This is a genomic window from Janthinobacterium sp. 13 (assembly GCF_002749695.1).
GTDB lineage: Bacteria > Pseudomonadota > Gammaproteobacteria > Burkholderiales > Burkholderiaceae_D > Janthinobacterium > Janthinobacterium kumbetense.
In genome coordinates, this window is record NZ_PEEQ01000001.1 from 5,552,281 (window position 1) to 5,609,322 (window position 57,042).

Genomic DNA, 57,042 nt, shown 5'->3' on the forward strand with positions numbered 1-57,042 from the left:
CTGCGCATGCTGGTGCTGTGGGGCAGCCTGGCCCTGGGCGCGGCGGGCTTGTTGTACGTGCTGGTGGTGGGCGTCTGGCGCGCCGCGCTGCGCAGCCTGGGGCGGGGCGACCACCTGTTCGCGCCCTTGCTGTCGCTGCTGGCGCTGCTGCTGCCGCTGCCGTTCTTCTATTTCCAGTCCTACCTGCGCCTGGGCGACGTCACCATCGCCAGCGTGCTGCTGGCGCTGACGACGGGCGCGCTGCCGCTGGCGACGGCGTTCGGCCTGGCGCGCTGCTGGCGCAGCCGCGGCACGGCGGCCGAGGCGGGTTCGTGGGCCAAATGGGATTGGGTGGCCTTGCTGGCGGCCTTGCAACTGCTGCTGGTGCTGGCCTGGTGGGGATTGCTGCCGCTGCGCCTGTGGCACCTGTAGCCGGCGCTCAGCGCCAGGCGTGCAGCAGCCGGCGCCACCAGCGTTGCGCTGGCCTGGGCTGGCTGCCATGGCCGGCGCGCCCGGTCCGCTTGGCGCGATAGCTGGCCGCCGCCATGTGCAGGCCGATGCGGTCCATCGCCGCCATCGCGTCCGCCTCCTGCGGCGACAAGCCATGCCGCAACGCGTGTGCACGGGGTTCCAGCAGGAAGGCGGCACGCAGGGCGTCGTCCGTGTACAGCCTTGCCAGATAGGTTTCCAGTGCGGGGGAACTCATGCGTTTCGCCCCGCGCGCAAGGCCGCGCGCGCCAGCTCCAGCTGGTCCAGCACGTGCTCGAACGACGGGTAATTGCCGTCGCGTTCGACGATCACCGTCAACGGTTGCGGCGCCTGGCGCGCCAGCACGGTCAACAGGGCGAAGACGGCGGGCGGCACGTCGTGCAGATGGTCGTCCAGCAGGCGCTGGCCGCCGCCAGGCGCGTCGATCCAGTGGCCGCCGCTCAGGTGCACGGCGCCGACCCTGTCCAGGGGCAGGCGCAGCAGCAGTTGCTCCGGGTCATGCCCGAAATTGACGGCGTTCGCATACAGATTATGCAGGTCCAGCAGCAGCGGCACTTGCGCGCCGTCAAGGATGTGCGTCAGCCACCCGGCTTCGTCCAGCGTGCTGGCGGGCGGCTGGACCAGGGTGGCGATGTTTTCCATCAGCGGCGCGCTGCCGACGATGCGCGTGGCCAGCGCGATATTGGCGATGGCGCCGGCGGCGCTGTGCGGCGTGCGCGGCGGCGCCGCCAGGTGGCCGATTTCCACGCCGCCGGCGCGCACGAAACTCAGGTGCTCGGACCACGATTCCGCTTGCACTTCCTTCATCAGGCGCGCCATCGCATGCAGGCGGCGCGGGTCGGCGGGAATCGTCGACGCCAAGCCCATGCCCACACCGTGCAGGCTGACGGGCACCTGGCGCGCCAGGCTGCGCAAGGCGGCGATGCCGGCGCGCGCGGCGTGGTAATAGTCGTCGGCGATTACTTCCAGCACGTCGATGTGCGCCAGGTTGGACAGGATGCCGGCTGCCAGTTCGCCGCGCCAGCCCAGGCCGACGCGGTCGCGCGCGGTCCCCTGGCTAGCTGCCACAGCCGCCGCCACCGCCGCAACCGCCACAGCCGCTGCCGCAGGAAGAACCGTCGCCGCCGCCCGACGAGCCGCCGCCGGAGTCGCCCGAGCTGCCGGACGAGGAATCGCCGCCGCCGTTTTGCCGCGGCACCGGGTACAGCTGGGTGACATACGCGTACACCGACGGCGGCAGGGCGCCGAGGCCGAAGATGGCCGCCAGCAGGGCCATGTCGGCGCTGCTGCTGCCCGCCTGCAGGCGCGATGAACGCATGTTCAGCCGGCCAAACAGCATGCGCAGGTCGGTCAGCAGCCGCTGCGCGCTCCAGCTGGTCGCCTGGGTGCGCAAGCCGCGCAGCATGAGCAGGAATATCGCCAGCAGCAGTGCCAGGAACAGCAGGTTGTAGTGCTGGCGGCTGATGGCGATGACGGCCTTGACGGCGGCCACCGTCAGCAGCAGCCAGTGCGCCGTCCAGGTGATGCGCTCGCGCCGGCGCAGCAGCGGCGGGCCGACCAGCAATTGCTGCTGCGTCAAGGTTTCCAGGTAGGCGCGGCACGACGGCAGCATCTCGGCTTGCACGGCCAGTTCCTTGCTGTGGCCCTGGCGGCCCAGGTACAGTCGCAGCACGTCGCGTTCGATATCATGGCTGGCGAAACGCAGGCTGTCGGCGCTGGCCGTTTCCAGCAGCGGGCCGTCGGCGCGCAGCAAGCCGCGGTCGACCAGCACGATGGCGGCGACTTTCACGGCTTCGAGGGCGCCGCCGCGCAGGAAGGCGATGCGGTAGGGATCATCGGCCAGCGACAGCTGGGCGTGCGGATTGCGCAATTCCATGCGTATCAGTAGCTCGCGCGCGAGGTAGTACACGAGCGTGCCAAAGACCAGGTAGGCGAGCAGGAACCAGGGCCCGCTCCAGTCGAACGGATTGGCGCCGTTCACCGCATCTGCTCCGCGTGTTCGCGCAAGTGTTCGGTAATCGTCATCAAGCCCGCAAAGGCGGGCAAGGCCTGCCCCGGCGCCAGGCGCGCCGTTTCGCGCGCCGCCGACATGGCTTGCAGGGCCGCGTGCAGGGCAGGCTCGCCCAGCTGGTCGACAAACGCTTCGAGCGCCTGCTTGCCGGACAGCCCGGACTTGCCTTCCAGCTGCGCCAGCGACGCCGCGGACGAGCGCAGGGGGCCGGCTGCGTCGGCGATGGCGCCGGCCAGCTGTTCTTCATTCAGGCTCAATAGCAGATACCGTTCGCGCATGCGCACCTGCTGGTTCAGCAGCACTTGCCGCAAGCGCCGCAGCACGGCGTCGCGGTTCGTGCGCAGGCTGGCGAAAGGGTCGGCGCCATGCAGCACCTGGTGGCGCGCGATGATGTCGGCGAACTTGACGGCGAAGGCGTCGGCTGCCTGCGTCAATTCGCCCTCGAGCAGGAACATCACCTGCAAATCGATGGCGGCGTGCGCCAGGCGCAAGGGTCCGCGCAGCGCATCGGCCGCCTGCGGCGCAAAGCGCTTGAGCAGCAACAGCAGGTTGACGTCGGAGGTGGCGCGCACCTGGCCATCGGCGGCCGAGCCAAACAGCACGGCGGCGGCAAGGTCGTCACCAAAGGTGTTTTGCGCGGCGGCGACAAACACATCCAGGTGGCGTTGTATCTCTTCTGGCAGCGGTGGCGGCATGCGGTGTTCTTTCACGATGGGTTGGCAGGATGCGCATAAGTTTGCAATATAGCAAACTTATGCCATCGTGCGCGCACCGTCCGCCAGATGGCGCCGACTCAGGTCAATACGTTGAGCAAGCCATCGAGACCCACGAAGTTCAGCGCCACGTCGGCCTGCGAGCGCACCACGGGCTTGGCGCGGAAGGCCACGGACAGGCCGGCGATGCCCATCATTTTCAAGTCGTTGGCGCCGTCGCCCATGACGATGGCTTCGGACGGGGAAATGCCCAGCTCCGCGCAGACTCTTTCCACCGTGCGCTGCTTTTCCTCGGCGTCGACGATGCCCCCTAACACCTTGCCCGTCAGCTTGCCGTCGACGATTTCCAGTTCGTTCGCATGCGTGTAGTCGAGGCCCAGGCGCTCCTTCAGGCGTTCGGTGAAGAAGGTAAAGCCGCCCGACACCAGCAGGGTTTTCAGGCCCGCCTTCTGCACGGCCGCCAGCATGGCTTCCGCGCCCGGCGACAGTTTTAAGCGTTCATCGTAGACGCGCTGCAGGGCCGACGCATCGAGACCTTCGAGCAGGGCCACCCGCTGTTTCAGGCTGGAGCCAAAATCGAGTTCGCCCCGCATGGCCGCTTCCGTGATGGCCGCCACCTGCGGTTTGAGACCCTGCATGTCGGCGATTTCATCGATGCATTCGATGGTGATCAGGGTCGAATCCATGTCCATCGCCACCAGCTTGAATTCGCCGAGCTCGCGCTGGCCCATCATGTAGGTGGCGTCCAGTTGCGCCGCCTGGGCCGCCACTTCGATGGTGGGGCGCAGCGCGGGCGAGTAGGCGATCTGCTCGCAGCGCACGGCGTTCGGTCCCAGGCGCGTGATGGACGTGGGCGCCGCCAGCGCGGCGATGCGCTCGAGGCGGGCGCTATCGCCGTCCAGGCCCTGCAGGATCAGATTCATGGTGATGGTCTTGGTATTGGTCATGGGTCAGCCCTGCATAAATGATAGGAATAGTCTAAACCGTCAATTGCTTGATGGTGGTCTTGATCTGCGTCACGCGCGCGGCCAGGTCCGGCATGGCGGCCGTGATTTTCAGCTTGTCCTGGCCATGCAGCTTGATATGGCGGTTCTTCTGGATCAAGTCGATGATGCGCATCGGGTCGATGGGCGGCTTGGCCATGAATTGCAGGGTGGCCGCCTCGCCATGCACGTCGATCTTGACGATGCCCACGGTTTTCGCGGCGATGCGCAGGCGGTGCGTTTCGACCAGGGCCTTGACGGCGTCGGGCAGCTTGCCGAAGCGGTCGATCAGCTCTTCCTGGATATCGTCGATCTTCTCCTGCGTGGCGCAGTTGGCCAGGCGTTTATAAATCGACAGGCGCTCGTGCACGTCGCCGCAGAAATCGGCCGGCAGCAGGGCCGGCACGTGCAGGTTGATCTCCGTCGTCGACGCCAGCGGCGCGGCCAGGTCCGGCTCCTTGCCCGCTTTCAGCGAGCGCACGGCTTCGTTGAGCATGTCCGAATACAGCTGGAAGCCGATTTCCGTCATCTCGCCGGACTGGCTTTCGCCCAGCACCTCGCCGGCGCCGCGGATTTCCAGGTCGTGCATGGCCAGGTAAAAGCCGCTGCCCAGTTCTTCCATCTGCTGGATGGCGTCCAGGCGGCGCTGCGCCAGTTTGGTGAGGCCCTGCACGTCGTGCACCAGCAGGTAGGCGTAGGCCTGGTGGTGCGAACGGCCGACCCGGCCGCGCAGCTGGTGCAGCTGCGCCAGGCCGAACTTGTCGGCGCGGTGCATGATGATGGTGTTCGCCGTCGGCACGTCGATGCCCGTCTCGATGATCGTCGTGCACAGCAAAATATTGAAACGCTGGGCGACGAAGTCGCGCATGACCTTTTCCAGGTCGCGCTCGTGCATCTGGCCGTGTGCCACGGCGATGCGCGCCTCGGGCAGCAATTCCGTCAGCATGGCCAGGCGGTTCTGGATGGTTTCCACCTCGTTGTGCAGGAAGTAGATCTGGCCGCCCCGTTTGAGTTCGCGCAAACACGCTTCGCGGATGATGGCTTCGCCTTCGCTGCGCACGAACGTCTTGATGGCCAGGCGCTTTTGCGGCGCCGTGGCGATGATGGAAAAGTCGCGCAAGCCTTCCAGCGCCATGCCCAGCGTGCGCGGGATCGGCGTGGCCGTCAGGGTCAGCACGTCCACTTCCGCGCGCAGGGCTTTCAAGGCTTCCTTCTGGCGCACGCCGAACCTGTGTTCTTCGTCAATGATGACCAGGCCCAAACGGGTAAACTTCACGTCGTCGGACAGCAGTTTGTGCGTGCCGATGACGATGTCGATGGTGCCGTCGGCCATGCCCTTGAACGCTTGCGTGATCTCCTTGCCGCTGCGGAAGCGCGACAATTCCGCGATGCGCACGGGCCAGTCGGCGAAGCGGTCGGCGAAGGTTTGCGCATGCTGCTCCGCCAGCAGGGTGGTGGGCGCCAGGATGGCCACCTGCTTGCCGCCCATCACGGCGATGAAGGCGGCGCGCAGCGCCACTTCCGTCTTGCCGAAGCCGACGTCGCCGCACACGAGGCGGTCCATCGGTTTGCCGGAAGTCATGTCCTTGATGACGTTGTGGATGGCTTCGGCCTGGTCCGGCGTCTCGTCGAAGCCGAAGCTGTCGGCGAAGCGCTGGTAGTCGTGCGACGAGAATTCGAACGAGTGGCCCTGGCGCAGCGCGCGCCGGGCGTACAGGTTGAGCAGCTCGGCGGCCGTGTCGCGCACCTGTTCGGCCGCGCGTTTTTTCGCTTTTTCCCACTGGCCCGAGCCGAGCGAGTGCAAGGGCGCGTCTTCCGGCGAGGCGCCCGAATAGCGGGAAATGACGTGCAGCTGCGATACGGGCACGTACAGCTTGGTGTCCTTCGCGTATTCGAGGTGCAGAAATTCCGTCTCGCCTTCGCCCAGGTCCATGCTGGTCAGGCCCATGTAGCGCCCGATGCCGTGGTTGATGTGCACGACGGGGTCGCCGATCTTCAGCTCCGACAGGTCGCGCACCATCGATTCGACCTGCGTCACGCCTTCCTGCTTCTTGGTGCCGACGCGGCGGCCGGAACCGGCGTACAGTTCCGTCTCCGTGATGAAGGATAAATGACCTTCCGGCGTAAACAGTTCGAAGCCCGCGTGCAGCGGCGCCACGCCCAGCATCAGCTTGGCGTCGGATTGCAGGAAGCCGTCGCTGCCTTCCACGGGCGTCAGGTGCAGGTCGTATTCGGTGAAGTACTGCTGCAGGGTTTCGCGGCGGCCGTTCGATTCGGCGCAGATCATCACGCGGCGGCCCGCTTGCAGCAAATAGCTGCGCAGGTTGGCCAGCGGGTCGTCGGCGCGGCGGTTGACGGCGATGTTCGGCACGGGGGCCGACAGTTCGGACGCCAGCGCATCGTTCGATTTGGCGATCGCCAGGCGCGGATACGGCTTGGCCAGGCCGAAGAACTGCTCGTCGGACAGGAACAGCGATTCCGGCGGCAGGATCGGCCGCTCGCGGTCGGCTTTTAAGAAGCGGTAGCGCGACTGCGTATCGGTCCAGAAGCGGCCGATGGCAGAGTCGATTTCGCCCACCAGGGCCAGCGAGGCGTCGGGCGGCAGGTAATCGAACAGGGTGGCCGTCTGTTCGAAGAACAGGGGCAGATAGTATTCGATGCCGGCCGAGGCGATGCCGCTGCTGATGTCCTTGTAGACGACCGAGCGCGATGGGTCGCCCTCGAACTGTTCGCGCCAGCGGTTGCGGAAGGTGGTGCGCGCCGCTTCGTCCATGGGAAATTCGCGCCCCGGCAGCAGCCGCACTTCGTGCACGGGGTACAGCGAGCGCTGGGTGTCGGCGTCAAACGTGCGGATGGTTTCGATGGTGTCGCCGAACAGGTCGAGGCGGTAGGGCAGGGCGGAACCCATGGGGAACAGGTCGAGCAGGCCGCCGCGCACCGAGTATTCGCCGGGCGACATCACTTGCGACACATGGCTGTAGCCGGCCAGGGTCAGCTGCGACTTCAATCGCGCTTCGTCGAGCTTTTCGCCCTTCTTGAAGAAGAAGGTGTAGGCGGCCAGGAAGGACGGCGGCGCCAGGCGTACCAGCGCCGTGGTGGCCGGCACGATCAGCACGTCGCACTGGCGCGTCTGGATTTCGTGCAGGGTGGCCAGGCGCTCGGAGACCAGGTCCTGGTGCGGCGAAAAGGCGTCGTAGGGCAGGGTTTCCCAGTCCGGCAGCAGGTGGCAGCGCAGTTCCTTGCCGCCAAACCACGGGATTTCATCGAGCAGGCGCTGGCCGTCGCTGGCCTGCGCCACCACCACGGCCAGCATCTGGCCCCGCGCTTTTAATTCCAGCGCGGCCAGCGCCAGGGCATAGGCGTCGGATGAACCATACAGGGCGGGCAGCGCGTAGCGGTTGCCGGGCTTGGGGAGGGCTTTTGTTAAGTCTAAGGACATGCAGGCGATGACACTAGTGGCAGAGGCAGTTGAGTGGGACAGCTGTGGTGCGCGCAGCGCCGCCAGTGACGGCGCTGACAGGCGAGATTATAGACCATCACTTATATCTCCGCGCTTGAGAAAACCGTCGCGAGCGGCAGTGATTTGTGGCTAAGAAGCGCAACCGTACTTTAGTACGGTGAGCATCGCAGGCCGCAAAGCACGACGCGCAGCAGGTTTTATCCTGCGCGGACATTGGCGATGCCGAACGGAACATGCACCATCGGTATCGTGCCGCCCGCCGATTTGAGGTGGCTCAATTGATCGTCGAAGAAGATATGCGGCTTGAACACGGCCAGCACGCGCGATTTGTCCATGCCGCCGAGGAAAAACGTCTCGTCGGCCGCCACGCCCCAGCTTTTCAGGGTCGTCACGACGCGCTCGTGCGAGGGCGCGTTGCGCGCCGTGATGATGGCGATGCGCAGGATCTTTTTATAGCCGGGGTCGCGCCGCTGGGCCCTTTCTTCCAGGCGCTGCATGGTGGCCAGCTTCTGGAACAGGCCGGCCAGCGGGCCGGGGCGGTGCGGCGTGCCCACGTTCAGGGTTTCATGGGCGTGGAATTCATCGACGTCATTGTTGCGCTTGAAGACGGTTTCCGCTTCGTCGTCGGCGATCACGCCGTCGAAATCGAAGGCCACGCGCAATTCCTCGTCGTTTTCGTCGTCTTCCGTGCGCGACGGCAGCACCAGGCCGGCCGGATAGTCGCAGGCCAGGGCGCTGCGCACGTCGCCTTCGTTCGCGCTGAGGAACAGCGAGGCATTGAAGGCGGGCAGGTAGGGATACGGCGACTTGCCCGTCATGAAGGCGGCGCGCGAGATGTCCAGACCGTAGTGGGCGATCGAATGCATCACGCGCAAGCCCGTTTCCGGCGAATTGCGCGAAAACAGCACCACTTCCACGGGCGACTGGCGCGGATAGTGCTTGTTGATGTTCAGGAAGCGGCGGATGAAGGGGAAGGCCACGCCGCGCGGCAGGACCGTGTCGATGTGCGTCTCCTGGTACTTGCGGTATTCCTCGGGGCCGTTGTCGAGGTAGATCTGGTGCGATTCGGCCAGGTCGAACAGGGCGCTGGAAGCGACCCCGATCACCAGTTTGTGTTCGATAGGATAAGCCATGCTGTACCTGTGGTGTGCGTGTTGACCATCTTATACGACTATTAACTGCGTAGCCAATAGCGGCGCGTGGGGATTTTTTGCACCAAAGCAGGGCATCGGATGGCTTTTCGATGCCACTGTGCAAGGCGCGCCACAGTCAGGAAATAAATATTGATTTGTATCAAGTATGTAGCAGTCAGCGTCCCCGTTTTCCACTATGCTCCTACTATCAAATCTCGCCAATTGTAACGAAGCGTACGCCCCATCCCCGCCACCTTTATACAAGTGTCAGCTGTTTTACTCGAACATGCCAGCCTCAACCTCGCCAGCAAAAATCGTGATTATATAAAGGGCCTAGCCATGTTTAAGAATTTACTGATCAAATGGAAGTTGGCGACGCTCGTCGCCGTGATGATGGCGGCCTTGCTGGTGGTGGGCATCAGCGGTTACACGGGCATCGCCACCGTCGGCCGCGCCGTCAATGAAATCGGCGTCGTGCGCCTGCCGTCGATCCAGGGCTTGATGATGATCAGCGAAGGCCAGACGGCCGTCGCCGCCGCCACCTTGACGGCGGCCATCTATGAAAACAATTATCAGGCACAGGACAAGTTCGCGGAAGCGCTGCAGCTGCGCACGCGCGCCTGGAACAATATCGAGGCCGGCCGCAAGCTGTACGAACCGCTGCCGCAAACGCCCGAGGAAGCCGTACTGTGGCAGCGCTTCCAGGGCGAGTGGACGGCCTGGAAGGCGGACGACGACAAGGTGCGCGCCATCCTGCGCCAGCTGGCCGACAACCGCGACGAAGCGCGGCAGAAAGAGCTGTTCGTGGGCTTTTACAAGCAGTACCAGGATTCGCGCGCGCTGTTCGGCAAGGCCGAAGGCACGCTCAACGACATCATCAAGCTCAATAACGGCGTGGCCGACGCCAGCGTCAAGGACGGCAGCGCGGCCGTGATCCGCTCGGAAAGCCTGATGGTCATCCTCGGCTTGCTGGCCTCCGCACTGGGCATCGGCTGCGCCGCCTACATCACGCGCGCCATCACGCAGCCGATCAATTCGGCCGTGAAAGTGGCGCAGACGGTGGCCTCGGGCGACCTGACGAGCCAGATCGAGGTGCACACGACGGAAGAAACGGGCCAGCTGCTGCAGGCGCTGAAGGACATGAATTCCAGCCTGGTCAGCATCGTCGGCCAGGTGCGCAGCGGCACGGAGACCATCGCCACGGCGTCGTCGCAGATTGCCAGCGGCAACCTGGACCTGTCCTCGCGCACGGAAGAGCAAGCCAGTTCGCTGGAAGAGACGGCGTCGTCGATGGAAGAGCTGACGTCGACCGTGCGGCAGAACGCCGACAATGCCCAGCAAGCCAACCAGCTGGCGCTGAGCGCCTCGGGCGTGGCCGTGAAGGGCGGCGCCGTGGTGGGCAAGGTGGTCGAGACCATGGACGCCATCAACGATTCGTCGCGCAAGATCGTCGACATCATTTCCGTCATCGACGGCATCGCCTTCCAGACGAATATCCTGGCGCTGAACGCGGCCGTGGAGGCGGCACGCGCGGGCGAGCAGGGACGCGGTTTCGCCGTGGTGGCGACGGAAGTGCGTAATCTGGCCCAACGATCGGCTGGCGCGGCGAAAGAAATCAAGACCCTGATCGGCGACTCCGTGGTGGCCGTCGACGCGGGCAGCAAGCTGGTGGCCGAGGCGGGCAGCACGATGGCCGAAATCGTCTCCAGCGTGCAGCGCGTGACGGACATCATGGCGGAAATCAGCCTGGCCACGCAGGAGCAAAGCTCGGGCATCGACCAGATCAACCAGGCCATCGGCCAGATGGACCAGGTGACGCAGCAAAACGCGGCCCTGGTGGAAGAGGCGGCCGCCGCGGCCGAATCGCTGCAGGAGCAATCGGGCCAGCTGGCCGAGGTGGTCAGCGTCTTCAAGCTCGATGGCGCCCAGGCGCCTGCCGCGCGCGCAAACGCGAACGCAAAGCCTGCCGCGCCGCGCGCCGCGGTGACCGGCGCGGCGCTGAAGCGTCCCGCATCGCGTCCGGCTTCCCGTCCCGCCGCGGGCCGCCCGGCCTTGCACGCCGTGCCATCCCAGCGCCAGAGCGCGCCGCGCGACGACGAGTGGGAAGTGTTCTGACGGCTTGACGGCGCCAGCATGCGCTAACGGACGGCCGCCTTGCGCGGCCGTTTCTACATGCGCGCACAGGTTCGCACTGCGGTTACTACTTACTAAAAAAACAGCGTTATAAAAATAGCTGTTTTGCCATCTAAGCAAATCTTTTCAAAACTTAACGCGACATTGCTTGTGAGATAACTCACACTGCCTGCCGTACCACCCTTGTTCCCGCCTCGGCCACATCCCGGCTGACCCCTCCGCCTGCTGCGTCCAGCCATTCGTGGCAGGCGGCAGCCATTGCCGTCAGCCTTGCATGCGGGCCCGGCGCAATGACCGATGCACCACACTGAAGGATGCGAATGAAGATGGCAAATATGAAAATCGGCACGCGCCTGCGCTGCTCCTTTGCGTTGTTGACCTTGCTGCTGCTGGCGACCGCCGTGCTGGGCATGCTGCGCCTGTCCAGCCTGGAACTGCGCATGCGCGACGTGATCGACGACAAATATCCGAAAACCGTGCTGGCCAACGACATCATCAAGAATGTCAACATCATCGCGCGCTCCTCGCGCAACCTGCTGCTGATGACGGAGCCGCAGCAGCTGGCGCAGGAACGGGCCACCATCGCCAGGGCGGGCGGCGAAACGGAAAAGGGCCTGGCGCAGCTGGACAAGGTGGTGCTGTCGCCGCAGGGGCGCCAGCAGATGGCGGCCGTGGCGCAGGCGCGCGCCACCTTCAACGGCGGGCGCGACAAGGTGCTGGCCCTGCTGGAACAGGGGGCGCGCGAGGAAGCGACCAGTTTGCTGCTCGGCACGGTGCGCGGCGACCAGCTGCGCTACATGGCGGCGCTGGAAAGCCTGATCGCGCTCCAGCATGACCTGATGGAGGAGGCGGGCGCCCAGGTCAGCCACGAATACGCGACGGCGCGCAACATGATGCTGGCGCTGAGCGCGCTGGCCGTGCTGTTTTCGCTCGTCACCGCCTGGCTGGTCACGCGCAGCATCGTCAACCCGCTGCGCCATGCCTTGACGGTAGCGCAGACCGTGGCCGCCGGCGACCTGACGTCGACCTTCGGCCGCCACGCGGGCGATGAAACGGGCAAGCTGCTCGATGCGCTGTGCATCATGAACGGCAACCTGCTCGACATCGTGCAGCGGGTGCGCAGCGGCACCGACACCATCGCCACGGCGTCGTCGCAGATCGCGGCCGGCAATATCGACCTGTCGTCGCGCACCGAGGAGCAGGCCAGCTCGCTCGAACAGACTGCATCGGCCATGGAGGAACTCAGTTCGACGGTGCAGCAGAACGCGGACAATGCCCGCCATGCCAGCGTGCTGGCCGTCGAGGCGGCGAACATCGCCGGCGCCGGCGGGCAAGCCGTGGGACAGGTGATCCATACGATGGACGCCATCAGCGCGTCGTCGGCGCAGATCGCCGACATCATCGGCGTGATCGACATGCTGGCATTCCAGACGAATATCCTGGCCCTGAACGCGGCCGTGGAAGCGGCGCGCGCGGGCGAGCAGGGGCGCGGCTTTGCCGTCGTGGCGACGGAAGTGCGCAACCTGGCGCAACGCAGCGCGGCGGCGGCGCGCGATATCCGCGCCCTGATCGCCAATTCCACGCAGCAGGTGGACGCGGGCGCGGCCCTCGTCGCGCAGGCTGGCGCCACGATGCGGGACGTGGTGGCGGCCGTGGGACGCGTGAGCCAGATGGTGGCCGACATCACGGCCGCCAGCGCCGAGCAAAGCACGGGCATCGGCCAGGTCAGCCAGGCCGTCGTGCAGATGGATGAAGTGACGCAGCAGAACGCCGCCCTGGTGGAAGAGGCGGCGGCCGCGTCGCAATCGCTGGAAGGCGAGGCGGCGAAGCTGCTGCAGGTAGTCAGCGTGTTCCGCCTGCAGCAGGGGCCGGCGCACACCTTGCCGCGCCGCAGCGCGCCGGCCGTGCCGCGCCTGCTGGCCTAGTGGCGCGCCTGGCAAGGTTCTGGCGCGGCTGCGTCGTGCTGTGGCGGGCGCGGCGCCGGGCGCGGGAGGGGCAGGGCGGCAAGCCGAGGGCGTCGGCGCGCAGCCGGGAGTTGCAGGCGCGCCTGGACGGCGCCATCGTCGACGGCGAATTCCGCTTTCACTACCAGGGCAAGTTCGACACGGCGCAGCTGCGCCTGGTCGGCCTGGAAGCGTTGCTGCGCTGGGACCATCCGCGCCACGGTCTGGTCTACCCGAACGAATTCATCGGCCTGGCCGAGCAGACGCAGGCCATCGCCGCGCTGGGCAACTGGGGCATCGATGCGGCTTGCCGCCAGCTGGCGCAGTGGCGCGCGGCGGGCCTGCCCCTGGTGCCGGTCGCGGTGAATGTCTCGGCGCGCCAGCTGTGCCAGCCGCAGTTGCCCGACTTCGTGCTGGATTGCCTGCGGCGCCATGCGATTCCTCCCGGTCTGCTGGAGCTGGAAGTGACGGAGAGCTGCCGCATCGACGACATGGCGCAGGCGGCGCAGGGCTTGCGCCGCCTGCGCGCGCTGGGGCTGGCCCTTTCGCTCGACGATTACGGCACCGGTTATTCGGGCTTGAGCCATGTCCGGATGCTGCCGATTCACACCATCAAGATCGACCGTTCCTTCATCCGCGACGTGGATAGCTGCGGCAGCGACGCCGTCATCGTCGCCTCGACCCTTGCGCTGGCGCGCGGCCTGGGCTTGCAGGCGCTGGCCGAGGGCGTGGAAAACGGTGCACAGCTGGCGCAGCTGCGGCGGCTGGGCTGCCCGCAGGTACAGGGCTTCTATCTGCACCGCCCGGCGCCCGCGGCCGAGGTGGCCGCGCTGCTGTCCGCCGGCCTTGTAACGGTGCCGCAACATGGCGCCATGCGGCATGGCGCGGATGCTCAGTAGAATATGGCCACTGCAAGCCGCGTGCTTTAACACCTACACCCCCACGCAAGAATGATAAACAGTCCCGTCCCGGCCTATGTCTTTGGCCCGTTTCGCCTTTTGCCGCTAGAACGCCTGCTGTTCGAGGGCGACCGCGCGCTGCGCCTGGGCAGCAGGGCCATGGACTTGCTGCTGGCCCTGCTGGAGCGCGCCGGCGACATCGTCGACAAGCATGAACTGGTGGCCATCGTCTGGCCCAATGCCGTGGTCGACGACGCGACCTTGCGCGTGCACCTGGCGGCGTTGCGCAAGGCGCTCGGCGACGGCCGCGACGGCCAGCGCTACATCACCACGATCCCCGGGCGCGGCTACGGCTTCCTGGCGCCGCTGGCGCACACGGGCCGGCCGGCGTCCGGTGCGGCGGGCGCCGAGCCGCGGCATAACCTGCCCGTCATGCTGACGCGCATGCTGGGCCGCGCCGAGGTGCTGCAAACGATGGCCAACCAGCTGCTGCAATTGCGCCTGCTGTGCATTGCCGGCCCGGGCGGCATCGGCAAGACCACCCTGGCCGTCGGCCTGGCCACGCGCGTGCTGCGCCGCTATGCCGACGGCGTGTGTTTCGTCGACCTGTCGCCGCTGGACGAGGGCCGCCTGGTGCCGCTGGCGCTGGCCACGGCGCTGGGGGTGGCGGTGCCGGCCGGCGACGCCATGCCGGTCCTGCTGGCCTACCTGCGCCCGCGCCACATGCTGCTCGTGCTCGATAACTGCGAGCACGTGATCGGCGCGGCCGCCACGCTGGCCGATGCCTTGCTCAAGGGCGCGCCGCTGCTGCACGTGCTGGCCACCAGCCGCGAGCCGCTGCGCCTCACCAGCGAACAGCTGCAGCGCCTGCCCGCGCTGGAATTGCCGCCTGCCGATGCCGTGCCCGATGCGGCGGCGGCCCGGCATTTCTCCGCAGTGCAGCTGTTTTGCGAACGCTGCGCGGCCGTCGACGATGCCTTCGTGCTGGCCGACGCCGACGTGCCCGTGGTGGTGGACATCTGCCGGCGCCTCGACGGCATCCCGCTGGCGCTGGAGCTGGCGGCCGGACGCATCGGCCATTTCGGCCTGCACGAATTGCGCCGCCAGCTCGACGACCGCTTTCGCCTGCTCACGCGCGGCGCGCGCAACATGCCCTTGCGCCACCAGACCCTGCGCGCCACGCTGGACTGGAGCTACGGCCTGCTTGACGCGCAAGAGCGCCAGGCGCTGCAGGCGCTGAGCGTGTTCAGGAGCCGCTTCCGCCTCGAGTCGGCCAGCGCCGTGGCGGGATGCGACGTGTTCGACACGCTGGCCGACCTGGCGGCCAAGTCCCTCGTCAGCATCGAATTTTGCCGCCAGCACGTGTATTACCGGCTGCTCGACACCACGCGCGCCTATGCTGGCGCGCAGCTGTCGGCGGGCGGTGGCGCGGGCGCCGTGCTGCTGCGCCATGCGCGCCATTGCCTGGGACTGGCCGCACGCATCGCCGCCGACTGGGGCAGCATGCCGCCGGCCCAATGGAGCGCGCGCTACGGCCGCCATGTCGACGACTTGCGGGCCGCCATCGACTGGGCCTTCGGCGAGGAGGGCGACGTGGCGCTGGGCGTGGCGCTGACCCTGGCCGCGCAAACCCTGTTCTATCAGCTGTCGCTGATGGATGAATACCGCGTGCGCGTCGAGCGGGCGCTCGAGCGCATGGCTACGCATGCGGTGGACGACCCCGACAGCGAAATGCAGCTGCATGCTTCGCAGGCGCACCTGCTGCTGCATACGCAGGGCATCACCGGCACCATGCTGCGTTCCTTCCAGCGCGGCTATGCGCTGGCCATGCGCACGGACGATGGCAGCCGCCGGGCCGAGGCGATTTGCGGCATGTGGATCTGCTGCCTGAAGCTGGCCGATTTCCAGCGCGCCGACAGTTACGTCATAGAGCTTGCCGTCCTGTGCGCAACGCGCGACGACACGGCGATGCACCTGGTGCTGGCGCGCATGCGTTCCGTGGGCGAGTATGTGCAGGGACGCTACGCGCAGTCGGCGGCGCTGGCGCGCATGGTGCTCGCGCATCCCGGGGGCGCGGCGCAGCTGGGCTTCAACAATGCCTTGCTGGCCGATCACCAGGTGTGCCTGCGCGGTACGCTGGCGCGCTGCCTGTGGATGCAGGGCCGCCCCGACGACGCCCTGGCGCTGGCGCGCGAGGCGGTGACGGTGGGCTTCGAGCACAATGGCGTCACGCTGTGCGTGGCGCTGGCCATCCATGCCATTCCCGTCGCCCTGTGGTGCGGGCGGCGGGAACTGGCGCAGGCGTGGACTTGCCTGCTGTGCGAGCACGCGGCCCGCTATGGCTTGCTGTACTGGAGCGCCTGGGGCGCCGCCTACCAGCGCCTGCTCGACGGGGGCGAGGCGATGACGCCATTCCCCTGGCCTTCGGTGCGCAGCTGGCCGATACAGGTCGATTTGATGGCCACCCTGCACGACGCGGCCGCCGATAGCCAGGCGCTGCGGCGCGCACGCACGGGCCTGGCGCCGTGGAGCGCGCCGGAAGTGCTGCGCCGCGACGCGCACCACCGCTGGCGGGCGCTGGCGCAAGACGATGCGGCCGGCCTGGACGCGGTGCGGGCGCAGCTGGAAGAAGCGCTGCAGCTGGCCAGGGGCCAGCAGGCGCCGGGCTGGGAACTGCGCTGCGCCACCAGCCTGGCGGCCGTGCTGCTGGTGCAAGGCCGCGGCGCCGCCGCGCACGCCGTGCTGGCGCCTGTGCATGCGCTCTATGGCCAGGGGCGCGACACGACGGACGTGATGGCGGCGGCAGCGTTGCTGGCGCAGCTGGCCTGAAGGCTATTCGTAGGCGCCCAGCCGACGCTGTTCCTCCGGCGTGAAACTGGCGTCGCGCAACTGCTGCAGGGCCGCCGCATCCTGCGCGCCGCCGGGCAGGCTGTTTTTTTGCGCCTGGTAGGCGATGATGCGCTGCTGCCACTGCGATTCCTCGCGGTCCAGTTCCGCCAGACGGGCCGCCGCCGCCGGCGTGAAGGTGCTGGCGCGCAGGCGGTAGACTTCATTCTCGCCGCCGCCCTGTGCCCGCAGGGCCTTGACCGATTCATCCAGCCTGGCCACCTGCAGCGGCGCATCGCGTGCGGCGCGCTGGGCCGGCGACATCTTCTGGTCCAGCGCCGTCAGCTGCGCCTGGCGCTGGGCTTCATCGAGCGTCGTGTTGCCGAGGATATCCATGCGCGCCACGGCGTCGTCGTCATACGCATCGCTGGCGCCGAACAGGCCCGCGCTTTCCTCCGGCGTAAAGTAATCGCCGCGCAGGGCGCGCAGGGCTTGCAGGCGCGCGCGCGCCGCCACGGCGGGATCGGCTTGCGCCGGCAAGGCCTGTTCCGCGCCGGCCAGCGCCTGCTTGTAGGCCAGATACGCGCCCAGCAGGCGCTTCGCTTCGCGCGCGGGCACGGGCGCCAAGCGCTTGTCCAGCTCCGCCTCGATCTGGCTGCGGATGGCGGCCAGCGGCTTTTCGCCGAGGCCCGCCAGGTAGTAGTCGAACAGGTGGCCCAGTTCCGCATCGACCACCAGCTTGTCGCCGGCGGCCACCGTCACGTCGCCGTCGGGCCGCGTGCCTTGCATCGAGCGCACGAACGCGAACAGGTCCGGTTCCGCCTTTTCCTGCGGCGGGGCGGGCGGCTCGCCTGGGCGCAGCACCAGGTACAGGGCCAGGGCTGCCAGGCTGCCGCCGATGATCCATTTCGCGTGCATGCGCTTCTCCTTACAGTCCCAGGCCTTGCAGGCGGTTGGCTTGCTGGCGGAAGACGGTGACGGGGTTCGTCTCGAACAGGTTGACGATGCCGACGAACTGGTTGACTTCATCGAGGTGGTTCATGGCGTAGTCGTCGCGGATCACCTTGCCCAGGTGGCTGGAGCAGCTGCTCACCAGGCCATCGTTCTTGACGCCGCCGAAGGCCAGGCTGATGGCCGCCAGGGCAGGGTCGCCCACGTCGAGCACGTTCGTGTACGGTTGCGCGCCGCTCCACGAAAAGTAGTACACGCCTTGCACCTGGTAGGCGCCTTCGCCGCAGGCGCTGGTCGGGATGCCTTGCGGGTGGCGGCTGTTGAAGGCCAGCGACCCGGCCGTGGACAGCGACGCGAGCGAGGCGCCCGCGTTTTGCGGCAAGCCCTTGTTGCCCGACAAAATGCCGATCAGGGAGGCGAGCGCGTTGCCCAGCGCGCCGCTGGTGTTGGGAATGGCGCCGCTGAGGATATCGGCCACTTTTGAGCCCTTGTTGACGCCGGCCACGCTGGTGACGGACGCCACCAGGTCGGGCCGCACGGAAGCGACATAGCGGGCCGTCGGACCGCCATGGCTATGGCCGATCAAATTGACCTTGGCGGCGCCTGTGGCGGCGAGGATTTGCCGCACCTGCGACAGCAGCTGCTCGCCGCGCACTTCCGTGCTGTTGGCGGCCGACACGGTGGTCACATACACTTGCGCGCCGCCGCTGCGCAGGGCGGCGGGAACGCCATAAAAATATTCGACGGGACCGAGCTTGTCGAAGCCGAACAGGCCGTGCACGAGCACGATCGGGTACTTGGTTTGCGTGTAGCCGGCGGCGCTGGCGCTGCCGGGCAGGATGGCGAGGGAAAACAGCAGGGTGGAAAGCAGTTGCCAGAAGCGAGTCTTCATTTTGTCTCCGTTATGTATTATTAATAGTGGAAATGAGTGGAAATGTCGATGCTGTAGCGATGAACCGTGCACTCCTGTACATTCTCGATGCATTAAAAATAGCGAGCGCTCGGTTTTTTGAATGTAGCACCGCTGGATTTAAATTGCATTTGAATTGCATGATGCAGCGCAATAACTGTGGGAATTTGGCGTTGCGTATGCGCCCATTGCATAGTTGAAAGGTCAAATAGTTGTTTTCCTGAGCTATAATCGGCCCGGCATCAGCCGTCCCGCCATCTTGCAATGCCGCGTACCGGCATGGCATGGATATCGCTCCTACACCGTTACTTGGGAATGCACTTGTCGACCCATTTTAATTTTGAACAGTTTCAGCAGATGACGCCTTTAAATGGCGAAAACATCTGGGAATATATTCTTGACCGCCACGCGGAGCGCATCGGCGTCAAGCGCCGCAAGCCGGCGCTGGAAAATCTTGAACGCATCTTCGTCGCCACCTTCCGCCTGGCCAATGACGTGGGGTTCCGCGCCATGAGCTTGCGCGATTTATGCCGCGAGACCGGCTTGTCGATGGGCGGCCTGTATGGCTACATCACCAGCAAGGATCAACTGGCAGAAATGATCGAGGACGTGGTGCGCCACGCCACGCAAGCCTTGCCCTTGCTTTTTGCCGACGTGAAGTCGCCGCTGGACCGCCTGGAAGCGATGATACGTTCGTCGATCTACCTGTCCGAAGTGCTGCAGCCGTGGTTTTATTTTGTCTTCATGGATTCGCGCGTGCTGCAGGTGGAGCAGCGCAGCATGGCGAAGAATTCGGAACTGTACGTGCAGACCCTGATCGCCGCCACCATCGGGGAAATCGAACCGAAGCCGCAGGGCGATCCCACCTTGCTGGCCGCTCATTGCCTGGCCCTGTTCCAGGACTGGTACGTGAAACGCTGGAAGTACCGCGCAGCGAAGGTCAATGTCGACGATTTTGCCGATAGCGTCGTCAGTACGGTGCGCGGCTACCTGAGCATGGTCAAGGCGCCGTAAGAAGGCCGCCGAAAAAAAGCCAGGATCGCTCCTGGCTTTTTCACTAGTTTGTCTCTACCGGCACCGTCTCCGGCACGGCTGCCGGATCCGTCGGCGTCTCCGCCTCCATGTCCAGCGTCCTGATCCCGTTCATGTCGATGAATTCGTCGTACAGCCACTCGCCGTCGACCTGGCTCAGGCCCACCGGCACGGCGCGCGTGACCTGCGGGCGCGTCGACAGGGCCGTGCGCATGTAGTCGATCCAGATCGGCATGGCCAGCGAGGAACCGAATTCGCGTCCGCCCAGGGACTTGGGCTCGTCATAGCCCATCCACGCCACCGCCACGATGCCGCCGCCATAGCCGGCGAACCAGCCGTCGACGGCGTCGCTGGTGGTGCCCGTCTTGCCGGCGATGTCGCTGCGGCCCAGTTTTTTCGTCGCCGCCGCGCCCGTGCCGGTGCGCGTGACTTCGCGCAGCATGCTGTCCATCACGAAGGCGTTGCGCGGGTCCAGCGCCAGGGTCTTCTCGTCGTTCGGCGCGGGCGGCTTGGTCTGCATCAGCACCGCGCCCTTGGCGTCGACGATGCGGTCGATCAAATACGGTTCCACCTGGTGGCCGCCATTGGCGAACAGGGCGTAGGCGCCCGCCATCTGCACGGGCGTGACGGAACCCGTGCCCAGCGCCATCGTCAGGTTGCTGGGCTGGCGGGCCGGGTCGAAGCCGAATTTTTCCATGAAGTCGTGCGTGTACGACACGCCCAGCGCGCGCAGGATGCGCACCGAGGCCACGTTCTTCGATTGCGCCAGCGCGTAGCGCATGGTGATCGGGCCGTCGAACTTGAAGTCGTCATTCTGCGGCGCCCATACCTTGCCGCCCGCCTGCATTTCCAGTGGCACGTCGTTGATCAGGGTGGCCGGCGAAAAGCCTTTTTCCAGCGCCGCCGAATACACGAAGGGCTTCATGGCCGAACCGGGCTGGCGCCAGGCTTGCGTCACGTGGTTGAACTTTTGCAGGTTGTAGTCGAAGCCGCCCACCATGGCGTGGTAGGCGCCCGTTTCCGCGTCCAGCGAGACGAAGGCGGCGGCCACCAGCGGCACTTGCGTGATGGCCCAGTTGCCCTTGGCGTCCTGGGTGATGCGGATCACGGCGCCCGGGCGCAGCTTGATGCCGGCGCCCGCCTTGGCGGACAAGGCGGGGGCGGCAAAGCGCAAGCCTTCGCCCGTGATGGCCTTGGCGTCGCCGTCGCCGATGTCGGCCACCACCTTGCCGCTAGAGACCTCCGTGACGACGGCGGCGATCAGGCCGTCGCTGTCCGGGCGTTTTTGCAGCGCAGCATCGATGGCGTCGTCGCGCTGCTCGGCCTCAAGCGGCATGTCGATGAAGGTTTCCGGGCCGCGGTAGCCGTGGCGCTGGTCGTAGGCGATGACGTTGCGGCGCGTCGAGGCGTAGGCCGCATCCTGGTCCGCCTTCAAGATCGTCGTGTAGACGCTGATGCCCCTGGTGTAGCTCTCTTCCTTGTACTGCGCATACACGGCCTGGCGCGCCAGTTCGGCCACGTATTCGGCGTGCGTGTCGAAACCCTGCTTGCCGCGGCTGTTGATATGCAGCGGCTGCGCCAGCGCCTGCTGGTACTGGCCTTCGCTGATGTAATCGAGGTCGCGCATGCGCTTCAACACCAGCTGCTGGCGCGCGTGCGCCTTTTTCGGATTGCTGATCGGGTTGTGGCGCGAGGGGTTTTGCGGCAGGCCCGCCAGCATGGCCATTTCCGCGATCGACAGTTCGGACAAGGGCTTGCCGAAATACGTCTGCGCCGCGCTGCCGAAGCCGAACGAGCGCTGGCCCAGGTACATCTGGTTCATGTACAGCTCGAGAATCTGGTCTTTCGACAGGGCCGACTCGATCTTCAGGGCCAGCATGATTTCATTGAGCTTGCGCGAGGCGACTTTTTCGCGCGTCAGGAAGAAGTTGCGCGCCACCTGCATGGTGATGGTGGAGCCGCCCCCGTGGCCGAAGCCGTGGCGCAGATTCGACAGCACGGCGCCGCCGGCGCGCACGAAGTCGATGCCGTGGTGTTCGTAGAAGCGGCCATCCTCGATGGCCAGCAGGGCCTTCTTCATCATTTCCGGCACTTGCGCAATCGGCACGAAGTCGCGGTGTTCCTCGCCGAATTCGCCGATCAGCACATTGTCGGCCGTGTAGACGCGCAGCGGGATCTTTGGCTGGTAGTCCGTAATGACGTCCAGCTCGGGCAGGCGCGGGCGCACATACAGGAACAGGTAGGCGGCCAGCAGCAGGGCGGCGGCCAGCGCGGCGCAGCCGGCGATGATGAAACCGCGCACGGTGGCGCGGCGGGAAGGCCAGGGGAATCCGGTTCGTTTGGCAGTCAAGGCAGTCTCACGTGAGCGTGCAAGGCACGGTGGCAGCGATTATAGACCAATGCGCCGGTGCTTCCCGCGCGGGCAGGGCGGCGGGCGGGCCTCGGGGACCGGGAGCAAAAAACCTTTTCATCGAAACGCGGCTGTGCGATAGTCTCGGCTTCAAGAAAATAGCCCGGGCGTCAATCCGGGCTGTTTATTTTTAAAAATTAAGGAAATATCCATGGCAAAAGATGCAACACCGAGCGTCGTGAGGCCCTACATCCCGGCCGATGCGAAGCTGCCCGAGATGACCTTCCGCGCCCTGTTCATGGGCGTCATCCTGGGGATGGTCTTCGGCGCTTCCTCGCTCTACCTGGTGCTGAAAGTGGGCCTGACCGTCAGCGCCTCGATTCCCGTCGCCGTGATCGCCATCACCCTGTTCGGCCTGGCCAAGAAGGTGGGCGGCAAGGATTCGTCGATCCTGGAAAACAGCATCACGCAAACGGCCGGTTCGGCCGGCGAATCGCTGGCCTTCGGCCTGGGCGTCACCATGCCCGCCATCCTGATTCTCGGCTTCGACCTGGAAATCTCTAGAGTCATGCTGGTCGGCGTCCTCGGCGGCCTGCTGGGCATCCTGATGATGATCCCCATGCGCCGCACCATGATCGTCGACCAGCACAAGGAACTCAAATTCCCCGAAGGCACGGCGTGCGCCGAAGTGCTCAAGGCGGCCGCCACGGAAGAATCGCGCATCGCCGCCGGCGAAAGCATCGAGAAGGATTCGGCTGCCGCGCTGGACGCCAAGCGCCGCGCGAAGATCATCTTCGGCGGTTTCGCCGTCGGCTTGCTGTATAAAGTGTTCAATATCTCGTTCAAGGGCTGGAAGGATACGCCGGGCGTGGAATTTGCCGCGCCGCTCAAGGGCGGCTCCATCGGCGCCGAAATCTCTCCTGAATTGCTGGGCGTGGGCTACATCATCGGCCCGCGCATCGCCGCCACCATGGCGGCCGGCGGCGTGCTGTCGTACCTGCTGTTGATCCCGATGATCAAGTTCTTCGGCGACAGCCTGACCACCGTGCTTTCGCCTGGCACCAAGTTGATCAGCGAAATGGGCGCCGACGACGTGCGCAGCGCCTACGTGCTGTACATCGGCGCGGGCGCCGTGGCCGCCGGCGGCCTGATTTCCCTGGTGCGCGCCATGCCCATGATCTGGCGCAGCCTGTCGGCCGGCCTGAAAGGCATCGGCAAGGGCGTCAAGAGCGACTCCACCCTGCGCACGGACCAGGACATCCCCCTGAAATGGGTCGTCATCGGCTGCCTGTCCATCATCGCCGTGATCACCTTTGCCACGCCGCTGCACATGAATTTCCTCGGCGCGCTGCTGATCCTCGTCTTCGGCTTCCTGTTCGCCACCGTGTCGTCGCGCCTGACGGGCGAAATCGGCTCGTCGTCGAACCCGATCTCCGGCATGGCCGTGGCCACCTTGCTGTTCACTTGCCTGATCTTCCTCATCATGGGCTGGACGGGCGGACGTTACTATGTGACGGCCCTGTCGGTGGGCGCCATCGTCTGCATCGCCGCCAGCAATGCGGGCACCACGTCGCAGGACTTGAAGACGGGCTACCTGGTGGGCGCCACGCCGCGCCTGCAGCAGTATGCGATCCTGGCGGGCGCCTTGTCGTCCGCCCTGATCCTCGGTCCGATTCTGCTGAAACTGAACGAGGCGAGCACCGTCTACGTGCCGGCCGCGCAAGTGGCGCCTGGCCTGACGGTCGATGCGTCGAAGCTGACGGTGACGGGCGAGCTGCATGGCCCGCAAGCCGAGACGGACCACAACACGTATAAAGTCTGGCAAAAGACGGATACCGTGGGCGGCCCGGCCGGCAAGTATTTTGTGAAGGACGATGGCCAGCTGGCTTACCTGGTCGATCCGGGCATCAATGGCCATTACAGCAAGCGTCCCGACGGTTCGGAAGTCAAAAAATACGATGCGCCGAAGGCCGTGCTGATGTCCTACATCATCAAGGGCATCCTCGACCAGCAGCTGCCGTGGACCCTGGTGCTGTTCGGCGTGATGATCGCCGTGGTGCTGGAAATGGCCGGCATTCCATCGCTGGCGTTCTCCGTGGGCGTGTATTTGCCCCTGTCGTCCACCTTGCCGATCTTCGTCGGCGGCCTGGTGCGCTGGCTGGCGGACCGCCGCAACAACAAGCTGGAACACAACGCCAAGCTCAATGAAGAAGAGCGCCAGCTGGCGGGCGACCGCAGCTCTGGCGTGCTGCTGGCGTCCGGCTACATCGCCGGCGGTGCGCTGGCCGGCATCATCATCGCGATCACGGCCGGCGTGCTGACGCACTTCGACCAGATGATGGCCGACTGGGCCGAGCACGGCAACCCGTTCTACGCGGGCCTGCATTCGGATGCGTTGTCGCTGCTGCCGTATGCGCTCATCATCGTGCTGCTGTATATCGTGGCGCGCGAGAAGAAAGCGGGCAGTTCGCAGGCTTGATGTCATAGCCACTCCAAGGAAAACCGCCCGGGTCGCACCGGGCGGTTTTTTTATGCGCGCGCATGAGGCGATGGCTGCGATACGGGCCGCGCCGCCAGCTGCGCCGCGCTCGCGTAGATCGTTACGTGCTCGGACGCCAGTTGGCGCAGGTGGTCATAAAACGCCTGCGCGGGTATGCACCACGACGCCGCGTCGCCCACTTGCCCGTTGACGCGCAGGCCGGCGGCATCGAATTCCCGCTGAAAGTACGCGCGCAGATCCTCCCGGCCGGGATGGTCGATGCGGCGCTGTGCGACTGCCGGATCGAAAGGGCGCACGGGCACGTCCCAGCGCCGGCCTGCGTGGTCCAGGCAAGCGAGCAGCCTTGTCTCTTCCTCCCACACGGGTACGGGAAAGGCCTCGCCCATGGCGTCTTCCAGCGCGTGATAGAACGTCACCGGCCCCATGGAAATGCCCAGGCCCAGCACCTTCGCATGGTCGCAGCCGATGAAGCGCTGCCAGGGAGAACCCATGCCGAAGATCGAGGGCGCGCGGTGGTGCGCCTCGGTGAGGTCGGCGGCATGGCGGCCCCACGCGCAGACGGAGTGGGTGGGGTGGATGCTGCGCCGGACACCGGGGCTGGCAAGGAAGGCTTCCGGCAGGCGTCCCATGTGCGTGCCGTGGCGGCGCGGGTCGAATACATAATCGGGCATGGCGCAGGCGGCGCGCACGGTGCCGCCCGGCAGATAGTAGGCGGGCAGCAGCAGGGCGCCTTGCGGGCCGACGGCGTCCTGCAGGGCGGCTATCACGGCTGGCGCGCCGCCTTCCACGTAGCCCAGGCTTTTCAGCGAAGAATGCACGAACAGCGTATCGCCTGGCGCGATGCCCAGCCGCGCCAGGCCGGCAGCCAGCCCGGCGCGCGTCACGTGGGGGGCATTCTGGCGCACATGCCGGGCGCCGGCGGCGCGGCGCCACGCTTCCAGCGCGGCCCTGGCGGCGCGTTTCGCCTGTTCAAGCATCGCCTGTTTCCCGCTCTATTTCCACTTCCAGCAGGTTGGCATCGATGCAGAACTTGGCGGCCCAGTTCAGGTAAGCCCAGGCGCCGTAGTCGCCATCGACGGGAAACGAGCCCTTGACGCCGCCGCGCGCGTGCGCGGGACCGTCGATGCTGACCGCGCGCCGCACGTAGCGGTTCAGGCGGCGCCCCGCGTCGAGGTAGGGCCGCTCGCCCGTGAGCCGATACAGCAGGAACAGACAATGCGCGTTTTGCGCGGAACCCGTGAGGCAGGCGTAGTTCGCTCCCGGCTGGAAGTCCGGGCCGAGGCGGCCGGCCAGGTAGCCGTCGGCCGCCACGGCCCTGGCGACGCTCGTTCCCGTGCGCGCGGCGGCGTCGAGCAGGTCGGCGCGCGCCGAAAAGCGGTGCGCTTCGAGCAGGCCGCGCAAGGCGTAGCCGATGGTATGGGTCAGGGGCAGGAGCGGGTTGTCCAGGCAGTTCGACGCGAACCAGCCATTGGGCCGCTGTTTGGTCAGCGCCCAGTCGACCTGGTGCAAGCCGGCCGCGCCATAGCCGTGGCCCGGCGCGACGCGGTCCGCTTCGAACAGGCCCCACGCCACATGCGTTTCGTAAGCCTTGTCGCCGGCGCTGGCGAACGGCGTCGGATGGCGGCGCCAGCAGCCGTCCGCATCCTGGCTGTCGCGCAGCCAGCTTGCCGCGCGATGCATGGCGTCTGCATAGGCCGCGCCGTACGCCGCCACGCCGGCGGCCAGGCCGAGCAGGATCTGGCCCGTATTGAAAGTGACGGGCACGCGCGGCGTCGAATCGATCTTCCCGCCCTGGAATCCGCCTTGTGCGAACTGGATGGCCAGGCACCAGTCGAGCATGCGCCGCGCGCGCCCGTGCAGCGCATCATCCCTAGCCTCATCGCCCGTGCGCTGCGCCAGGGCGATGAGGGTGGGGATGATGTAGCCGGTGGTCTCCGGGTAGGAGCTCGACCACCCTGTGACCAGGCTGTAGTCGCGCGCGACGCCGCCGTCGTTTGAGCTGGAATGGTCCTGCGCCGCGCATAGCCAGGCCGTGCAGGCCTTGACGACGGCTTGCGGGCCGGGGTCGAAGGCGGGCAGGCCGCGCCGGTCCGACAGCCGCTCCATGCGCGCGGCCGCCGGCAGGCTCGCCTGCGGCGACAGCGTGTTCCTGATCTTCGTGAGCAAGGTGCGCATGGCAGTCATGGCAGTAATGGTCGTAATGGCAGCAGTGGCGTGCTGGTTGGCACAGGCTACTGTAGCGCCGGCAGGCGGCAGGGTTATTGACTTGCCGCAAGGATTGGCCGTCGCATCGCTGCCGCCGGAATTGACGCATAATGGCTACTTCACCGTTGTCGACGAGGCCCGCCATGAACAGCGTCACGCTTGAATACACAGTCGTCACCAATCCCGACGCGTTCGTCGGCTTCAAGTATTACGTGAAGGCGGGGCAGGCATTCGATGCCGATGATTTCGCCTACTCCTACAAGCTGAAACGCTCCGACCTGGACCCGGACAGCGTGCTGGCCACGCGCGAGGCGGCGGCGAATTTGCAGCCGGGCGAGTGGCTGAGCGTGTCGCATTCGATTGCGGCGTAGCGCGCAGGTTGCGGGCTTCCTCCCGTCGTACTTTCGCGGCCCGGCAAGCGAGAGATATCGGCGCTGCGGACCGCAAGACCGGAACCGGCTGTTACGTCGGAAGCCAGTGTCAGGGCCGGGTATCGTCGGCACGGATCTTGTCGAGATGCCCACTTCTGCCTATAATTGAGAATAATTCTCATTAAGTTTGCGCTGCCCGCCAGACCCGCCGCTCCATGTCCGCCGACCACGTCTCCCTGCATGATTTCGATGACATCGCCATTCTGTATCGCCAGCACCATGGCTGGCTGCGCGGCTGGCTGCAGCGCAAGGTGGGCAACGCCTTCGACGCGGCCGACCTGGCGCAGGCCACCTTCCTGCGCGTGCTCGCGCCGCAGGGCATGCAGGGCGTGCAGGAGCCGCGCGCCTACCTGACGACGATCGCCCGCAACCTGCTGATCAACCATGTGCGCCGGCGCGCCATCGAGCAAGCCTACCTCGACGCTCTTGCCCTGATGCCGGAGCCGGTGGCGCCGCCGCCCGAAGTGCGCCTGATGTTCCTCGAACGGCTGGTGGAGCTGGACCGGCGCCTGGCCGGGCTGCCAGCGCAGGCCCGGCAAGCCTTTTTGCTGGTGCAGCTCGACGGCCTGGGGCAGCAGGAGGTCGCCGCCGAACTGGGCATTTCCCTGTCCACCGTCAAGCGCCATCTGGCCAGGGCGGCCCTGCGCTGCTTTTTCCCGGAGCAGCACGATGGATGAAGAGGCAAGCCTCGCCCTTGACGGAACGGCTGTCGCCGCAAGCGTGGCGCCCGCCGTGGCGCGGCGGGCCGTGCAGTGGTGGCTGGCGCTGCAGGGCGGCGACGCCACTGCCGCACAGCTGCAGGCATGGCAGCGCTGGCGCGCCGAGGAAGCCGAACATGAGCGGGCCTGGCAGCGTATCGAAGCGGTCAGCGGCCAGCTGGCCGGCATTCCGCCGCCGCTGGCCAGCGCCGCCCTGGCCGCGCCCGCAGGCGCCCTGGCCGCGCCCGCAGGCGCCCAGCGGCGCCGCGCGGTGCGCCTGCTCACGGCACTGGTGGTGGCGGGCGGCAGCGCCGCCATGCTGCGCCAGACACCGGCGTGGCAGTCGTGGAACGCCGATGCCAGCACGGCCACGGGCGAGCGGCGCACGGTGCGCCTGCCGGACGGCGGCACGCTGGTGCTCAATACCGATAGCGCCATCCAGCTGCGCTATGACGCCAGCGAGCGCGCGGTGCAGCTGCTGCGCGGCGAGGTGCTGCTGCAGACGGCGCCCGATGCACAGCAGCGGCCCTTCCGCGTGTACACCGCCGACGGCACGGCGCGCGCGCTGGGCACGCGATTCATCGTGCGCCAGCACGCGGGCTTCGTGCAGGTGGGCGTGCAGGAGGGGGCCGTCGAGCTGCGGCCTGCGGCGGCCGACGGCCAGCCCCGCGTGCTGCGGGCGGGCGAGGAGGGCAGTTTTACGCGCGACGGCGTGGGCGCGGCGCATGCGCTCGATGCCGGCGCCGGTGCCTGGGCGGACGGCATGCTGGTCGCCGCGCACATGCGCCTGGACGATTTCCTGCTGGAGTTGTCGCGCCACCGGCGCGGCCACCTGGGATGCGATCCGGCGCTCGCGCACATGCTGGTGTCGGGCGCCTATCCGCTGGCCGATACCGACAGGGTGCTATTGGCGCTGGTGGAAGCCTTGCCCGTCGAGCTGCACTACCTGACGCGCTACTGGGTCACCGTGCGGCCGCGCGCGGCGAAAAAATAAACTGAAAATACATGGACTGTTTTTGCACGCTGCCTTGTCAAGGGAAGTGAGGGCGCAGGTATTGGCCCGTTCCACCCATCCCATGATACGAAGGCATGCCATGAACAACCGCAGCACATTCCCCCCATCCACGCGCTTGCTGGCCATGACGCCGCTGGCCCACCTGGTGCACGCCCTGTGCCTGGGCGCACTGGCCAGCCTGGCCGGCGCGCCGGCGCAGGCGCAAACGGCCGGACAGGCCGAGTCCTTGCGCCATTACGCCATCCCGGCCGGGCCGCTGGAAGCGACATTGAACCGGCTGGGACGTGAAGCGGGCTTGCTGATCGCCTTTGGCTCGGCCGCGACGGAAGGGCTGCGCAGCGGCGGCGTCACTGGCAGCTACACGGTGGACGACGCGCTGGCGCGGGCGCTGGCCGGCACCGGGCTCGCTGCCGTGCGCACGGCCGGCGGCGGCTACGCGCTGCGTGCCGCCGCATCCGCTGCCGGCGGGGCGGCGGACGGCGTGCAGATGATGGCGCCCGTGACCATCAGCGCGCAGGCGGAAGGAGAAAACCCGTGGGGCAGGGCCAGCGGCTATGTGGCGCGGCGGGGCAGCACGGCCACCAAGACCGACGCTTCCCTGCTGGAAGTGCCGCAATCGGTCTCCGTCATCACGCGCGACCGCATGGATGACCAGGGGGTGCGCACCCTGAACGACGCCATCCAGTACACGGCCGGCTTGCGCAGCAACACGGCAGGCGCCAATCCTGCCGACGATAGCCTGTCGGTACGGGGCTTCAGCCAGTTTTCGGGCGCGTTCTACCTGGACGGCATGCGCCTGATGCCGATGGGGACGCTGGGCTTTTTCGGCGTGGAGCCGTACGGCGCCGAGCGCGTGGAAGTGCTGAAGGGGCCTTCGTCCGTGTTGTACGGCCAGAATGCGCCGGGCGGCATCGTCAATTTCGTCGCCAAGCGCCCCGCGGCGGACCAGGTAAACCAGGTCGAACTGTCGCTCGGCAGCTATGCGCGCAAGCAGCTGGCCCTCGACGTGGGCGGCAAGCTGGCCGACGACGGCAGCCTGCAGTACCGGCTGGTGGGGCTGGCGCGCCAGGCGGACCAACAGATCGATTACATGCAGGACGACCGCTACTATCTGGCGCCCAGCCTGACGTGGGCGCCGAGCGCCCGCACCAGCATCACCTTATTGGGCTTTTTTCAGCAGAATCGCGCCATGCAATCGTCGAACGTGCAGTGGGAAGCCTTGAACGGCAGCAATCCCAACGGCCGCCTGCCGCTGACGCGATTCCTGGGCGAGCCCGGCTTCGACCACGAGGAAACGCGCGTCGCGTCGGCGGGCTACGCGGCGCGCCACACGTTCGACAGCGGGTGGACGCTCCGGCAGAACTTCCGCTTCCTGCACGCGAATAACCATGAACAGTATATGTTTCGTTACGGCAACTTAATCGACCATGCGGTCACCAACCGCGAGATCGATACGCGCGACGGCAAGGGCAGCGTGTACTCGCTCGACACCAGCGTGACGGGTCAGGTGGCGACGGGCGCGCTGCGCCATGAGGTGGTTGCCGGCATCGATTACAGCCGCAGCAGTACTTCGTTCAGCTCGTATATCGCCGACGGTCCGCAGATCGATATCTACCGCCCCGTCTACGGTGGCGCGCTGGACCTGGCGGCGCTGGCGCCCGATGCCCTGCGCCGCGAGCACAACCGGCAGCTGGGCGCCTACCTGCAAGACCGCATGCAGTACCGTCAATGGGTCTTCACCGTGGGCGGGCGCCAGGACTGGACGCGCCAGGAACAGCGCAATCTGCTGGTATCGCCGTCGACCACGACGGTGCGCAAGCCCACGGCATTCACGGGCCGCGCCGGCATCACTTACCTGGCGGCGAACGGCCTGGCGCCTTACGCCAGCTACAGCGAATCGTTCTCGCCCGTCTCCGGCGCCGACCGTCTTGAGCGTCCGTTCGAGCCGGAAACGGCCCGGCAAGTGGAGGTCGGCGTGAAATACGCGCCTGGCGCGCATCTGTCCGTGACGGCCGCCGCATTCGAACTGCGCCGCCAGAACGTGCTGACGACGGACCCGGACGACCCGAATTTCTCCATCCAGCAGGGAGAGGTGCGCTCGCGCGGCATCGAACTGGAAGTGGCGGCGCAGCCGGGCAGCCAGCTGAAACTGCTGGCGTCCCTCACCTACAACCCCCTGAAGGTGACGAGGGCGAATCCGGACATGTGGGGCACGAACGTGCAGGGCAAGTCGCCGTATGAAGTGCCCCGGCAGATGGCTTCCGCGTGGGCCGACTACGCCTTCGTTGGCGGCTTGCGCGGGCTGTCGGCCGGCGCCGGCGTGCGCCACGTGGGCGCCAGCTGGGGCGACGCGGAGAACACCTTCCAGGTGCCCGCGTTCACCTTGGCCGACCTGTCGCTGCGCTATGACCTGGGGCAGGCGCGCAGCGACTGGCGCGGCTTGAGTGTGAGCATGACGGTGAAGAACCTGTTTGACAAATACCATGTCGCCTCGTGTTTTTCGGCGCGGGCCTGCAATTACGGCGAGCAGCGCAATGTCGGCGTGCGCGTGGCCTACCTCTGGTAGCGCGCAGCCTTACGCCGGCGCAAACCAGGCGCGCAATTCCGCCTCGGCCCTCTGCGCCGTCTCCTGCGTCAGGGTCAGCACGATGATTTTTTCCCGTGCCGGGCGGTGCCCGTCGCCGCTGGCCAGTTCGATGGCCTGTTCGAAGCTCGTGTAGCCGTGGCCGCATTCATGCGGGCATTGCTGCACGATGCGGGCCGCCTTGCCGGCGTGCCGGTCCGCCAGGTTGACGATGGGATTGCCGTCATAAAACGGCTGGCCATTGGCGAACGCGGTGCGCAGATACGGCGCGCATTGGCCGTCGAGGAAGGCCAGGCGCGCCTGCCACCAGGCCTCTGCCGCCGCATACGCGGCATGGTCCTCGAGGAAATCGGCAAACAGGAAATCGTCCATCGTATTTTCGCGGCTAGATGCCGAACACTTTCAATATCGCGTCCGTGAACCCCTCGAACCAGCTGCCCGCCTTGCCCGGCTGCTTGCCGTGGCGCGGGGTTTCTTCGTACAGGTAGACGCCGTGCTTGCCGTCGAAGCGGTCGTTGAGCAAGGCTTGCTGGCCGCGCAGATACGGGATGAAGGTTTCGCTGCGCAGGGTCGAATACAGCACGTCGGTGGTGAAACCCAGGGTGGCTGACTGGCTGATGGAGCGTCCCTGGCCGGCCCGTTCCAGGCGCACGCCGCGGCAGCCGCGCACGAGCAGCGTGACGGGGCCGCGAAAGACGATGAAGCGCAGCTGCAGGGTGAGCCAGGCATGCAGGCTGCCCAGGCGCCAGTGGCTCGATATCGCCAGCGGCTGATTCGAGTCGCAGACCAGGCCCACGAGTCCCCGTGGCTGGAAGACCAATGCGCTGCCGGCCGGCAGGTGGACGACGGCCACTTCCAGCAGCGGGTCGTCGCTGGCGGATATCGTCACGCACGCTTCCTCGCCGCTGTGCAGGCGGGTCAGCGCCACCATGCCGGCGGCCAGGCTGGTGAACGGGAAGCGCCAGTCCAGCAGCCATTGCGTGCGCTTGGTGCTGCTGACGGGCGACGATTGCAGGTATTCGGGATGGATCAGCATCTGCTGCCCGGGCTGCAGCAGCAAGCCCTGCGAGACGGCGGAGATGCGCGATTCGCCCTGCGGCGGCAGTGGCAGTGAACTGCCCGCGACTTGCAGTTCGCGCGCGATCGACAGCGGCGGCAAACGGGAAGCGACGGGCGCCAGCACGAAGTAAAAGAAGGCCTTGATGGCGGCGGGCAGCAGGATGGCCGACAGCACCAGCAGGGCGGCCGTGGGCGCCACGTCCATGACGGGCGCGCGCCAGCGCCCGATCCAGTTGCGCGCCAGTTGTCCTTCGCCCGCCGCGATGGCCTTTTGCACGGGCGCCAGGGCGGCGCTCAAGGCTTGCTCGTCGATGGCAAATGGGGCCGGACGGGCGGCGTTGCCGGTGCGGGTGCGCTGCGCCGCCCAGGCCTGGTAGGCTTGCAGGTTGATGTCGCGCAAACGCTGCCCCTGCGCTTCCAGCTGCGACAGCTGTGCGTAGGCGTCGCTGCCGGGCAGGCGCGCCGCCAGCGGGTGCTGCGTTTCCAGTTGCCGGCGCTGGCGCAGATTATTTTGCAGTGCAGCATATGCGCCCACGTGTTCCGCATGCAGGCGCGCCAGCGTGTGCCGCGCATCTTCGCCGCTGACCGCCGCTTGCAGGGCCGTCAGATAGCGGGCTTCCTGCGCCAGCACTTCGATCTCCACGCGGCGCGCCGCTTCCTCCTGCGCATGCCGGGCCAGGGTGCTCGCGTCGGGCAGGGGAAGGGTGAACAGCGACGCTTGCTGCCGCGCACGCAAGGCCGTCAATTGCGCCTGCACTTGCGCCAGGCGCGCGGCGATGGCCGCGTGCGAGGTCTTTTGCAGGGCGTTGACCCGCGCCGTGGCGGCAGCGGCCAGGCCGGCGCCATGGCTGTCGGCGCCCTCGGCGGCCAGCCTGAGCACGGCGACAGCCTCGCTGCCGGCGCTGTAGGCGCGCCATTCGGCCAGCAGCAGGCGTCCGGCCAGCAGGATGACGATGAACAGCGCGAACTGCAGCGCGTGGCGCAGCAGGAAGCGCAGGATGGCCGTCAGCAGCTGGCGCAAGGAGGAGTCGCCTTAGGTGGCCGCGCTATCGGCGTCGGCGCAGCATTTCTTATACTTCTTGCCGCTGCCGCAGTGGCACGGGTCGTTGCGGCCCGTCTTCGGCACTTCGCGCAGGACGGTGGCGCCGGGCTGGCTTTGGGCCTGGCTTTTCAGGTGGCGCTGGCGCGCCCAGGCGGCGTTGATGGCGATCACGGACGGAATCACGCCATCCATGGCCGTTTCGGCCGCATCGTCGTCGAGCTCGCTGGCCGTGGCCAGGTACTGGAACGGCGCCAGGTACTCCGGGTGGCTGACGGCCAGGGCCGCCCACTGGGGCTTGTCCAGGCTCGTGCCAAGGACAAAGCCGGCGCACCAGGCGGGCACGCTCCATTCGGGGCCGCAGACGTAGATGGGCTCGAAGCTGTCCGGGTCCTTCGCCAGCCATTCGACCATGTAGGCGTGGTGGCGCTGCGCCAGGCTGGCCGCCCGTTCGCTGGCCTCGTCCTGTGCCGGCAAGGCGCTGCCGGCCGCCTTGTCCCAGACCCAGGGCAGCCATTGTTCCGACGCGATCTGTTTCGGGCTCAGGGCGACGGCCGTGAGAAAACCTTCCAGCATCGACACGTCCATGGCACGGCCGGCCAGGGCGGGCGCGGCCAGCAGGGTGTCGAGTTCGGCGTATTCGTCGTCGGAGAGGGGCGTGGTGGTGGAGATGCTGGACATGGAATTTTTCAGTAATGTGGGTGGATGGCCGCTGGCCCTGGCGGTATTGTACCGTCCGGCACGGGGGAAACGGCTGCCGAATGAAAAACGGCGGCCCGCAGGCCGCCGTTTTGATCTACAACAAGACGCTTACTTCACGCCGTGCATCAGTTTGTTGATCAGCGGTGCGATCAGGAACAGGATCACGCCGGCGCCCAGCAGGGACCAGAAGCCGAAGGTGTAGCCGGACAGGGCCGACTGTACCGACATGCCGCTTTCGCCGCTGACGTGGCTGGCGAAGATGCCGGACAGGTTGTTGCCGATACCGGTCGACAGGAACCAGCCGCCCATGCCCAGGCCGACCAGGCGTACTGGCGCCAGCTTGGTGACCATCGACAGGCCGATAGGCGACAGGCACAGCTCGCCGATCGATTGCAGCATGTACACGGTCGCCAAGGTCCAGAACGGGATCTTGTTGTCGGCGCCAACCAGGCTCGACAGTGCGAAGATCAGCAGGCCGAAGGCCAGCGCATTGCCCAGCAAGCCCAGGCCGAATTTACGCGGGATCGATGGATTGACGTTGTGGCGCGCCAGGAAGACCCAGACGGCGGCGATGATCGGCGCAAAGACGATGATGGCGACCGAATTGACGGTCTGGAAGTAGGCGGTCGGGAAGATGGCAAAGCCCAGGTCGCGGTTGACGATCTTGTCGGCCAGGAAGGTAAACGAGCTGCCTGCCTGTTCGAAGAACATCCAGAACAGGATGTTGAAGACGAAGATCAGCAGCATGGCGATGACGCGGTCGCGCGCCACTTTACCGTTGCGTATGCCTTCGATCATCAGCATCACGGCCAGGCCGACGAACAGCACGGTCAGGACGATTTGCAGCTTTTCAGCGCCGACGGTCAACAGGAAGTACATCAGCGGGATCACGCACAGGGAGCCGACGGCCACCCAGACGACGCGCATCGGGCTGCCGGCACCGGCTTCCGGTGCGCCGATGCCCTTCAGGGCGCGGCGGCCGATGGCGAACCATACCAGGCTGATCAGCATGCCGAAACCGGAGGCCATGAAGACCATCTTGTACGCAGGCATGTCGCTGGTGCCGAAGATCGACCCGGCCAGCCATTGCGTAAAGACAGGGGCGACCATGGCGCCCATGTTGATACCCATGTAGAAGATCGTGAAACCGCTGTCGCGGCGCGGATCGGCCGTCGTGTACAGCTTGCCGACCATGGTCGAGATGTTCGGCTTGAACATGCCGTTACCGACGATCATGGTGGCCAGGCCCAGGTTGAAGATGTCCTGGTTCGGTACCGAGATGCAGAACAGGCCGGCAGCCATGAAGACGGCGCCCAGCAGGATGGAGCGCTGGTAACCGATGACCCGGTCGGCGATGTAGCCGCCGAACAGGGCGCCGGCGTACACCAGCGCGAGGAAGGAACCGTAGGTAAGGTTGGCCGCTGCCTGTCCCGAACCGTCGCCGCCGTGGAACTGGGCCACGATGTACAGTACCAGCGCCCAGCGAACTCCGTAGAACGCGAAGCGTTCCCAGAATTCAGTCATGAACAACATCCACAATGGGCTTGGATGGCCCATAATCTGCTTGAACTCGGGAATAACGGCTTCCTTGTTGGGCGTAGTCGCACCGCTCATGCGGTTCCTCCTGAAAAATTATTATAGTCAATCGATACAACGAACTTATGGAAGCCTGCGGGCGGCGGGGACTCTCATGAAGAACCTCACGCACGGGAATTCCAATAGGCTGGCATTCTAATCTACAAATTGCGCTGAGCGAAGATTTCGATTCGCATTAGCAAGAATGACTGTTTCATATTGGTCAAACCGGTTTGCAGGCAAGGGAGGCCCCGGCGATTTTGCGGCGGCACAGCACAACTTGCCTGACTTGTCGTATATTGAGGCTGCAAGACCTTCGAGCATCGATTTTTAAAGGGATTTTTCGCATTATGGAACACGACGTTATCGATACTCTGGTTTCACCGGAAGGCCGCCTGGACGTGCTCTCCAAGACTGAAGTCAACAAACTGCTCGACACCAGCCAGGGCGGCCTGTACAACACTTTCCGCCGCTGCGCGCTAGCGGTCCTGAATTGCGGCAGCACCATCGACGATGGCCGCGCCCTGCTGGAGCGCTACCAGTCGTTTGAAATCTCCATCATCCAGCGCGAGCGCGGCATCAAGCTCGACATCAAGGGTGCGCCGGCCATCGCCTTTGTCGACGGCAAGATGATCAAGGGCATCCACGAGCACCTGTTTGCCGTGCTGCGCGACATCATCTTCGTCAGCGATGAAGTGACGGGCAACCCGAAATTCGACTTGCAGAGCACGGAAGGCGTGACGGATGCCGTCTTCCACATCCTGCGCAACGCCAACGTGCTGCAAACCCAGCTCAACCCGAACCTGGTCGTGTGCTGGGGCGGCCACTCGATCAACCGCGCCGAATACAATTATTCGAAGGAAGTGGGCTACCAGCTGGGCTTGCGCGGCCTCGACATCTGCACCGGTTGCGGCCCTGGCGCCATGAAAGGCCCCATGAAGGGCGCCACCATCGGCCACGCCAAGCAGCGCCTGCACAATGGACGGTATCTCGGCATCACCGAGCCGGGCATCATCGCGGCCGAGTCGCCGAACCCCATCGTCAACGACCTCGTCATCATGCCGGACATTGAAAAGCGCCTGGAAGCGTTCGTGCGCGCGGGCCACGGCATCGTCGTGTTCCCCGGCGGCGCCGGCACGGCCGAAGAGATTCTGTACATCCTCGGTATTTTGTTGCACCCAGACAATGCCGAGATTCCATTCCCGCTGATCTTCACGGGTCCGGAAACGTCGCGCGAGTACTTCGTGCAGATCAACCAGTTCATCAGCGACACCCTGGGTCCGGAAGCGCAGCAGCGCTACAAGATCATCATCGACGACCCGGAACTGGTGGCGCGCGAAATGCTCGAAGGCATCCGCCAGGTGCGCGAATTCCGCAAGGCGCACAGCGACGCGTATTACTTCAATTGGCTGCTGAAGATCGACCACGAATTCCAGAAGCCGTTCCAGCCCACGCATGAAAACATGCGCAACCTGAGCCTGCACAAGAACCAGCCCACGCACTTGCTGGCGGCCCAGCTGCGCCGCGCGTTTTCGGGCGTGGTGGCGGGCAACGTCAAGGATGACGGCATCCGCTCGATCGAAAAGCACGGCAACTTCGAGATCCACGGCGACAAATCCATCGCTGGCCCCATGGATGCGCTGCTGGCCTCGTTTGTTGCGCAGCACCGCATGAAATTGGCGGGCACGGCGTACGTGCCTTGCTATACCGTGGTCCAGTAAGTCGTTTTTCAAGCAGCGCCGCCCGCCCCCTGCGTTTGCGGGGGGAGGGCGGCGCCTTTTCATCCGCGTTCCCAGCCATGCCCCCATCGTGTTCCTTCGCCGCCACAGGCAATCAAATCGCTTGCGTCATCGATTCGTGGGTGCTATCTTTGGAACCGGTTCCAAAATAAAAATATGCATATCAACAGGTAGTGGAGAGCAACCTTGGATTCAGTACGCGGCAATACAAAGACAGTCTCCGGCGAGCCGGCACGACCCGTGACGATCGCCCAGGTGGCGCGCGAGGCGGGCGTGTCGAAGACGAGCGTGTCGCGCTTTCTCGGCGGCGAACTGGACGCCCTGTCCGAAAACATCCGCCAGCAGATCACCAGCACCATCGCGCGCCTCGGCTACCAGCCGAACCAGATGGCGCGCGGCCTCAAGCGCGGCCGCACGCGCCTGATCGGCATGGTCGTGGCGGACATGCTGAACCCCTACACGGTGGCCGTGCTGCAAGGCGTGGAAGCGGCTTGCCAGCAACATGGCTATACCTTGATCTTGTGTAATACCGGCAATGACGAACAGCGCGAACGCCAGTCGCTTGCCGCGCTGCGCTCGTACAGCGTGGAAGGGCTGATCGTCAACACGCAGGGGCGCAACATCCAGTCGTCCGACTTGCAGCAGGCGGGCATGCCCATCGTGCTGGTCGACCGCCGCATCGAGGGCGTCGATTTCGACCTGGTGGGCCTGGACAATGTGCAGGCTGGCCGGCTGGCCACCGCGCATCTGATCGAACAGGGTTTCGACGCCATCGCCTTCGTCGCGCCGCCCTTGACGGGCGTCAGTTCGCGCCTGATGCGCGCCGAGGGTTTCCAGGCCGTGATGGCCGAGCATCCCGGTTGCGTGGGCGAAGTGCTGGCGGTGGACCTGGACGACCGGCCCTCCATCGACGCGCAGGTGCGTCTATGCCTGGCGCAGTGGCGCGGCCGCCGCGTGGCGCTGCTGGCGTCGAACGGCATGGTGGCGCTGGAACTGGCGCTGATGCTGCAGCGCCTCGAATTGCGCATGCCGCAAGACGTGGGCTTGCTGGGTTTTGACGAATTGCCGTGGTCGCCGCTGGCGGGCCTGAGCACGATCGAGCAGCAGACGTACGAGATCGGCTTTTCGGCGATGACGTGCATGCTGTCGCGCCTGCAGGGCGATCAGTGCCCGCCGCGCGAGGTGCTGTTGCCAGGCAAGTTGATTGTGCGCAATTCCACCCGGAGCGGGGAAGTGCGCAAGGACGGCGATTGACGGAAGAGGGCGTACGCCCTTTTTTTTGGGAAGGTAATGGAACCGGTTTCATGAATTGTATTCACCCTGGAAAGGGGCGTGGATAGTCAGGGAGGGCAATGGCAGGAGGTTGGTACGACACGGCAAGAGACGATCTGAATCGTCCATTTGACAATATTCCCGCAAGTGCCTCGACGAGGCCGGCAGCGGGATCACAGGAGACGGAAACATGAAGATGACCACACTGTTCTATTCGAAAATACTGGCTTGCGCACTGGCAGCCACGTGCGCCCTGGGCGCGGCGGCCGACGCCGGCGCGCAGACGCTTGGCGACTTGATCAAGAAAGGCAAGCTGACCATCGGCGTGGTCAGCGGCACGCCGCCGTTCGGCAGCATCGACGCCAAGGGCGCGCCCGTCGGCTATGACGTCGACGTCGCCAACCTGATCGGCAAATACCTGAACCTGCCCGTGGAAGTGGTGCCGTTGACGGCGCCGTCGCGCGTGCCGTCGCTGGAGTCGGGCAAGGTCGATTTCCTCGTGGCAACTTTGGCGCCCACGCCGGAACGGGCCAAGACCCTGATGTTCACCATGCCCTACAGCGCGTTCGAACTGGCCATCGTCGCGCCGGTCGGCGGCAAGCTCAAGGCCCTGGCCGACTTGAAGGGCAAGAAGGTGGGCGTGACGCGCGGCACCACGAATGACACGGCGCTGAGCCGCATGGCTCCGGCCGGCACCAGCATCGTGCGTTTCGAAGATGACGCCACCGTCACCCAGGCCTTGCTCAGCAAGCAGGTCGACGCCGTTTCGATCCCCAGCACGATGGCGCTCGACATCATCAAGACGCGCGGCGTGGGCAAGATCGAGGTCCGCTTCGCCTACTCGCTGCAGCCCAACTCGATGGCCGTGCGCCGCGGCGACTTCGAGCTGCACCAGTGGCTCAACAACTTCATCTACTACGTCAAGCTGAATGGCGAACTCGATGCCATCGCGCGCAAGTGGAGCGGCGCGCCGCTGCCGGCGCTGCCGACCTTCTGATACCGCGACCCGCACAGGGAGAGTGTTCGTCCGCACGGCGCGCCGCCATGGTGGCGCGGCCGGGGATGCGCACGTAGACAAGGAGTTGAGTATGCCGTATGAATTTCATTTCGAACTCGTCATGCAATCGCTGGACCGCCTGCTGTGGGGCGCGGCGCTGACGATACGCCTGAGCGCCCTGTCCATGGTGCTGGGGCTGGCGGTGGGCGTGTGCGCCGCCGTCATCCTGAAGAACGGTCCCGCCTATGCCCGCGCGGCCGTGCGCGCGTATGTCGAGGTGATCCGCAGCACGCCGTTCCTGGTGCAGCTGTTCATCATCTACTTCGGCTTGCCGTCGCTGGGCCTGCAGCTCGACGCGAACGGCGCCGCCCTGGTCGCCATGACGGTCAACCTGGGCGCCTACGCGGCGGAAATCGTGCGCGCCGGCATCGGCGCCGTGCATCCGTCGCAGCTGGAAGCGGCCCAGGCGCTGGGCATGACGCGCTGGCAGGTGATGCGCCACGTGGTGCTGCTGCCGGCGCTGGAAAAGGTGTATCCGGCGCTGGCCAGCCAGTTCACGCTGATGATGCTCGCCTCGAGCGTCGTGTCGGCCATTTCCGCCGAAGAGCTGACCGCCGCCGCCCACCTGCTCGACGCGGAAACCTTCCGCAGCTTCGAGATCTACATCGTCGTGATGGTGCTGTACATCCTGCTGGCCCTGCTGTTCCGCTTCGGCTTCTGGGTGCTGGGCCAGATCGTCTTCAAACGCCGCCGCCGTCTGGGCGCGGTGCGCATGGGAGCATGACATGATCAGTGACTTTTCCTGGGATAACCTGCAATTCCTGCTCGAGGCCACGCGCTGGACCATCGGCCTGTCGCTGATCGTCTTTATCACGGGCGGCATCGCCGGCTTCGCGGTGGCGCTGCTGCGCACGGCGCGCAGCCGATTCCTGCGCTGCATCAGCGCCCTGTACATCCAGCTGGTCCAGGGCACGCCCGTGCTGATCGTGCTGTTTTTGACCTATTACGGGCTGGCCCTGTTCGGCTACAAGCTGTCGCCGGTCATCGCGGCCGGCGCGGCGATGACGATCTTTGCCAGCGCCTACCTGGGCGAGATCTGGCGCGGCTGCATCGAAGGCGTGCAGCGGCAGCAGTGGGAGGCGTCCGCCGCGCTGGCGCTGAACCGCTACCAGCAGCTGCGCTACGTCATCCTGCCGCAGGCGCTGCGCCATTCGCTGCCGCCGACGGTGGGCTTCATGGTGCAGATCATCAAGAACACCTCGATCACCTCGATCATCGGCGTGGTGGAACTGACGCGGGCAGGGCAACTGGTCAGCAATGCGACCTTCCTGCCTTTCATCGTCTTCCCCATCGTCGCCCTGATCTACTTCGCGCTGTGCTATCCGCTGTCGCGCTACAGCCATTCACTGGAAAGGAAATTCCATGCCCATCGTTGAAATCGACCATATCAGCAAGAGCTTCGGCGCCAACCACGTGCTCAAGGGCGTGTCGTTCGCCGTCGAGCGGGGCCAGGTGATCGCCGTGATCGGCCGCAGCGGCTCCGGCAAGAGCACCATGTTGCGCTGTATCAATGGCCTGGAAACCATCGACAGCGGCAGCATCGTCGTGGCCGGCCACACGCTGACGGCGCGCCAGGAACATCTGCTCGACTTGCGCAAGGATGTCGGCATGGTCTTCCAGAGCTACAACCTGTTTCCCCACCTGACCGTGGAAGAAAACGTCATGCTGGCGCCGCGCATCGTCAAGAAGGTGCCCGACGCCCAGGGCCGCGCCACGGCGCTGCGCGTGCTCAAGCAGGTGGGCCTGGACCACAAGCGCGAGGCCTATCCCGAGCAGCTGTCGGGCGGCCAGCAGCAGCGCGTGGCGATCGCCCGCTCGCTGGCGATGGAGCCGCAGGTGATGCTGTTCGACGAAGTGACGTCGGCGCTCGATCCGGAACTGACGCAGGAAGTGCTGAAGGTGATGGAAGAGCTGGCGCAGGCGGGCATGACGATGCTGCTGGTGACGCACGAGATGGAGTTCGCGCGGCGCATGGCCGACGTCACCGTCTTCATGCACCAGGGATTGGTGTGGGAGAGCGGGCCGTCGGAAGCCTTTTTCAGCAATCCGCAAACGCCCGAAGCGCGCCAGTTCGTCGGCGCGGGAGCGATCAAGTGAGCCCCGTCCTGGTGGCGGCGTCGGCCTACGGCGCAAGCAGGGTAAGGCAGCTGGGGCAAAGCCAGTTCATCGACGTGGTGGCCGATGCGGGCGGCGCCGGCATCGAGATCCGCCGCGAACTGTTTACTTCCGACTTGCCGGACCTGGCGCGCATGGGCGCGGCGGTGGCCGCGCGCGGCCTGTACTGCGTGTATTCCACGCCCATCGAATTGTGGGGCGCGGACGGATTGCCGCAGCACGCGCTGCTGCAGCAGATGCTGGACGAGGCGGCGCGGCTGGGCGCGCGCTACCTGAAGGTGTCGCTCGGCCATTACCCGGCCACGCCGGAGCTGGCGGCCTTGCACGCCCAACTGGCGGCGGCGCCCGTGGCGCTGCTGGTGGAAAACGACCAGACGGCCCACGGCGGCAAGCTGGCGCCGATGGCGCGCTTCCTGGCGGCGGCGGACGAAGCGGGGCTGCCGGTGGGGCTGACCTTCGACATCGGCAACTGGCGCTGGGTGGGCGAGGATGCGCAGCAGGCGGCGCGCCTGCTGGCGCCGTACGTGCGCTATGTGCATTGCAAGGCTGTCCTTGACGACGGCGGAAGGCTGTCCGCCTGCGCCGTTTCCGACGCCGATCCGGCCTGGCGCGCCGTCTTCGCGCATTTTGCGCCGGGCGTGCCGCGGGCCATCGAATTCCCGCTCGAGGGCGCCGACCTGGTGGCCGAAACGGGCCGCTACATTCAGATGCTGGAGGCCGCATGATGGCGCAGGAATCGAATCGAGGGGCGCACGCCCTCGACGTCGTCACCTATGGCGAGGCGATGGCGATGTTCGTTGCCGAGCAAACGGGCGACCTGGCGGCCGTGGCGCATTTCACGCGCCGCCTGGCCGGCGCCGAGACGAATGTCGCCATCGGCCTGGCGCGCCTGGGCTTGCGGGTCGGCTGGCTGAGCCGGGTGGGCGACGATTCCTTCGGCCGCTTCATCCGCGCCAGCGTGCAGGCCGAGGGCGTCGATTGCAGCCGGGTCGTCACCGTCGCCGGCCAGTCCAGCGCCTTCCTGCTCAAGGAAAAGGCCGAGAATGGCGCCGATCCGCTGGTCGAATACTTCCGCAAGGGGTCCGCCGCCAGCCGGCTGGCGCCCGAGCACTTCGACCCCGCTTATTTCCTGTCCGCGCGCCACCTGCACGCCACGGGCGTGGCCGCGGCGCTGTCCGAGACCAGCCTGGCGTTCGCCGGCCAGGCGCTCGATTTCATGCGCGCCAACGGCCGGAGCGTGTCGTTCGACCCGAATCTGCGGCCCTCGCTGTGGCCGTCGCAAGCCGTCATGGTCGAACAGATCAACCGCCTCGCCGCCAAGGCGGACTGGGTGCTGCCCGGCCTGGGGGAGGGAAAAATCCTCACCGGCCACGACCTGCCGCACGACGTCGCCGGCTTTTACCTGCGGCGCGGCGCGCGGCTGGTGGTCGTCAAGCTGGGCGCCGACGGCGCCTATTACCGCACGGCCGAGGGCGACAGCGGCATGGTGCCGGGCGAGCGCGTGGCCAACGTGGTCGACACGGTGGGCGCCGGCGACGGCTTCGCGGCTGGCCTGGTCAGCGCCTTGCTGGAAGGCTTGCCGCTGGCGCAGGCGGTGGGGCGCGGCAACCGGGTCGGCGCCTTCGCCATCCAGGTGGCCGGCGACATGGAAGGCTTGCCGACCCGCGCCCAGCTCGACGCGCCGGTCCCATCTTGAACCGTACAGGGGAAAACTCGTGAAAAAACATGTGGTTGTGTATAAAAAGCTGGCCGAACCGCTGCTGGCGCGCTTGCGCGCCGAATGCGAGGTGACGTATTTCGAGGCGATCGATGCGGGCAACCGCGCCGCCTTCGCCGCCGCCATCCGCGGCGCGCACGGCTTGCTGGGCGCCAGCGTGCGCCTGGACCGCGAATTGCTGGACCCGGCCGCCGGACTGCGCATCATTTCCACCATTTCGGTGGGCGTCGACCAGTTCGACGTCGATTATTTGCGCGAACGGGGCATCCTGCTGGCCAATACGCCGGACGTGCTGACGGAAACGACGGCCGACACGATCTTCGCGCTGATCCTCGCCAGCGCGCGGCGCGTCGTCGAACTGGCCGAATTCGTCAAGGCGGGACGCTGGACGCGCAGCGTGGGCGAAAGCCAGTATGGCGTCAACGTGCACGGCAAGACCATCGGCATGCTGGGCATGGGCCGCATCGGCCGCGCCGTCGCCCGCCGCGCCGCGCTGGGCTTCGGCATGCAGGTGCTGTACGTGAACGGCGAAGCCGTGCCCGAGGTGGAGGCGGCGCTGGGCGCGCGCCAGGTGGCGCTCGACGACTTGCTGGCAGGGTCCGATTTCGTCTGCGTGGTGCTGCCGCTGACGGCGCAGACGGAACGCATGATGGGCCGGCGCGAGTTCACGCTGATGCGCCCCGGCGCCATCTTCATCAATGGTTCGCGCGGGCGCATCGTCGACGAGGCGGCGCTGATCGAGGCGCTGCAGCAGGGCACCATCCACGGCGCCGGTCTCGACGTGTTCGAGCGCGAACCGCTGGCGCCGGACAATCCGCTGCCGCGCATGGCGAACGTGGTGGCGCTGCCGCATATCGGTTCGGCCACGCACGAAACGCGCTACGCCATGGCGCAGCAGGCCGTGGACAACCTGCTGGCAGGCCTGCGCGGCGAGCGTCCGCGCCACCTAGTGAGCCAGGGACAGTTTTCACAAGAAGATAGACAGGGCAAGACATGAAGAAGAAGGTAGTAGGGGCAATGATCATCGGCGCCGGCAGCGGCTTGTGCTGCGCGCAGTCGAACGTGGCCGTGTACGGCATCATGGACATGGGCGTGGTGTCCGAGAGCGGCGGCGCCGGCGGCAGGGTGCTCAAGGTGACGAGCGGCATCGCCAATGGCTCGCGGCTCGGTTTCAAGGGCAGCGAAGACCTGGGCGGCGGCATGACGGCCCTGTTTACGATGGATGCGGGCATCCTGGCCGACACGGGCGCTTCGGCCCAGGGCGGCCTGCTGTTCGGGCGCCAGGCCTTCGTCGGCCTGGGCGGCGCGGCGGGCACCTTGCGCCTGGGCCGCCAGTACACGTTCATCGACAGCAGCCTGGGAGCGCTGGACCCGTTCTACCTGGGTTTTGCGGGCAGGATGAGCAACGTCTTCACGGCCGGCTACATCAGCCGCGTCGACAACAGCATCACCTACAGCTCGCCCGTGCGCGGCGGCCTTTCCGGCGAACTGGCGTACGGTTTCGGCGAAGTGCCCGGTGATGCTTCGGCCAGGCGCTACACGGGCGCGGCGGCCACCTATGCCAGCGGGCCGCTGTATCTGCGCCTGGCGCACCAGGACGCCAACACCCTGTCAAGCGCGCTGGTGGCGGGCAGGGCGCGCAACACGGTGCTGGGCGCCACCTGGGACTTCGGCGTGGTCAAGGCGCATGGCGCCGTCGCCGTCAGCAAGAGCACGGCGGGCGCGGCCACCACGGTCGACAGCGCGGACCTGATGCTGGGCGCCACCGTGCCTTTTGGCCCGCACCGCGTCCTGTTCTCGTACGTGCGGCGCGACGACCGGCGCGCCGCCAACGGCGACGCTTCCCAGGTCGGCATCGGCTACACCTACGCGCTGTCGAAGCGCAGCACCTTGTACGCGGCTTACGCGCATATCGACAACCGCAACGGCGCCGCCTACGTGGTGGGCAACGCCACCGACAACGGCACCGGCAACCAGGCCTGGAACCTCGGCCTGCGCCACACTTTTTAACGGGAGAATCGAATGAAGAAAATCGGATGGATACTGGTCGGCGCCAGCACCGTGGCGCGCGAATGGATGGTCGACGCGATCCGCCAGCAGGGCGACGCGGAAGTGCTGGCCGTGGTCAGCAAGGACGCCGCGCGCGGCGCCGCTTTTGCCGCGCAGTTCGGCATCGCCGCCAGCTATACGGACCTTGAAGCGGCGCTGGCGCATCCGGGCGCGGACGCCGTGTACATCAGCACCACCAACGAATGGCACATGGCGCAGACCTTGCAGGCGGCGCGCGCCGGCAAGCACGTGCTGTGCGAAAAGCCGCTGGCGCTGAACCTGGACGACGCCCGCCGCATGGTCGACGGCTGCGCCGAAGCGGGCGTGGTGCTGGGGATTAACCACCACCTGCGCAACGCCGCCAGCCACGGCAAGGTGCGCGAGCTGATACGCGCCGGCGAGATCGGCCAGCCCCTGTATTGCCGCGTGCTGCACGCGAATAACCTGCCGCAGCACCTGCGCGGCTGGCGCCTGGACGCGCCGGAATCGGGTGGCGTCACGCTCGACATGTTCGTGCACGACGTCGACACCCTGCGCTTCCTGCTCGATGCGGAGCCGCGCCACGTCACTGCCTGCGCCACCAGCGGCGGCATGACGGTGGCCGGGCTGGAAGAGGGCCTGATGGCCGTCATCGAGTTCGACAACGGCACCCTGGTGCAGGTGCACGATGCGTTCAATGCGCCGCATTCGCTGTCCGGCGTGGAAATCATCGGCACCAAGGGCACCATCTTCGCCACCGGCGTGATGACGCAGCGCCCCGTCGGCAGCATTACCCTGACGAGCGACGGCGGCAGCATCGACATCCCCGTCGGGCATGAAAACCTGTACGTGCGCTCGGTGCGCGCCTTCCAGCGCGCCATGCGCGGCGAAGGGCAGCCTGCCGCCACTGGCGACGACGGCATGCGCGCGCTCGCCACCGCATTGGCGGCGCAGCAGGCCAGCCGCAGCCACCAGCGCGTGACCCTGGACGCCTGACGGCTGGCCGTAGAAGTAAAAAAGCCGCCTGATCGCAAGACCAGGCGGCTTTTTTTGCCTTGAAGCATCGAACGCCTGAAAAATCGTAGCGAGCGGATGGGAGTTGCGGCTAAGAAGCGCAACTGTGCTATAGCACAGTGAGCATCGCAGGCCGCAAATCGCGACGCGCAGTAGATTTTTCAGGTGTTCATCACTCTTCGCGGCGCAGGTGAGGGAACAGCAGCACGTCGCGGATGTTCGGCGAATCCGTGATGATCATCATCAGGCGGTCGATGCCGATGCCGCAGCCACCGGCTGGCGGCATGCCGTATTCCAGCGCGCGGATGTAGTCGGCGTCGTAGAACATCGCCTCTTCATCGCCGGCGTCCTTGGCGGCCACTTGCGCCAGGAAGCGGGCCGACTGGTCTTCCGCATCGTTCAACTCGGAGAATCCGTTGGCGATTTCGCGGCCCACCATGAACAGCTCGAAGCGTTCCGTGATGCCGGCCACCGTGTCGGAAGCGCGCGCCAGTGGCGACACTTCGACCGGGTAATCGATGATGTAGGTCGGTTCCCACAGCTGCGCTTCAGCCGTTTCTTCGAACAGCGCCAGTTGCAGCGCGCCCAGGCCGGCCGTGGCGAACGGCTTGACGCCGAATTTTTTCAGCTCTTCCTTGATGAATTCGGCATCGTTCAACTGCTCGGCGGTGTAGCCTGGAGCATATTTGTTGATCGCTTCGACGATGGTCAGGCGGTGGAACGGTTTTGCCAGATCCAGTTCGCGGCCGCCGTAGGTCAGGGTGGCGGTGCCGTGCGCATCGATGGCGGCCTGGCGGATGACGGCTTCCGTGAAGTCCATCAGCCATTTGTAGTCGGTGTAGGCCGCGTAGAATTCCATCATCGTGAATTCAGGGTTGTGACGGATCGACACGCCTTCGTTGCGGAAGTTGCGGTTGATCTCGAACACGCGGTCGAAGCCGCCCACGACCAGGCGCTTCAGGTACAGCTCGGGCGCGATGCGCAGGAACATCTGCATGTCGAGCGCATTGTGGTGCGTGATGAACGGTTTTGCCGCGGCGCCGCCCGGGATCGTGTGCAGCATCGGCGTTTCCACTTCCATGAACTCGTTCTTTTCCATGAAGCGGCGGATCGACGAGATGGCGGCGGTACGCGCCTTGAAGGTGCGGCGCGTCTCTTCGTTCATGATCAGGTCGACGTAGCGCTGGCGGTACTTCGTTTCCTGGTCGGCCAGGCCGTGGAATTTGTCCGGCAGCGGGCGCAGCGACTTGGTGATCAGGCGCAGTTCCGTGACCTTGATGGTCAGTTCGTCCGTCTTGGTCTTGAACAGGGTGCCCGTCACGCCCAGGATATCGCCCAGGTCATAGTGGTGCAGGGCGGCCATGGCCGCTTCGCCGGTCAGGTCCAGGGTGGCGTAGATCTGGATGCGGCCGTCGGCCTTCGGGCCGGAGGCGTCTTGCAGGGTGGCGAAAGCGGCTTTCTTGCCGGCTTCGCGCTTGAGCATCATGCGGCCGGCCAGCACCACGGTGACAGGTTCGGCTTCCAGCTCTTCGCGCGTCTTGCCGCCGTATTGCGCGTGCAGGTCGGCCGCCTTGTGCTCGGGGCGGAAATCGTTCGGGAAGGCGACGCCTTGTTCGCGCAGTGCTGCCAGCTTGACGCGGCGCTCGGCGATGATCTTGTTTTCATCGGGGGCGGCGGCTTGTTCTTGGATATCCGTAGTCATGGTGTTCTTCGTTGGTGATTATTGATGATGTGGCGCCAGCGCTGGCGCCACGCTGGCAAACAGTGCGTCGACGTCGAGTGCGGAGAAATCCGGTACGATGGCAATGACGTTGTCGAAGGCGGCAAACGCCTCGGCCGGCAGGGTGGTGGTGAGCACCACGACGCGCATGCCGGCGCGGCGCGCCGCTTCCACGCCCAGGGGCGCGTCTTCGAAGACGATGCAGTCTTGCGGCAGCGCGTCGGCCAGCAGCGCGCCTTTCAGGAAAACGTCCGGGTGCGGCTTGCCCCGTTCCACGTCGGCAGCGCCGACGATGGCGTCGAAGCGGTGGCGCAGGTCCAGGCCATCGAGCGTGAACGCGATGTTCTCGTCCGGCGCGGCCGTGCCCACCACCAGCCCGACGCCAGCCTGGCGCGCGCTGGCGATCAGCCGGTCGAAGCCAGGCACCGTGGCCAGGTGCGGGCCATACAGTTCGCGGTAGACGACTTCCTTTTCCGCCAGCAGGGTGACATGGTCGGCATCCGCGCCCAGGTACTTGGCGATGATTTCGTGTCCCTGCCGTCCCGCCGTGTCGCGGAAGAAGGCGTCCGCGTCCAGCGCATGGCCGTGGCGTTCAAAGAACGCCAGCCACGACGTCGTGTGGAAGGCCATGTTGTCGACGATCGTGCCATCCATGTCGAACAGGAAGGCGCGCTGCGCCGGAGCGGATGCGTTCATCCTTATACGCCTTGCTTGAGCGAGGCGGAGATGAAGTCGTCGATGTCGCCATCGAGCACGCCCTTGGTATTGCCCGTCTCGAAACCGGTGCGCAAGTCCTTGATGCGGGACTGGTCCAGCACGTAGGAGCGGATCTGGTGACCCCAGCCCACGTCCGTCTTCGAGTCTTCCAGCTTCTGCTGCTCGCTCATGCGCTTGCGCAGTTCATGCTCGTACAGCTTCGCTTTCAGCATTTCCATCGCTTCGGCGCGGTTGCGGTGCTGCGAACGGTCGTTCTGGCACTGCACCACGATGCCGGTCGGCGCGTGGGTCATGCGGACGGCGGAGTCGGTCTTGTTGATGTGCTGACCGCCGGCGCCCGACGCGCGGTAGGTATCGACGCGGATATCGGCCGGGTTGACGTCGATCTCGATCGAATCGTCGACTTCCGGATACACGAACAGCGACGTAAACGAGGTGTGGCGGCCGTTGGCCGAGTCGAATGGCGACTTGCGCACCAGGCGGTGCACGCCCGTTTCCGTGCGCAGGAAGCCGTAGGCGTGATCGCCCTCGACCTTCAGGGTGGCCGTCTTGATGCCGGCGACCTCGCCGTCGGACTGCTCCAGGATTTCGACCTTGAAGCCCTTGCGTTCGCAATAGCGCAGGTACTGGCGCAGCAGCATCGAGGCCCAGTCCTGGGCTTCCGTGCCGCCGGCGCCGGCCTGGATGTCGATGAAGCAGTTGTTCGGGTCCATCGGATTGTTGAACATCCGGCGGAATTCCATGCTTTCGATGACCTTGCGGATTTCCTGCACGTCCTGCTCGATCGCTTCCAGGGTCTCGTCGTCGCCTTCTTCGCGGGCCATGTCGAACAGGTCGCGGGTATCGCGCAGGTCGGCATCGGCCTTGGCGAGCGTGAAGACGATGGCTTCCAGCGCCTTCTTCTCTTTACCGAGGTCCTGGGCGCGCTTCGGATCGTTCCAGACGGTTGGATCTTCCAGCTCTTCGTTGACTTGTTCTAGTTTCTCCGACTTGACAGTGAAGTCAAAGATACCTCCGAAGTTCGGCTTCGCGGACCGTCAGGTCGTTGAGCAGGGCGGAGATGATATTGATGCGTTCGGCTTCCATAATGTTCTGGTCTTCTATGGTGAAATCAAACCCTGAATTATACGCGAGCGCGGCCGGTTTCTGATGCCGGCAGCGCCGAATCGATGCCGCACGGGGCAATAAAATGACGATTTTGCTGTATTTACGACAATATTTTTGCCTTGATAGGGGCTGTCGTGCTGCGTATGATGCTGGCGATATTGTCTTTCCAGAGGAATACATCATGCTTCAACTTCCCCGTCTCGCCCTGTTACCGCTGCTGCTGGCCGGCTGCGGCGCCTTGCCGCCCGCCGCCACGGGACCCGCCCGGTCGCCATCGGCCGCGCCGGCCGGCAGCAGCGCCACCCTGGCCCTGCTGGAGACGACGGACTTGCACGCGAATGTGCTCAGTTATGATTACTACAAGCTGCAGGCGGAACCGTCGATCGGCCTGGAACGCACGGCGGCCCTGATCGCCCAGGCGCGCGCGCAGTTCCCGAATAATCTCTTGCTCGACAACGGCGACACCATCCAGGGCACGGCCCTGGCCGACTACCAGGCATTGGTCAAGCCACTGGCTTGCGACCAGATCCTGGCCATCTACAAGGCCATGAATCTGCTGAAGGTCGATGGCGGCGGCATCGGCAACCACGAATTCAACTACGGCCTGGCGTTTTTGAGCCAGGTGACGGGCAACCGCTTCGACGTCGACAGCGTCAACGCCAGCAAACCGCGCTGCGCCGGTCCCGCATTCCCGCAAGTGCTGGCCAATGTCTACAGCGTCAAGACGGGCCAGCCCCTGTTTGCGCCATATCACATCATCGACAAGCAGATCACGGCCACCGGCCCCGATGGCAAGGCCATTACCGCCACCGTGAAGGTGGGCATCATCAGCTTTGCGCCGCCCACCATCATGGCCTGGGACAAGCGCTGGCTGGAAGGCCGCGTCTACACGCAGGGCGTGCGCGAGACGGCGGAAAAATTCATCCCCGAGATGCGCGCCAGGGGCGCCGAGCTGGTGGTGGCCATTTCGCATGGCGGCCTCGATGACAGCCCGTACTCGCCGACCATGGAAAACGGTAATTACTACCTGTCGCAAGTGCCGGGCGTGGACGCCATGCTGATCGGCCATTCGCACCAGCTGTTCCCGAATGCCGCCAGCACGGTGCCGCAATTTAATTTGCCCGGCGTCGACAAAGTCAAAGGGCTGGTCAACGGCGTGCCCACCGTGATGGCCAATTTGTGGGGCAAGCACCTGGGCGTGATCGGTTTGCGCCTGCGCCACGACGGCAAGCAATGGGTGGTCGACAAGAGCGCCACCACGGTGGAAGCGCGCGGCATCCAGAACGCGGACAAGAGTTACGTCCAGCCCGATGCAGCCATCGCCACGCTGGTGGCCGAGGAGCACGCAGCGACGATCGCCTACGTGCAGACGCCGGTCGGCGTCACGGATTTCCGCATGTCGACGTATTTTGCCGACGTGGGCGATGTGAGCGCCATCGAAGTGGTGAACCAGGCGCAAGCGGGCTACCTGGCCGCCTACGTGAAGGCGAACCTGCCGCAATATGCCAATCTGCCCGTGCTGTCGATGTCGTCCCCGTTCAAGAGCGGCTCGGCCGGCGTGTCCGACTACACGGACGTCAAGGCGGGTAACGTGGCGCTGAACAATGCGGCCGACCTGTATCTGTATCCGAACGCGCTGTACGGCGTGAAGATGAACGGCGTCGAATTGAAGGCCTGGCTGGAGCAGTCGGCGCGGCGCTTCAATACCATCGATGTCAACAAGACCGAGCCGCAGGAACTGGTCAACACGGCCCATCCGAGCTACAACTTCGATACGCTCACCAGCGCCGACGTGCGCTACCAGATCGACGTCACGCAGCCGCCGGGCCGTCGCATCCAGGGCTTGACGTTCAAGGGCAAGCCGGTGGACGCGGGCCAGGAATTCCTCATCGCGACAAATAACTACCGCGCCAGCGGCGGCGGCAATTTCCCCGGCCTCGATGGCAGCAAGACGGTGGTGGCGTCGCCCGACAACAACCGCGAACTCTTGATCGCCTACGTCACCCAGCAGAAACACCTGACGCGCGCGAAAAACGGCTCGGCGCGCAGCTGGCGCTTCGCCAGGGTTGCCACGAAAGGCCCCGTGGTCTTCCATTCCGCGCCGAACGTGATCGAGCTGGCGAAGGCGGCCGGCATCGATAACGTCACGCAGTTGAAGCTTGATGACGGTGCCGGCAAGGGCTTTGCGCTGTACCAGCTCGACCTGTCGAAATGAAGGCATGGGTGTTTGCCGTCGCCCTGGCCGTATCGCCGCTGGCATCGGCAGGGCCGGATGTCACGGCCCAGGCCAAGGTCTTGATGCGCGCGGGCGAGGCGAGCCAGCCGCAGGCGCGCGCCCTGTTCGAGCACGCGGCGGGGCAGGGCGGCGGTCCTGCCGCCTACTACCTGGGCTTGATGCACAAGAACGGCATGGACGGCCCGCAGGACAGCGCCGCCGCGTTGCGCTGGCTGGAACTGGCCGCGCAACGCGGCGTGGCGCCCGCCATGTTCATCGTGGCAAACATGCTGCTGGAGACTGACCAGGAGCAGGCGCGCTTCTGGTTGGACGCCGCCTGCGACCTGGAATACCCGGAAGCGCTGCAGCAGAAATCCGTCGCCCTGGCCGAAGGGCGCATGGGCTATGCGCACAGCGAGGAACAGGCGAACCTGTACCTGAAAATGGCCACGCATGCGATGGGGCACAGGGCCGCAGAGCCGTGATTGTCCGCCAGGTCAGGTTCGCAGGCTATTTGCAGCCTCGGCAATGGCCAGCGGGTTGCGCGACAGCAGGGCGGCGGCCAGGTCCAGCAGGCCTGCCGCCGCCTTGATGGCCGCGTGCGTGTGCCCGATGTCGGCCACGGTTTTCCTGCCTTGGTCGATGGCCGTGTTCACATTGGCCAATGCCTGCTGCGCACTCTGGTTGATCAGGTAGATGCCGTGGGCGCGGAAAAAGGACACCATCTGATCCAGGTGGCTTTCATATTGCTTGAGATCATGCAGCACGGCTGACGGCGTCGGCGGCGTGCGGTTGGTCAGCGCGATGCGCAGCTCCAGTACCTGGTTCGAGGCCTGTGCCAGCTTGTCGGCGATTTCCGTGGTTTGTTTTTCATCGAGTGCGATAACGTTGCCCATGTCCGACTCCTACCAAGGGGATGGTGAATAATTGGCGGCCTGCTTTTGCAGGGTATCGACTTGCTTGGCAAAAGTGTCCAGTTGACGCTCCAATGCCGGGTCATGCATGGACTTGGCGCGCAAGGTGCTGAGACTGTTTTGCAATTCCGTCATGGCGGCAAGATAGGCGTCGATGACCTTGCCACGCTCCTGCAGTTGCCGCCCGTCCAGGTAGAGCTTGGCCTTCAGATAGTTGCTGGTCACGGGTTCCCTGGCGGCAGCGTTGTCGAGCGAGCGATTCAGGGATGCCAGCGTCAGGCTCTCGTCGTGCAGATTGGCCTGGTAGTTTTGCTGCGCATATTTTTTCAGCGCATTGCTGATGATATAAATATCGTCTTCGCGCGCCAGCAATTCGTTGATTCCCGACTGCTGTCTTTGCTGCGTGACAATCTGGTTGATCAGTGCGCTCAGGCGCGTGACTTTGTCCAGCTGGCCGGCGTCGAGCACCGGCGCCATGCCGCCGGACTGCTGCAAGGCGCCCAGCGAACCGCCAAGGGCGCCGATCTCCTCCTTGTAGTTCGCCAGCTTGTCGTTGGCCAGCGCGGCAAGTACTTCCGCGTAGCGTTTCAATACATCGTTCAGTTCGGCTGTGCCCGCCAATTGCGCCGCATAGTCCTTGCAGCGCCGGAGCAGGTCCTGTTCCGTTTCCTGCGCAACGTAGGGGCGGTCGGTGATGATGCTGTTGCGCCGTACATTATTGGTGCAACTGCTCATGGAGTGGGTCAGCATGGGTTTGAATACTTCCGTTATCGCCACCGTCTGTCCCGCGAACTTGTCGACCGGCGTGAAGTTCTTGCAGGCGCTACTCATGCCGGCGATCAGCAGGCAGGCGCAGATGCTTGTCATGGGCTGGCGCATAGGGTCTCCATGGTAGGGAAGGGATTGCCGCCATGGCCGGTTGACCCTGGTTCAATGACCATATCACCATTGCATCGCCATACTTTTGACGCAGATCAGACATATGCATCGTGTGTCATGGTGTAGCACCTGTGTCAATTTGCGCCATATTTTCCTTACAAAAGACTGACAACAGGCCTGCAATTGCGGCTTTTCCGCATGTTGCGACGCGTCATATGTAGTTGTTGCTGGTGCATGTTTACTCACCTACAATGATTTATCGATGGGGCGGTTATCCAGCGTACGACTATAAAAATAAGTGGCATTAAAAACGTTGTATCAGAGGAGATGACAATGAATTTGAAACAGAAATTGCTCGTGGCAAGTTTGGTTTTGGGTTTCTCGCAGGCGGCAGTCGCAGCCGACCCCATCAAGATCGGCGTGTCCGGACCGTTTACGGGCGGTTCCGCGCCGATGGGCGTGTCGATGCGCGACGGCGTCAAGCTGGCCGTCGCTGAAATCAATGCCAAAGGCGGCGTGCTGGGCCGTTCCCTGCTGCTCATCGAGCGCGATGACGAAGCGAAGAACGAACGCGGCGTGCAGATCGCCCAGGAACTGATCAACAAGGAAAAGGTCGCCGCCACCGTCGGCTACATCAACACGGGCGTGGCCCTCGCTTCGCAGCGCTTTTACCAGGAAGCGAAGATTCCCGTCATGAACAATGTGGCGACGGGCTCCATCGTCACCAAGCAATTCGCCGACCAGCCGGAAAACTACATCTTCCGCAATGCCGCCAATGACACCATCCAGTCCGGCATGATCGTGCACGAGGCGATCGAAAACCGCAAGTTCAAGAAAGTGGCGATCCTGGCCGACTCCACCAACTATGGCCAGCTGGGCCGCGAAGACCTGGAAAAGGCGCTCGACAAGAAGGGTATCAAGCCCGTCGTCGTGGAAAAATACAACATCAAGGACGTCGACATGACGGCCCAGCTGCTGAAAGCCAAGCAGGCAGGGGCGGAAGTCGTGCTGACCTACGGCATCGGCCCGGAACTGGCGCAGATCGCCAACGGCATGGAAAAACTGGGCTGGAAAGTGCCGCTGATCGGCAGCTGGACCCTGGCCATGGGTAACTTCATCGACAACGCGGGCAAGAACGGCAACGGCACGCGGATGCCGCAAACCTTCATCCAGGATGCCAGCACGCCGAAGCGCAAGGCCTTCATCGACGCCTACGTGGCCGCCTACAAGCCATCGGGCGGACGCATGCCGTCGGCCGTCTCGGCCGCGCAAGGCTACGATTCCATCTACCTGCTGGCCGCGGCCATCACGCAGGCGGGCGGCACGGACGGCCCGAAAGTGCGCGCCGCGCTGGAAAACCTGAACGAGAAGGTGGAAGGCGCCGTCACGACCTACAACAAACCGTTCAGCAAGACCAACCATGAAGCGATCACGGCCGACCTGACCGTGTTTGGCGAAGTCAAGGACGGCAAGGTCGTCCTCGCGAAATAAGCCTGGCGGACAGTCGCCGCGCAGTGGCCAGCCTTGAGGAATCAGGACTGGCCATTTTTTCATCTTTCGTCTTCCGGGGAATACCATGGAAATCTTCCTGCAGCTCGTCTTCAGCGGCATCGCGCTGGGCATGATCTATGCCGTCATCGCTTTCGGCTACCAGCTGACCTTTGCCACTTCCGGCACCCTCAATTTCGGCCAGGGCGAATCCCTGATGCTGGGCGCGCTCGTGGGCCTTTCCCTGGTGGGCACCATCCACGGCGGGCCGTACATGAGCTATCTGCTGATGATCCCCATCGTCATCGTCTTCGGCGCCTTGCAGGGCGTGTTCGTCGAATGGATAGGCGTGCGGCCCGCCATCAAGATCAAGTCCGAATTCGGCTGGATCATGTCGACCATCGCGCTGGCCATCATTTTCAAGAACGTGGCGGAAAACATCTGGGGCAAGGATGACCTGATGTTCCCGTCGCCGCTGTCGGCCGCGCCGTTCCAGGTATTCGGCGCCAACGTGCAGCAGATGCAGGTGGCCGTCATCGTCGGCGCGCTGGCCATCATGCTGGCCGTGGAAGTATTCAACCGCAAATCGATCTATGGCAAGGCCGTCGTGGCGACGGCCAACGACCGCGACGCGGCCGGTTTGATGGGCATCAACACGGGCATGGTCATCACCTTTTCCTACGCGCTGTCGTCGGCCACGGCCGCGTTCGCGGGCGTGCTGGTGGCGCCGCTGACCCTGACGGGAGCGACCATGGGCGCTTCGCTGGGCTTGAAGGCGTTTGCCGTGGCCATCATCGGCGGCCTGACCTCGGGCGTGGGCGCCATCGTCGGCGGGCTGATCCTGGGCATCGCCGAGACGACCACCGGCTACTACATCTCCACCGGCTACAAGGAAGTGCCTGGCCTGCTGCTCCTGCTGCTGGTGCTGGCCATCAAGCCGTCCGGCCTGTTCGGCAAAGCCGCGATCAAGAAAGTCTGAGGACGACATGAACAAGAAAATCACCATGCTGGCGTTGAGCGCGGCGGGACTGGCCGTGCTCGCGCTGTTCCCCATCGTCATTCCGAACCCATATTACATCCACCTGGCCGAGACCATATTGATCTATGCCATCCTGCTGTTCGGTCTGGATATCGTCGTCGGCTACACGGGGCAGGTGTCGCTGGGCCACGCGGGCCTGTTCGGCATCGGCTCGTACGCCACGGGCGTGCTGGTGTTCAAGCTGGGCGCGCCGTTCTGGCTGGCCATCCCCGCCAGCATCCTGGGCGCGGCCGTCTTCGGCGCCATCCTGGCCTTGCCGGCCCTGCGCGTGACGGGACCCTACCTGGCGATGGTGACCCTGGCCTTCGGCACCATCGTGCAAATCCTGATCAATGAAATGAGCTTCCTGACGGAAGGGCCGATGGGCATCAAGATCCACAAGCCCGTCCTGTTCGGCCACA

The 57,042-nt window shown here is 65.5% G+C and carries 49 protein-coding genes (2 of these 49 cut by a window edge); 27 read left to right on the forward strand and 22 right to left on the reverse strand.

Annotation, left to right across the window (positions count from 1 at the left end; all coding sequences use genetic code 11):
• Window positions 1-411, forward strand: the end of a protein-coding gene (locus tag CLU94_RS24480) for a serine hydrolase domain-containing protein (RefSeq protein ID WP_180278760.1). The gene continues 1,479 nt to the left of window position 1, outside the view; 411 of the gene's 1,890 nt are visible here — the last part of the coding sequence; its start codon lies off the left edge, out of view; it ends in the stop codon at window positions 409-411.
• Between the two features lie 7 nt (window positions 412-418).
• Here the strand turns inward: CLU94_RS24480 and CLU94_RS24485 are convergent, their stop codons facing one another.
• The 7 genes from CLU94_RS24485 to CLU94_RS24515 form a co-directional block, all read right to left on the reverse strand.
• On the reverse strand, window positions 419-685 hold the full coding sequence (locus CLU94_RS24485; protein WP_099667544.1) for a hypothetical protein: 267 nt from the start codon (window positions 683-685) through the stop codon (window positions 419-421).
• Window positions 682-1,536 carry a DUF692 domain-containing protein gene (locus CLU94_RS24490; RefSeq protein ID WP_180278761.1) on the reverse strand — a complete coding sequence of 285 codons (855 nt, stop codon included), beginning with the start codon at window positions 1,534-1,536 and terminating at the stop codon, window positions 682-684. Before CLU94_RS24490 ends, CLU94_RS24485 begins: the two co-directional genes overlap by 4 nt.
• Entirely contained in the window at window positions 1,526-2,449 is a 924-nt protein-coding gene (locus CLU94_RS24495) for a TIGR04222 domain-containing membrane protein (RefSeq protein ID WP_099667546.1), read from the reverse strand. Before CLU94_RS24495 ends, CLU94_RS24490 begins: the two co-directional genes overlap by 11 nt.
• Window positions 2,446-3,174, reverse strand: a complete 729-nt coding sequence (locus tag CLU94_RS28875; protein WP_143451526.1) for a nucleotidyltransferase domain-containing protein — start codon at window positions 3,172-3,174, stop codon at window positions 2,446-2,448. Before CLU94_RS28875 ends, CLU94_RS24495 begins: the two co-directional genes overlap by 4 nt.
• 98 nt (window positions 3,175-3,272) lie before the next feature.
• Window positions 3,273-4,115: a phosphoserine phosphatase SerB gene (serB, locus tag CLU94_RS24505; RefSeq protein ID WP_099668478.1), complete on the reverse strand. Its 843-nt coding sequence runs from the start codon at window positions 4,113-4,115 to the stop codon at window positions 3,273-3,275.
• 55 nt (window positions 4,116-4,170) lie between these two features.
• On the reverse strand, window positions 4,171-7,614 hold the full coding sequence (gene mfd / locus CLU94_RS24510) for a transcription-repair coupling factor (RefSeq protein WP_099667548.1): 3,444 nt from the start codon (window positions 7,612-7,614) through the stop codon (window positions 4,171-4,173).
• Window positions 7,615-7,832: 218 nt separating this feature from the next.
• Window positions 7,833-8,768 carry a 5'-nucleotidase gene (locus CLU94_RS24515; RefSeq protein WP_077405756.1) on the reverse strand — a complete coding sequence of 312 codons (936 nt, stop codon included), beginning with the start codon at window positions 8,766-8,768 and terminating at the stop codon, window positions 7,833-7,835.
• A 339-nt stretch (window positions 8,769-9,107) separates the two neighbouring features.
• Here CLU94_RS24515 and CLU94_RS24520 point away from each other — a divergent pair, with 339 nt between their 5' ends.
• From CLU94_RS24520 to CLU94_RS24535, 4 genes are all read left to right on the forward strand, one after another.
• On the forward strand, window positions 9,108-10,883 hold the full coding sequence (locus CLU94_RS24520; RefSeq protein ID WP_099667549.1) for a methyl-accepting chemotaxis protein: 1,776 nt from the start codon (window positions 9,108-9,110) through the stop codon (window positions 10,881-10,883).
• 344 nt (window positions 10,884-11,227) lie between these two features.
• Window positions 11,228-12,826, forward strand: a complete 1,599-nt coding sequence (locus CLU94_RS28880) for a methyl-accepting chemotaxis protein (protein WP_306558480.1) — start codon at window positions 11,228-11,230, stop codon at window positions 12,824-12,826.
• A complete protein-coding gene (locus tag CLU94_RS24530) occupies window positions 12,826-13,743 on the forward strand; it encodes a putative bifunctional diguanylate cyclase/phosphodiesterase (protein WP_143451527.1) in 918 nt (305 codons plus the stop codon). The genes CLU94_RS28880 and CLU94_RS24530 overlap by 1 nt, the downstream gene beginning before the upstream one ends.
• 99 nt (window positions 13,744-13,842) lie before the next feature.
• Window positions 13,843-16,572 (forward strand): ATP-binding protein, encoded by a 2,730-nt coding sequence (locus CLU94_RS24535; RefSeq protein WP_180278762.1) that lies wholly within the window; start codon window positions 13,843-13,845, stop codon window positions 16,570-16,572.
• 3 nt (window positions 16,573-16,575) lie between these two features.
• On the opposite strand, the gene CLU94_RS24540 is transcribed toward CLU94_RS24535, so the two are convergent.
• Together CLU94_RS24540 and CLU94_RS24545 are read right to left on the reverse strand one after the other, a co-directional pair.
• Window positions 16,576-17,487, reverse strand: coding sequence for a lipase secretion chaperone (locus CLU94_RS24540; protein ID WP_099667553.1), 912 nt, complete (start codon window positions 17,485-17,487; stop codon window positions 16,576-16,578).
• Window positions 17,488-17,497: 10 nt separating this feature from the next.
• On the reverse strand, window positions 17,498-18,412 hold the full coding sequence (locus CLU94_RS24545) for a lipase family alpha/beta hydrolase (RefSeq protein ID WP_099667554.1): 915 nt from the start codon (window positions 18,410-18,412) through the stop codon (window positions 17,498-17,500).
• Window positions 18,413-18,787: 375 nt separating this feature from the next.
• Between CLU94_RS24545 and CLU94_RS24550 the strand changes: the two genes are divergently transcribed.
• Window positions 18,788-19,444, forward strand: coding sequence for a TetR/AcrR family transcriptional regulator (locus CLU94_RS24550; RefSeq protein ID WP_052140174.1), 657 nt, complete (start codon window positions 18,788-18,790; stop codon window positions 19,442-19,444).
• 43 nt (window positions 19,445-19,487) lie between these two features.
• Here the strand turns inward: CLU94_RS24550 and CLU94_RS24555 are convergent, their stop codons facing one another.
• Window positions 19,488-21,812 carry a penicillin-binding protein 1A gene (locus CLU94_RS24555; protein WP_257218984.1) on the reverse strand — a complete coding sequence of 775 codons (2,325 nt, stop codon included), beginning with the start codon at window positions 21,810-21,812 and terminating at the stop codon, window positions 19,488-19,490.
• 211 nt (window positions 21,813-22,023) lie between these two features.
• On the opposite strand from CLU94_RS24555, the gene CLU94_RS24560 reads away from it, so the two are divergent.
• On the forward strand, window positions 22,024-24,291 hold the full coding sequence (locus CLU94_RS24560; protein ID WP_099667556.1) for an OPT family oligopeptide transporter: 2,268 nt from the start codon (window positions 22,024-22,026) through the stop codon (window positions 24,289-24,291).
• A gap of 50 nt (window positions 24,292-24,341) precedes the next feature.
• On the opposite strand, the gene CLU94_RS24565 is transcribed toward CLU94_RS24560, so the two are convergent.
• Window positions 24,342-25,289, reverse strand: a complete 948-nt coding sequence (locus CLU94_RS24565; protein ID WP_099667557.1) for an AAC(3) family N-acetyltransferase — start codon at window positions 25,287-25,289, stop codon at window positions 24,342-24,344.
• Window positions 25,282-26,487: a hypothetical protein gene (locus tag CLU94_RS24570; protein ID WP_099667558.1), complete on the reverse strand. Its 1,206-nt coding sequence runs from the start codon at window positions 26,485-26,487 to the stop codon at window positions 25,282-25,284. Before CLU94_RS24570 ends, CLU94_RS24565 begins: the two co-directional genes overlap by 8 nt.
• A gap of 173 nt (window positions 26,488-26,660) precedes the next feature.
• On the opposite strand from CLU94_RS24570, the gene CLU94_RS24575 reads away from it, so the two are divergent.
• The 4 genes from CLU94_RS24575 to CLU94_RS24590 all read left to right on the forward strand — a co-directional run bounded on the left by CLU94_RS24575 (window position 26,661) and on the right by CLU94_RS24590 (window position 31,227).
• Window positions 26,661-26,888, forward strand: a complete 228-nt coding sequence (locus tag CLU94_RS24575) for a hypothetical protein (protein ID WP_077405728.1) — start codon at window positions 26,661-26,663, stop codon at window positions 26,886-26,888.
• Window positions 26,889-27,103: 215 nt separating this feature from the next.
• Entirely contained in the window at window positions 27,104-27,625 is a 522-nt protein-coding gene (locus CLU94_RS24580) for a sigma-70 family RNA polymerase sigma factor (RefSeq protein ID WP_099667559.1), read from the forward strand.
• Window positions 27,618-28,640, forward strand: coding sequence for a FecR domain-containing protein (locus tag CLU94_RS24585; protein WP_099667560.1), 1,023 nt, complete (start codon window positions 27,618-27,620; stop codon window positions 28,638-28,640). The genes CLU94_RS24580 and CLU94_RS24585 overlap by 8 nt, the downstream gene beginning before the upstream one ends.
• Before the next feature lie 100 nt (window positions 28,641-28,740).
• Window positions 28,741-31,227, forward strand: a complete 2,487-nt coding sequence (locus CLU94_RS24590; RefSeq protein ID WP_257218985.1) for a TonB-dependent siderophore receptor — start codon at window positions 28,741-28,743, stop codon at window positions 31,225-31,227.
• Between the two features lie 9 nt (window positions 31,228-31,236).
• Here CLU94_RS24590 and CLU94_RS24595 read toward each other — a convergent pair whose 3' ends face one another.
• From CLU94_RS24595 to CLU94_RS24610, 4 genes are all read right to left on the reverse strand, one after another.
• Window positions 31,237-31,617, reverse strand: coding sequence for a hypothetical protein (locus CLU94_RS24595; protein WP_099667561.1), 381 nt, complete (start codon window positions 31,615-31,617; stop codon window positions 31,237-31,239).
• Window positions 31,618-31,630: 13 nt separating this feature from the next.
• Entirely contained in the window at window positions 31,631-33,325 is a 1,695-nt protein-coding gene (locus CLU94_RS24600) for a hypothetical protein (RefSeq protein ID WP_099667562.1), read from the reverse strand.
• Window positions 33,326-33,337: 12 nt separating this feature from the next.
• Window positions 33,338-34,024, reverse strand: a complete 687-nt coding sequence (locus CLU94_RS24605) for a UPF0149 family protein (RefSeq protein ID WP_099667563.1) — start codon at window positions 34,022-34,024, stop codon at window positions 33,338-33,340.
• A 129-nt stretch (window positions 34,025-34,153) separates the two neighbouring features.
• A complete protein-coding gene (locus CLU94_RS24610; protein WP_099667564.1) occupies window positions 34,154-35,659 on the reverse strand; it encodes a peptide MFS transporter in 1,506 nt (501 codons plus the stop codon).
• A 311-nt stretch (window positions 35,660-35,970) separates the two neighbouring features.
• On the opposite strand from CLU94_RS24610, the gene ppnN reads away from it, so the two are divergent.
• From ppnN to CLU94_RS24665, 11 genes are all read left to right on the forward strand, one after another.
• Window positions 35,971-37,341 (forward strand): nucleotide 5'-monophosphate nucleosidase PpnN, encoded by a 1,371-nt coding sequence (gene ppnN / locus CLU94_RS24615; protein ID WP_070254173.1) that lies wholly within the window; start codon window positions 35,971-35,973, stop codon window positions 37,339-37,341.
• Between the two features lie 204 nt (window positions 37,342-37,545).
• A complete protein-coding gene (locus CLU94_RS24620; RefSeq protein ID WP_099667565.1) occupies window positions 37,546-38,613 on the forward strand; it encodes a LacI family DNA-binding transcriptional regulator in 1,068 nt (355 codons plus the stop codon).
• A 208-nt stretch (window positions 38,614-38,821) separates the two neighbouring features.
• A complete protein-coding gene (locus CLU94_RS24625) occupies window positions 38,822-39,628 on the forward strand; it encodes a transporter substrate-binding domain-containing protein (RefSeq protein WP_099667566.1) in 807 nt (268 codons plus the stop codon).
• 91 nt (window positions 39,629-39,719) lie between these two features.
• The gene (locus CLU94_RS24630; protein ID WP_099667567.1) at window positions 39,720-40,412 is read left to right on the forward strand and encodes an amino acid ABC transporter permease; all 693 of its coding nucleotides are present in this window, start codon (window positions 39,720-39,722) and stop codon (window positions 40,410-40,412) included.
• A 1-nt stretch (window position 40,413) separates the two neighbouring features.
• Entirely contained in the window at window positions 40,414-41,064 is a 651-nt protein-coding gene (locus CLU94_RS24635) for an amino acid ABC transporter permease (RefSeq protein WP_099667568.1), read from the forward strand.
• On the forward strand, window positions 41,051-41,785 hold the full coding sequence (locus tag CLU94_RS24640) for an amino acid ABC transporter ATP-binding protein (protein WP_099667569.1): 735 nt from the start codon (window positions 41,051-41,053) through the stop codon (window positions 41,783-41,785). Before CLU94_RS24635 ends, CLU94_RS24640 begins: the two co-directional genes overlap by 14 nt.
• Entirely contained in the window at window positions 41,782-42,528 is a 747-nt protein-coding gene (locus CLU94_RS24645; RefSeq protein WP_099667570.1) for a sugar phosphate isomerase/epimerase family protein, read from the forward strand. The genes CLU94_RS24640 and CLU94_RS24645 overlap by 4 nt, the downstream gene beginning before the upstream one ends.
• Window positions 42,525-43,499, forward strand: a complete 975-nt coding sequence (locus CLU94_RS24650) for a sugar kinase (RefSeq protein WP_306558481.1) — start codon at window positions 42,525-42,527, stop codon at window positions 43,497-43,499. Before CLU94_RS24645 ends, CLU94_RS24650 begins: the two co-directional genes overlap by 4 nt.
• Window positions 43,500-43,518: 19 nt before the next feature.
• Window positions 43,519-44,517 (forward strand): 2-hydroxyacid dehydrogenase, encoded by a 999-nt coding sequence (locus tag CLU94_RS24655; RefSeq protein WP_099667571.1) that lies wholly within the window; start codon window positions 43,519-43,521, stop codon window positions 44,515-44,517.
• Window positions 44,514-45,530, forward strand: a complete 1,017-nt coding sequence (locus tag CLU94_RS24660) for a porin (RefSeq protein WP_099667572.1) — start codon at window positions 44,514-44,516, stop codon at window positions 45,528-45,530. The genes CLU94_RS24655 and CLU94_RS24660 overlap by 4 nt, the downstream gene beginning before the upstream one ends.
• A gap of 12 nt (window positions 45,531-45,542) precedes the next feature.
• Window positions 45,543-46,544: a Gfo/Idh/MocA family protein gene (locus CLU94_RS24665; protein WP_099667573.1), complete on the forward strand. Its 1,002-nt coding sequence runs from the start codon at window positions 45,543-45,545 to the stop codon at window positions 46,542-46,544.
• A gap of 190 nt (window positions 46,545-46,734) precedes the next feature.
• Here CLU94_RS24665 and lysS read toward each other — a convergent pair whose 3' ends face one another.
• From lysS to CLU94_RS28485, 4 genes are all read right to left on the reverse strand, one after another.
• On the reverse strand, window positions 46,735-48,264 hold the full coding sequence (gene lysS / locus CLU94_RS24670) for a lysine--tRNA ligase (protein WP_099667574.1): 1,530 nt from the start codon (window positions 48,262-48,264) through the stop codon (window positions 46,735-46,737).
• Window positions 48,265-48,282: 18 nt separating this feature from the next.
• Window positions 48,283-48,978: an HAD family hydrolase gene (locus CLU94_RS24675; RefSeq protein ID WP_099667575.1), complete on the reverse strand. Its 696-nt coding sequence runs from the start codon at window positions 48,976-48,978 to the stop codon at window positions 48,283-48,285.
• A gap of 2 nt (window positions 48,979-48,980) precedes the next feature.
• Window positions 48,981-50,085 (reverse strand): peptide chain release factor 2 gene (gene prfB, locus CLU94_RS24680; RefSeq protein ID WP_139143151.1). Its coding sequence is split into 2 segments (ribosomal slippage): window positions 48,981-50,003 and window positions 50,005-50,085, totalling 1,104 coding nucleotides; the frame shifts between segments, so codons are not numbered across the junction.
• Window positions 50,002-50,289, reverse strand: coding sequence for a hypothetical protein (locus tag CLU94_RS28485; protein WP_180278539.1), 288 nt, complete (start codon window positions 50,287-50,289; stop codon window positions 50,002-50,004). The genes prfB and CLU94_RS28485 overlap by 84 nt, the downstream gene beginning before the upstream one ends.
• Here CLU94_RS28485 and CLU94_RS24690 point away from each other — a divergent pair.
• Window positions 50,288-52,321, forward strand: a complete 2,034-nt coding sequence (locus CLU94_RS24690) for a bifunctional 2',3'-cyclic-nucleotide 2'-phosphodiesterase/3'-nucleotidase (protein WP_099667576.1) — start codon at window positions 50,288-50,290, stop codon at window positions 52,319-52,321. The two genes, CLU94_RS28485 and CLU94_RS24690, sit on opposite strands and share 2 nt — an antisense overlap.
• On the forward strand, window positions 52,318-52,806 hold the full coding sequence (locus CLU94_RS24695) for an SEL1-like repeat protein (RefSeq protein ID WP_099667577.1): 489 nt from the start codon (window positions 52,318-52,320) through the stop codon (window positions 52,804-52,806). Before CLU94_RS24690 ends, CLU94_RS24695 begins: the two co-directional genes overlap by 4 nt.
• A gap of 12 nt (window positions 52,807-52,818) precedes the next feature.
• Here CLU94_RS24695 and CLU94_RS24700 read toward each other — a convergent pair whose 3' ends face one another.
• Both CLU94_RS24700 and CLU94_RS24705 read right to left on the reverse strand, forming a co-directional pair.
• Entirely contained in the window at window positions 52,819-53,217 is a 399-nt protein-coding gene (locus CLU94_RS24700; protein WP_099667578.1) for a hypothetical protein, read from the reverse strand.
• A 9-nt stretch (window positions 53,218-53,226) separates the two neighbouring features.
• Entirely contained in the window at window positions 53,227-54,102 is an 876-nt protein-coding gene (locus CLU94_RS24705; protein WP_143451529.1) for a hypothetical protein, read from the reverse strand.
• 345 nt (window positions 54,103-54,447) lie between these two features.
• Between CLU94_RS24705 and CLU94_RS24710 the strand changes: the two genes are divergently transcribed.
• From CLU94_RS24710 to CLU94_RS24720, 3 genes are all read left to right on the forward strand, one after another.
• Window positions 54,448-55,605, forward strand: coding sequence for an ABC transporter substrate-binding protein (locus CLU94_RS24710; RefSeq protein WP_046682990.1), 1,158 nt, complete (start codon window positions 54,448-54,450; stop codon window positions 55,603-55,605).
• Between the two features lie 85 nt (window positions 55,606-55,690).
• The gene (locus tag CLU94_RS24715) at window positions 55,691-56,581 is read left to right on the forward strand and encodes a branched-chain amino acid ABC transporter permease (protein ID WP_034782923.1); all 891 of its coding nucleotides are present in this window, start codon (window positions 55,691-55,693) and stop codon (window positions 56,579-56,581) included.
• Between the two features lie 7 nt (window positions 56,582-56,588).
• Window positions 56,589-57,042 carry the 5' end (the start) of a branched-chain amino acid ABC transporter ATP-binding protein/permease gene (locus CLU94_RS24720; RefSeq protein WP_099667580.1) on the forward strand. 1,490 nt of this gene lie beyond the right edge of the window, so only the first 454 of its 1,944 coding nucleotides appear in the window; it begins with the start codon at window positions 56,589-56,591; the stop codon falls past the right edge of the window.

What these genes read in the sequence shown, in the direction of transcription:
- ppnN (WP_070254173.1), top strand. Translation starts at nt 35,971, where the DNA reads ATGGAACACGACGTTATCGATACTCTGGTTTCACCGGAAGGCCGCCTG.
- CLU94_RS24710 (WP_046682990.1), top strand. Translation starts at nt 54,448, where the DNA reads ATGAATTTGAAACAGAAATTGCTCGTGGCAAGTTTGGTTTTGGGTTTC.
- CLU94_RS24485 (WP_099667544.1), bottom strand. Translation starts at nt 685, where the DNA reads ATGAGTTCCCCCGCACTGGAAACCTATCTGGCAAGGCTGTACACGGAC.
- CLU94_RS24540 (WP_099667553.1), bottom strand. Translation starts at nt 17,487, where the DNA reads ATGCACGCGAAATGGATCATCGGCGGCAGCCTGGCAGCCCTGGCCCTG.
- CLU94_RS24675 (WP_099667575.1), bottom strand. Translation starts at nt 48,978, where the DNA reads ATGAACGCATCCGCTCCGGCGCAGCGCGCCTTCCTGTTCGACATGGAT.
- CLU94_RS24605 (WP_099667563.1), bottom strand. Translation starts at nt 34,024, where the DNA reads ATGTCCAGCATCTCCACCACCACGCCCCTCTCCGACGACGAATACGCC.
- CLU94_RS24690 (WP_099667576.1), top strand. Translation starts at nt 50,288, where the DNA reads ATGCTTCAACTTCCCCGTCTCGCCCTGTTACCGCTGCTGCTGGCCGGC.
- CLU94_RS24580 (WP_099667559.1), top strand. Translation starts at nt 27,104, where the DNA reads ATGTCCGCCGACCACGTCTCCCTGCATGATTTCGATGACATCGCCATT.
- CLU94_RS24570 (WP_099667558.1), bottom strand. Translation starts at nt 26,487, where the DNA reads ATGCGCACCTTGCTCACGAAGATCAGGAACACGCTGTCGCCGCAGGCG.
- CLU94_RS28880 (WP_306558480.1), top strand. Translation starts at nt 11,228, where the DNA reads ATGGCAAATATGAAAATCGGCACGCGCCTGCGCTGCTCCTTTGCGTTG.
- CLU94_RS24550 (WP_052140174.1), top strand. Translation starts at nt 18,788, where the DNA reads ATGACGCCTTTAAATGGCGAAAACATCTGGGAATATATTCTTGACCGC.
- CLU94_RS24610 (WP_099667564.1), bottom strand. Translation starts at nt 35,659, where the DNA reads ATGAGCGGTGCGACTACGCCCAACAAGGAAGCCGTTATTCCCGAGTTC.
- CLU94_RS24590 (WP_257218985.1), top strand. Translation starts at nt 28,741, where the DNA reads ATGAACAACCGCAGCACATTCCCCCCATCCACGCGCTTGCTGGCCATG.
- CLU94_RS24665 (WP_099667573.1), top strand. Translation starts at nt 45,543, where the DNA reads ATGAAGAAAATCGGATGGATACTGGTCGGCGCCAGCACCGTGGCGCGC.
- serB (WP_099668478.1), bottom strand. Translation starts at nt 4,115, where the DNA reads ATGAATCTGATCCTGCAGGGCCTGGACGGCGATAGCGCCCGCCTCGAG.
- CLU94_RS24560 (WP_099667556.1), top strand. Translation starts at nt 22,024, where the DNA reads ATGGCAAAAGATGCAACACCGAGCGTCGTGAGGCCCTACATCCCGGCC.
- CLU94_RS28485 (WP_180278539.1), bottom strand. Translation starts at nt 50,289, where the DNA reads ATGATGTATTCCTCTGGAAAGACAATATCGCCAGCATCATACGCAGCA.
- CLU94_RS24705 (WP_143451529.1), bottom strand. Translation starts at nt 54,102, where the DNA reads ATGACAAGCATCTGCGCCTGCCTGCTGATCGCCGGCATGAGTAGCGCC.
- CLU94_RS24545 (WP_099667554.1), bottom strand. Translation starts at nt 18,412, where the DNA reads ATGAAGACTCGCTTCTGGCAACTGCTTTCCACCCTGCTGTTTTCCCTC.
- CLU94_RS24625 (WP_099667566.1), top strand. Translation starts at nt 38,822, where the DNA reads ATGAAGATGACCACACTGTTCTATTCGAAAATACTGGCTTGCGCACTG.
- CLU94_RS24715 (WP_034782923.1), top strand. Translation starts at nt 55,691, where the DNA reads ATGGAAATCTTCCTGCAGCTCGTCTTCAGCGGCATCGCGCTGGGCATG.
- CLU94_RS24520 (WP_099667549.1), top strand. Translation starts at nt 9,108, where the DNA reads ATGTTTAAGAATTTACTGATCAAATGGAAGTTGGCGACGCTCGTCGCC.
- CLU94_RS24640 (WP_099667569.1), top strand. Translation starts at nt 41,051, where the DNA reads ATGCCCATCGTTGAAATCGACCATATCAGCAAGAGCTTCGGCGCCAAC.
- CLU94_RS24595 (WP_099667561.1), bottom strand. Translation starts at nt 31,617, where the DNA reads ATGGACGATTTCCTGTTTGCCGATTTCCTCGAGGACCATGCCGCGTAT.
- lysS (WP_099667574.1), bottom strand. Translation starts at nt 48,264, where the DNA reads ATGACTACGGATATCCAAGAACAAGCCGCCGCCCCCGATGAAAACAAG.
- CLU94_RS24515 (WP_077405756.1), bottom strand. Translation starts at nt 8,768, where the DNA reads ATGGCTTATCCTATCGAACACAAACTGGTGATCGGGGTCGCTTCCAGC.
- CLU94_RS24635 (WP_099667568.1), top strand. Translation starts at nt 40,414, where the DNA reads ATGATCAGTGACTTTTCCTGGGATAACCTGCAATTCCTGCTCGAGGCC.
- CLU94_RS24695 (WP_099667577.1), top strand. Translation starts at nt 52,318, where the DNA reads ATGAAGGCATGGGTGTTTGCCGTCGCCCTGGCCGTATCGCCGCTGGCA.
- CLU94_RS28875 (WP_143451526.1), bottom strand. Translation starts at nt 3,174, where the DNA reads ATGCCGCCACCGCTGCCAGAAGAGATACAACGCCACCTGGATGTGTTT.
- mfd (WP_099667548.1), bottom strand. Translation starts at nt 7,614, where the DNA reads ATGTCCTTAGACTTAACAAAAGCCCTCCCCAAGCCCGGCAACCGCTAC.
- CLU94_RS24585 (WP_099667560.1), top strand. Translation starts at nt 27,618, where the DNA reads ATGGATGAAGAGGCAAGCCTCGCCCTTGACGGAACGGCTGTCGCCGCA.
- CLU94_RS24700 (WP_099667578.1), bottom strand. Translation starts at nt 53,217, where the DNA reads ATGGGCAACGTTATCGCACTCGATGAAAAACAAACCACGGAAATCGCC.
- CLU94_RS24650 (WP_306558481.1), top strand. Translation starts at nt 42,525, where the DNA reads ATGATGGCGCAGGAATCGAATCGAGGGGCGCACGCCCTCGACGTCGTC.
- CLU94_RS24630 (WP_099667567.1), top strand. Translation starts at nt 39,720, where the DNA reads ATGCCGTATGAATTTCATTTCGAACTCGTCATGCAATCGCTGGACCGC.
- CLU94_RS24575 (WP_077405728.1), top strand. Translation starts at nt 26,661, where the DNA reads ATGAACAGCGTCACGCTTGAATACACAGTCGTCACCAATCCCGACGCG.
- CLU94_RS24565 (WP_099667557.1), bottom strand. Translation starts at nt 25,289, where the DNA reads ATGCTTGAACAGGCGAAACGCGCCGCCAGGGCCGCGCTGGAAGCGTGG.
- CLU94_RS24660 (WP_099667572.1), top strand. Translation starts at nt 44,514, where the DNA reads ATGAAGAAGAAGGTAGTAGGGGCAATGATCATCGGCGCCGGCAGCGGC.